Origin of the sequence: Nocardia sp. NPDC051787, assembly GCF_040681325.1 — a bacterium.
GTDB lineage: Bacteria > Actinomycetota > Actinomycetes > Mycobacteriales > Mycobacteriaceae > Nocardia.
Genome location: NZ_JBFAYO010000002.1, coordinates 345,148 through 401,526, shown reverse-complemented (window position 1 = coordinate 401,526; position 56,379 = coordinate 345,148). Strand labels below are relative to the sequence as shown.

The window sequence follows — 56,379 nt, the reverse complement described above, 5'->3', positions numbered from 1 at the left end:
TGGGAGTCCTACGGGCACGGACTGGCTCGCATAGCCGAAGCATGGCCGCGATTGCGGCTGCGGATCGAGCCCGGACTGGCGCTGACCGCCTACTGCGGTTGGTACGTCACCGAGGTGCTCGACGTGAAACACAGCCACGGAACGGAATTCGTCATCATCCGGGGCGGTACCCACCATCTGCGCACGCCCGCGGCGAAGGCACATGACCAGCCGTGTGTCGTGCTCCCCGACGATTCATGGCCGCATCCGTGGCCGCGAGCAGCCGCCATCCGGCCGACGGCCACCATTACCGGTCAGCTGTGCACCCCGAAGGACGTGCTGGCAAGCCGGGTCCCCGTAGCAGGGGTACGCACGGGCGACCGACTCGCCTTCGGCCTCGCGGGCGCATACGCCTGGAACATCTCCCACCACGACTTCCTGATGCACCCAGCGCCCGGCTTCCACTACGTCGACGACATCACCCATCAGAAGGGCGCCGATTGATGCTGCACCCCAATCGAGTACGGCAGAAGCTCGCATCCGGCACGCCGGTGCACGGGTTGTTCTGCTCGGTTCCCGCGCCCGTACTGGTCGAGATGATCGGTTGGGACGGCTACGACTTCGTCGTCATCGACACCGAGCACACCCTTGTCGACCCGCAGCACTTGGAGGATCTGATTCGCGCGGCGGAGGCCACCGGTGTCACCCCATTCGTCCGGGTGCCACCGAACGATCCGGGCGCGATTCTGCGCGCCCTCGATGCGGGTGCTCTCGGCATCGTGGTTCCCCACATCCGCACCCGAGCCGATGTGGATGCCGCCATCGATGCGGCCTATTACGCGCCGGCGGGCACGCGGTCCCTGGGTGGTGGCCGCGCAGCGAGATTCGGCCTCATCGATCCGATCGAGCACCTGCGGTGGGCCAATGCCGAGATCATGGTGATCCCACTCATCGAGGACGCCGAAGCAATCGACGCGATCGACGACATCCTGGCCGGCGGCGGAATCGGCATGGTGCTGCCCGGTCCTGCTGATCTTTCCCAATCCTATGGCGTGCCTTGGCAATTGCGGCACGACCTGGTCCGCGGCGCGGTCGAGCGACTGCACGCCGCATGCATCGCCCACGATGTGTCTTTCTGCGCGATCGCCCGTACCCCGGAGCGCTACTCCTACTGGCGGGGAATCGGAGTCCACGCCTTCTGCTGCGGCGACGCGAGCAATCTGGCCGCCGCGGCACTGCGGCGCAGCCTCATAGACCTTCGCGGATAAGCCCACAGCCAGGCGGTCCGCGCCGAGCCCGGTCCCGCCCGAGCGGAAGGAGGGTCCCCGAGCCCGGAATCCGGGCATCGGCCCGATCCGTGCATCCCCTCGAGAACACAGATCGACAACTCAGGTCCGAACGACACGAAACCGAGTGAAGGAACACGAAGAATGATGATGAGGAACTCCATCGCCACTCGCGCGACACTGACCGCGGCGCTGCTGACCGTTACCGTGGCTGTCACCGGGGGCACCACCGCCGCCGCGAACACCGAGAGCGCCGCGGCGCCGGTGAACTACCGAGCCGAGGTCGAAGAGAAAGCGACGACCATCTCGACCGATTCCGGCACGCTCGTCGTCGAGGACGGCACCTTCAAGATCAAAGCCGACAATGGCACCGTCGTGTCAGGCACCGAACTCGCGTTCCGGGTAGACGATTTCGTGTTCCCGATCGCCGCCGAGATCAAAGACCGCACCGCCACCCTCACCCCGCAATTCGATCTGGCGCACGCCACCTACCGCCCCGTCGCCCTGCCGTTCGAGGACAAGGCTCCCTGGAAGACCGAGTACGACCGGGAGCAGGCCGCCTGGTCCCGGATGACCAGCACCATCGGCATGGGCGCCAGCATCGGCACCCTCGTCGGCGGTCTCGGCGGTGCGGCGGTCGGCTGCGTCCTCGGCGGTATCGCCGGGGCGACGGTCGCCGCGGCCGCCATCGTCGGCTTGTTCGGCGCATTCATCCCAGCCGCCGCCGTGGGCTGCGTCGGCGGCATCATCGCCGTCGGCGCGCTCGGCACCGTCGCCGGCCAGTTGCTGGTCACCGCGCCTGTCGCGATCATGGCCGCCACGCAGTACTTCACCACAATCAATTCACCGATGCCGCCTGCGCCGGCCAAGTGACGGCCGGCTGAGTTCGACTCGCTGAGAAAAGCCACGTGACCGGTGTCCCTCTGCACTCGGGGACACCGGTTCTGGCCATGGTCGAGTGCCTGCCCGACATCGACCTCGACCACGCCGTCCCGGTTGCGGGTCGCTGACCAGGCCGTTTCCAGGCGGCCGGGCGGAGGCATCGACACCCCGCCCGGACCGCATTGGAGTTCTACCAGCTTCTGGCTGGTGAATCGGGGATTTGCGGTCGCCTCACTAGAATGAATCGACCTGTTCGTCCGCTCCCGGGAGCCAGCCGTGACCATTCAGCCCGTTCGCCTGTTCGGTGATCCCATCCTGCGTGCCCGCGCCGCGGAGGTCACCGCCTTCGACCGCGATCTGCGGCAGCTGGTGACCGACCTGACCGAGACCATGCACGACGACGGTGGAGTCGGGATGGCCGCGCCGCAGATCGGGGTCGGGCTGCGCGTGTTCGTCTACGACACCGGCGACGCCGCGGGTCACCTGGTGAACCCGCAGTGGGAAGTCGTCGGCGACGAAGAACAGGTCGGCCCGGAAGGGTGCTTGTCGATTCCGGGTCTGCGCTACGACACGCGGCGGGCGTTGCGCGTGCGCGCGTCCGGGGTGGACTTCGACGGCGCTCCGGTCGCGTTCGAGGCGGAGGGCCTCCTGGCGCGATGCGTGCAGCACGAAACCGATCATCTCGACGGCGTGCTGTTCATCGATCGTATCGACCCGGCCCAGCGTAAGGAGGCGATGCGGGTGATCCGCGAATCCGACTGGTTCGCCGCGGGTGTGACGGTGCGCCCCGCCCGGTCGATGAGCGGTGCGGGCCGGCCCAACCCGTTCGGGCTGGGTGGCTGATGCGCGTCGTCTTCGCGGGGACCCCCGAACCGGCGGTGCCGTCGCTGCGGCGTTTGCTGGAATCGCCGCGCCATGAGGTGATCGCCGTGCTGACCCGGCCGGACGCGGTAGCGGGGCGCGGAAGGAAGGTGAGCAGGTCGCCGGTCGGCAGGCTGGCCGACGAGCACGGCATTCCGGTGCTCACCCCCGCGCGGCCGTCGGAACCGGAGTTCATCGAGCAACTCACCGAACTTGCGCCGGACTGCTGCCCCGTCGTGGCGTACGGCGCGCTGCTGCCACGGCCGGTGCTCGACATTCCGCGCTTCGGCTGGATCAACTTGCATTTCTCGCTGCTGCCCGCATGGCGCGGCGCGGCGCCGGTACAGGCGGCGATCGACGCGGGTGACGAGATCACCGGCGCGTCGACCTTCCAGATCGAGGCCGGACTGGACACCGGGCCGGTGTTCGGCATGGTGACCGAGAAGATCTCCGTCGCCGACACCGCGGGCACGCTGTTGCAGCGGCTGGCCGAAAGTGGCTCCCGGCTGCTGGAAGCGACGCTGGACGGCGTGGAGGACGGCACGTTGCAGGCGGTCGCGCAGTCCACCGACGGCGTGTCGTACGCGCCGAAAGTCGGGGTCGAGGCCGGGCACATCCGGTGGGATCAGCCCGCCCTCGCCATCAGTAGGCGGATTCGCGCGGTGACTCCCGCGCCGGGGGCGTGGACCGAGGTCGACGGCACCCGGTTGAAGCTCGGCCCGGTCGAACTGGTCGAGGAGGTGCTGCCGGAGCGGGTGATCGAGGTCCGCAAGTCCGGCGTCTTGGTCGGCACCGCCACCACCGCCGTGCGGCTCGATCAGATTCAGCCGCAGGGCAAACGGATGATGGCCGCGCTCGATTGGGCGCGGGGCGCCCGGCTACGGCCCGGCGCGGTGGTCGAGTGAGCTCGCGCGCAGGTGGGCAGGACGACGGGCGCGGTCTGGAGAAACGGGATGCCGCGCCTGATCGCGTGGAACGTTCTCGCCGCACGACTCGGTCCGGCGAGACCGACCGGTCACAGGGCAAGGAGCAGCCGGAAGCTGCACGGCAGCGAAGCGCGGCCGAGGGTGGCCGGCCGCCCGAGAGCGCGAGGCAGGACCGGAACGGCACCGGTCGACCGCGCGGCGCCGCTCGACGCGCCGGCAGCGGCGGCGAGGCAGGCGGGCGCGGTCGCGACGAACGGCGCGCCTCCGCGGGGCTTCGCTCGGCGGGCGGACGAACCGACCGCGCCGCCGAGCGGCGTCCTGTGCGTGCCGATTCGAAAAACGTTGCATCACAAGGCTCGCGAGGCCGTGATCGATCGGCCCGCGGGGAAGGGATCGATCCACCGCGGGCGATCGCCAGGGATGTGCTGCGAGCGGTCCGCGAGCGCGACGCCTACGCCAATCTGGTGCTGCCGACGCTGCTGCGGGAACGAGGATTGTCCGGGCGGGACGCGGCGTTGGCAACCGAACTGGCCTACGGCGCGTGCCGGTCGCTGGGACTGCTGGACGCGGTGATCGCCAAGGGGGCGGGCAGGCCGATCGAAGAAATCGACGGCCCACTGCTGGACGTGCTCCGGCTCGGCGTCTACCAGCTGCTGCGGACCAGAATCGGCGCGCACGCGGCGGTGGACACCTCGGTGGCCCTGGCGCGCGCGGAGTTCGGCACGGGCAAGGCGGGTTTCGTCAACGCTGTGCTGCGGCGGGCCGCGGAGAAGACCACGCAGCAGTGGGTCGAGGCTCTCGCACCCGCCGATCCCGTGGGGCGGTTGGCTTTCGAGTACGCGCACCCGGCGTGGATCGCGCAGGCGTTCGCCGATGCGCTCGGCGCGCGAGCGGGAGAACTGCGCGACGTGCTCGCCGCCGACGACGCCCGCCCGCTGGTGCACTTGGTGGCCAGGCCCGGCGACATCACCGCGGAGGAACTCGCGCTGGTGACCGGCGGCGAGGAGGGCCGATGGTCGCCGTACGCGGTGTACCTGGACGGCGGCGACCCTGGCAAGCTCGAACCGGTGCGCGAGGGCATGGCGGCCGTGCAGGACGAAGGCAGCCAGCTGGTGGCGCTAGCGCTGACCAGGGCCGCGCTGGACGGTCCGGACAACGGCCGCTGGCTCGACCTGTGCGCGGGGCCGGGTGGCAAGGCCGCGCTGCTGGGCGCGATCGCCGCGATCGACGGTTTCCGGGTGGACGCGGTCGAGCCCGCCGCCCATCGCGCCGAACTGGTGCGCAAGGCCGTGCACGACCTTCCGGTGGACGTGCACGTCGCCGACGGTCGCGCCAGCGGATTGACCCCGGGCTACGACCGCATCCTGGTGGACGCCCCGTGCACCGGCCTCGGCGCGCTGCGCCGCAGGCCAGAGGCGCGCTGGCGGCGCACCCCGGCCGACGTTCGCGAGCTGGTCGTATTGCAGCGCGAATTGCTCACCGCCGCATGGGATCTGCTGCGTCCCGGTGGTGTCGTGCTGTACTCGACCTGTTCGCCGCATCTGCCGGAGACCGTGTCGATCGTCGCCGACGCCGTGCGCCGTCTCGGCGCCGAACAACTGGACACCCGCGAGCTGCTGCCCGGCGTTACCGACGTCGGAGACGGACCGGGTGCGCAGCTGTGGCCGCATCGGCACGGCACCGACGCCATGTTCCTGGCCGCCCTGCGCAAACCACGCTGACATTCCATTCGTCCAAGCCGGTGCCGCGTCCGTGCCGCACACTCGGATCATGACGATGACCTGGCAGGACGTGGTGGCGCTCGCGACAGAGCTTCCGGCGGTCGAGGAATCGACCTGGTGGCGCAGTCCGGCGCTGAAGGTCGGCGGCAAAGGGTTCGCCCGGCTGCGCAGCGAGGCCGAGGGCGGGCTCGTGCTGGCCTGCGATCCGGCCGAGAAGGAGGCGTTGCTCGCCTCCGGCGATCCGGCCTTCTACACCACACCGCACTACGACGGCTACGCGTACATTCTGATCGATCTGGATCGCGTCGCGCCCGATCAGCTGCGCGAGTTGCTCGACGACGCCTGGTGGCTCACCGCTCCTGCGAAGGTGCGCAGACTGCGCGACCGCGAAGCCCGGTGAGCGCGGTCATTCCCGGCTGGACTGTTCGCGCAGGCGGGCAAGGGTTTTCGCGAGGATGCGCGACACGTGCATCTGGGAGATGCCCATCTGCTGGGCGATCTGGGTCTGGGTCATCGATTCGAAGAACCGCATGGTGAGGATGCGCCGTTCCCGCTCGGGCAGCCCGGCCAGCAGCGGCCGGATCGCGACGTACTCCTCGACCCGGTCGAACTGGGACTCTTCCTCGCCGAGGGTGTCCAGCAGGGAGGCGTCGGTGTCGCGGCCGAGCGTGGCCGCGTCGATCGAACTGGGCTGGTAGGCATTGCCCGCGATGACGGCCTGGGTTACTTCGTCCGGGTCCACGTCCAGCTCGGCCGCGATCTCCTTCGCGGTGGGGGAGCGGCCGAGCGTCTGGGAGAGGGAGTCGATCGCCGCGCCGATGCGTAGGTGAGTCTCCTTGACCCGCCGTGGGACTCGCATCGCCCAGGTGTGGTCGCGGAAGTACCGGCGGACCTCGCCCATGATGGTCGGCACCGCGAAAGACAGGAAGTTCGAACCGCGCTCGACGTCGAAGCGGTCCACCGCGTGCACCAGGCCGACGCGGGCCACCTGGGTCAGGTCGTCGAACGGCTCACCACGGCCGCTGAACTTGCGCGCGATGTGATCGGCGAGCGGGATGCAGCGGCTGATCAGCTCCGCGCGCAGCGCGGTGTGCCGCGCCGTTCCTGGCTCACTGGCCGAAAGCTGCTCGAAGAGCAGACCGACATCGTCGTATCCCGGGACCGCGTCCGCGGCCTCGAGGGTTTCGCTTTCCTCGAGATTTTCGCTTTCCTCGACGGTGTCTTCCGTGGTCAGCGTGTCGGCGTCGTCGTCGTGCTGGGAGTCGAACACGGTTTCTTCGTTCGCCACTACGCCTTCCCCCGGACCCGACGGAACTCCACCGTTGTCGGATATCCGGAAACCGTCGCGTCGAATTGATCCTGCGTCGCCTCCACCGCGTCGGTGAGCGTGCGCAGGACGTGCCAGCCGAAGCTGCGCTGGTCCGGTAGCCCCGGCTTCTCCGCGATGCCGTCGACCCGGACGAGCAGTTCGGTGTCACCGACGGTGAACCGGCAGTTCAGGCTCGTTTCCGGGGCCGCGACCGCGATCAGGGTCGAGCAGACCTCGTCGACGGCCAGTCGGACGTCGGCCACCTCGTCCAGCGTGAAATCGCTGAGTAGGACGAGGGTTTCGGCGAGCCCACGCACGATGGGCAGTTGTGTCACCGATGCGGCCACCCGGATCTCCACCGGGGTGCTGTAGAGCCCCTGTTCCGCCGAAAAATTGATCACCCTATGCAGGCTACCCACTCCCGCGCTGGGCAACCCTCGCGGCCATTAGACTGCGGCGTTGTGTCCAACCCGAGTTACCCGCGTCCGGCCGCGCCGATGATCGCCCCTTCCATTCTGTCCGCCGACTTCGCGCACCTCGCGGACGAGGCGCAGGCCGTCGCCGGCGCCGACTGGCTGCACGTCGACGTGATGGACGCGCACTTCGTGCCGAACCTCACCCTCGGCCTGCCCGTGGTCGAGAGCCTGCTGAAGGCCACCGACATCCCGCTGGACTGCCACCTGATGATCGAGGATCCGGGCCGTTGGGCGCCGCCGTACGCCGAGGCGGGCGCGCACAATGTCACCTTCCACGCGGAAGCGACCGACGATCCGATCGCGGTCGCGCGCGACATCCGAGCCGCGGGCGCCAATGCGGGGCTCTCGGTGAAGCCGGGCACACCGATCGAGCCATATCTGGAGATTCTGCGGGAGTTCGACACGCTGCTGGTGATGAGCGTGGAGCCGGGCTTCGGCGGGCAGTCGTTCATCCCGGACGTGCTGGAGAAGGCGCGCATCGTGCGCAACCTCGTCGATGCCGGTGAGCTCCGGCTGCTGGTCGAGATCGACGGCGGCATCAACGCCGACACCATCGAGGCGGCCGCGGAGGCGGGCGTCGACTGCTTCGTCGCCGGGTCCGCGGTCTACAACACCGCCGATCCCGCGGCCACCGTGCAGGCCTTGCGCCGGCGGGCCGCCGCGGCGCAACCACGCTGAAAAGCCTTACTTCGCACGGATTTTCCCTGCGGCGACGCCGCGAAGCGCGGCGATGACCGCCTTCAGTGGCGGCCGGTGCGCCGCCGCCTCGGGCGGCCGGATCCAGATGCGGTAGCCGGTGCGCTCGTCGTCCGGCGAGGGCAGCACCACCTGGCTGCCCGCACCGGCCACCGTCGCGTACAGCCGGAACAATTCGGCCGAGACCGCGGTACTGAGCGCGTCGTGCTGGGCGGGCCCGGTGAGGAAGGTCCAGCGCCGCGCGCGTGGATGGTCGACGACCGGTCCGGCGATTCCGTCCTGGCCGAGTCGCCGCAGCACCTGTTCGCCGAGTTCGGCGGGCATGCTGACGGCCCCGTAATCGATGCCGATGCGCAGCAGAATGCGGCGCGAGCCGGGATCCACCGATGCGGGCAGCTGGAATTCGCGGTGATACCGCACGCAGCGCGCTTCCGGCGTCGAATCGATAAATGTGGTCACGTCGCACCCCCAACCGTGTCGGACTCGATTTGTCGCACTGTGTTTTCCGGCTTCCTCGAGTAGTGAGGTCATGTGTCGGGCATAGGACGTGCGCCCTGGTCGATCCGTCGGGCCGAACTGTGCATGCGAGAAGTTGAACGGGAGAAGTCGGCCGGATAACGATATCGCTCTCCGGTCGTTCGCGCGCAAATTCTCGTTTATAACCGTGTCGCGATGGGGTACCGATCATGGATCGCGTTCACTACGCCGGATGAACGGCGACGAGCGGTATCGGAAATGCGGGCGAATAATTATCGTCCGCCGGTGTGGCCGATAATTTCCACACGTCTGGACATATTTTGTTCCACTTCCATGGCATGAGTTTGTTCCCGGCGCCAACGGTCTCGGCGCGGTCTGCTTCGGGTCGTATCGGCTGCGGTCGGTTTCACTCGCGTGCCCGGAGTGCGCGCTGTCTCCGACGTCCAGCGTCGTCAGGCGTACCCCGCCTTCGCTCCGGCCGGGGGTTGAGGACGGACTACGTTCGGCAGCGCCCATTAGGCTGAGGAGGCGCGGGAATAGCGGCCGGTGCCCGCGCTGTTGGCGCAACCGGACGACAACGACGCGATAGGGAGTCAGGGCACATGTTCACAGGCATCGTCGAGGAACTCGGCGAGATCGTCGCCAGCGAGCAGCTGGCCGACGCCGCGCGGCTGACGATCAAGGGCAAGCTGGTGACCTCCGATGCCGGACATGGTGATTCGATCGCGGTGAACGGCGTGTGCCTGACCGTCGTGGACGTCGTCGGCGGCGACTCGTTCACCGTCGACGTCATGGCGGAGACGCTCAACCGTTCCAGCATCGGCACGCTGGACGTGGGCGCGAAAGTGAACCTGGAGCGCGCCGCCGCGCTGAACAGCAGGCTCGGCGGCCACCTGGTGCAGGGCCACGTCGACGGCACCGGCACCGTGCTCTCGCGAACCCCGTCGGAGAACTGGGACGTGGTACGGATCTCGCTGCCCGGGAACCTCGCCCGCTACGTGGTGGAGAAAGGTTCGATCACCGTCGACGGTATCTCGCTCACCGTCTCCGGCCTCGGGGTCTCCGACGAGCCCACCGAGAACGGCACCAGGGACTGGTTCGAGGTCTCCCTCATCCCCACCACGCTCGCGCTGACCAACCTCGGCTCCGCCGCCGTCGGCGCCACCGTGAACCTGGAAGTCGACGTGATCGCCAAGTACGTCGAACGCCTCCAGCAGCGCGGCTAGCCGTGTTCCACCCGCTCGTCCCGGTATGCGCCGGGGGGAGGCGCGGGGCCGCGCCCGCCGCCACCAACCGGCAGGCCGCGATCTCCGAGGTCTTGCGCTCAGCCGCCGGACGCGAGCCATTAGGGGGCCGCGAACACGCAGCGCCGCAGGCGCTGCACATTGAGCACAGTACTGTGGTGAGGCACCCGTTTCGAGATGGAGCACAGCAGACGTGACCAGGTTCGACAGCATCGAGCGCGCAGTCGCCGATATCGCCGCCGGTAAAGCGGTCGTCGTCGTCGACGACGAGGACCGCGAGAACGAGGGCGACCTCATCTTCGCGGCGGAAAAGGCCACCCCGGAACTGGTCGCCTTCATGATCCGCTACACCTCCGGTTACATCTGTGTGCCCCTCACCGGTGACGATTGCGATCGGCTCGGCCTGCCGCCGATGTACGCGATGAACCAGGACAAGCACGGCACCGCCTACACCGTCTCGGTGGACGCGCGCGAGGGCATCACCACCGGCATCTCCGGCGCCGACCGCGCCACCACCATGCGGCTGCTGGCCGACGCCAACGCCAAGGCCGACGACTTCACCCGCCCCGGTCACGTGGTGCCGCTGCGTGCCAAGGACGGCGGGGTGCTGCGCCGCCCCGGGCACACCGAGGCGGCCGTCGATCTGGCGCGCATGGCCGGTCTGCGGCCCGCGGGCGTGATCTGCGAGATCGTCAGCCAGAAGGACGAGGGACACATGGCTCGCACGGAGGAGCTGCGCGTCTTCGCCGACGAGCACGAGCTCGCGCTGATCTCCATCGCGGACATGATCGCCTGGCGGCGTAAGCACGAGAAGCATGTGGTGCGAGTCGCCGAAGCGCGCATCCCCACCGCGCACGGCGAGTTCAAGGCCGTCGGCTATCAGAGCATCTACGACGAGGTGGAGCACGTCGCGCTGGTGCGCGGCGATATCAGCGACGGCGAGGACGTCCTGGTCCGCGTGCACTCCGAGTGCCTGACCGGTGATGTGTTCGGGTCGCTGCGCTGCGACTGCGGTCCGCAGCTCGACGCCGCGCTGGAAATGGTCGCGGCCGAGGGCCGCGGTGTGGTGCTGTACATGCGCGGCCACGAAGGACGCGGCATCGGCCTGATGCACAAGTTGCAGGCTTACCAGCTACAGGATTCCGGACACGACACCGTCGACGCGAATCTGCAGCTGGGGCTGCCCGCGGATGCCCGCGATTACGGCACCGGCGCGCAGATCCTGGTGGATCTCGGCATCCGCTCGATGCGGTTGCTCACCAACAACCCGGCCAAGCGGGTCGGCTTGGACGGCTACGGTCTGCGGATCACCGAGCGGGTGCCCATGCCGTTGCGCGCCAACGCGGAGAACCTGCACTACCTGCGCACCAAGCGGGACCGGATGGGGCACGACCTGATCGGGCTGGACGAGCTCGATCTCGGCGAGACGGCACACTGAACTGCGAACAGACCGGGAAGGCGGACATCGATGAGCGGTACCGGGGTACCGACTTTCGCGTTGGAGGATGCCAAGGACCTCTCCTTGGGCATCGTCGCGTCGCGCTGGCACACCCAGATCTGCGACACGCTGCTCGCGAATGCCGAGCGGGTGGCCAAGGACGCCGGCGTACGGCACATCACGGTGGTGCGCTGCGCGGGCGCCATGGAGCTGCCGGTGGTCGCCCAGGAGCTGGCCAGGTCGCACGATGCGGTGGTCGCGCTCGGCGTGGTGATCCGCGGTGACACACCGCATTTCGAGTACGTCTGCGATGCGGTGACCGCCGGGCTCACCCGGGTTTCGCTGGACGAGGGTACGCCGGTCGCGAATGGGGTGCTCACCACGAACAACGAGCGGCAGGCGCTGGATCGGGCGGGCCTGCCGGAGTCGCATGAGAACAAGGGCGAGCAGGCGGCGGCCGCGGCGCTGGACGCCGCGCTGACGCTGCGCGCCCTACGGCAGTCCGCATAGCGATGCCGGTCGTCCGTATTTTCCGGAGGAACACGGGCTCGCCCGGCCATGCGCCCGAGTGGGATTTCGAGGTGCGCCCGCGGCGGGCGGTGCGGACGGCCTGGGTCGTGGCGGTGCTGATCGCTGCCGCGTTCACCGCGGGCGGTGTCTGGCTGCGCAGCGGGTCGACCGGCGTCAACTTCCGTGTGGCCGACCAGATCGCGATGATCGGGATCGGCTTGCTCGGCGCCGCGGCGGTGCTGTTGCTGACCAGGCCAAGGGTGCGGGTGGGGCCGCGCGGTGTGTCCGTGCGGAACGTCTTGGGCGACAACGATTTCCCGTGGGAGTACATCCGAGGCGTGTCGTTCCCGGATCGGAAGTCCTGGGCGCGTTTGGAATTGGTCGGCGACGACTACGTCCCGATGCTGGCGATCCGCTCCAACGACAAGGAGCACGCCGCGCGGGCGATGGCGCGGCTGCGCGAACTCGGCGCGAAGTACTCCGAGAGCAAGTGATCACTCTGGGCGCGTCGACAGTGGCGCGCGAGCCCGGGTTCGTCCGTCTCGCGCGGATCGCGCCGCTGGTCTAGCCTCGCCAGTATGGAGCCGGGTGCGTTCGTCCTCGCGGCGGCTTTCGCCGACGATCCACTGATGGTCTACTTCTGGCCGCGTTCACCGCGACGGTATGAGGCCTTGCCGCTGTTCTGGGATTCGCGCATCGCGTCGCGCAGGAAGAACGGGCTGGTCGATCTGGCACACGATGCGGAAGGAAACCTCGCCTGCGTGGCGCTGTGGGAACCCGCGGGCGTGGTGTCGCCGATGGCCAAGCCACTGACGTTGCTGCGTGCCATGGGGCGCAGCACGAAGCGTGCGGTGGCCGCCGCGCGGCAGATGGAGCAGGCGCGGCCCGCGACGCCGCACCTGTATCTGGCCGCCATCGGCACGCTGCCCGCCGCGCAGGGGCGAGGCCTGGCGACGTCGCTGCTGGAGCGGAGGCTGTCATCGGCGGAGCAGCCCTGCTTCCTGATCTCGAACAGCCACGGCACCGTGCCGTTCTATCAACGCTTCGGGTTCGAACCGCAGGGTGAGGTGACGATCGGTCACGGTCCCGTCGGATACCCGATGCTGCGGACGAACTGAGTTCCAGAGCCGATCCAGCGCGGCCGGCTCACTGAGTGTGGGTGTCGCCCAGGACCGCGCCCTCGCGGCGGGGATCGGCGCCGCCGATCCACCCGTCCGGGCCGTTGCGTTTCAGGGCGCTGAGGCCGCTGGTTTGCGGCGCGACCGATATCTGGTGACCGAGTTGCCGGAGCCGGAGCACGAGCGGGTCGTGGTCGCCGTTGTCGGCCGCGTTGATTGCCGGATGCTCGCCGCCGACCCCGGTGGACGGGCTGTTCCCGGCGCCGAAGGCGACCGCGGAGACCGCTTGTTGCGGGTCGAGGCCCCAGTCGAACATGTTGACCAGGGTTTTCACCACGAACTGGATGATCACCGAACCGCCGGGCGAACCGGCGACATGGGTGAGCTGGCCGCGTGCGCCATCGGGGCCCTTGTCGAACACCAGCGTGGGACTCATCGAGCTGCGCGGGCGCTTGCCCGGCTGGACACGGTTGGCCATCGGCAGGCCGTCGGCGCCGACCGGGTCGGCGTTGAAGTCGGTGAGCTGGTTGTTCAGCACGAAGCCGTCGACCAGGTGGAAGGAACCGAACGCGGACTCGACGGTGGTGGTCATGGCCGCCGCGTTGCCGTATTCATCGACCACCGAGATGTGGCTGGTGCCGTGCTCCAGGGGCTGCGGGCCGACGCCCAGCGGAACGGGGCCGAAGTCACCGGGCTGCGCGGTGCCCATGCTGCGGCCGGGGTTGATCAGCCCGGCGCGCTGCCGCAGATAGTCCTTGTTCAGCAGGGTCTGTGCCGAATTGCCAGGCAGCGGAATGAAATCCGTGTCGGCCACGTACTTGTTGCGGTCGGCGTAGGCGAGACGCTCGGCCTCCGCGATGATGTGCACGGCTTCGGCGTTCGGCCGTCCGCCGTTGCGATCGATATTGTCCGGCCGCATGGTGGCCAGGTCGAAGTTCTCCAGGATGCCCAAGGTGGCGGCGACGGCGATGCCGCCGGAGGAGGGGCTGGGCATGCCGCAGATCTCGTGTTCGCGGTAGCCGGTGCACAACGCCGTGCGCTTCTTCGCCTGGTAGCCGGCCAGGTCCTCGGTCGTGATCAGGCCCGGCGTGCGCCCGCCGGACGACCGGCTCGTGGCCTCGACGATGTCGCGGGCGATGGCGCCGGTGTAGAAGGCCTGCGCGCCCTCCGAGGCGACGGCTCCGAGCGTCTTCGCCATCGCCGGATTGGTGAGTACGGTCTCGGCGGCCTTCGGGCTGCCGTCCGGGTTGAGGAAGTACGCCTTGGCGTCCTCGTCGAGCGCGAGGTCCTTCGCCGACTCCGCGATCTGGCCGGCCAGGCGCGGACTGATCGGGAACCCCTGATCGGCCAGTCCGATGGCGGGATCGAACAGCTCACGCCACGCGGTCTTGCCGTGGTCGCGGTGCGCCAGCTCGAGCATGCGTAGCACACCGGGCACCCCGATGGAGCGGCCGCTGGAGCGTGCGTTCGGCTTGGGTTCGGTGCGATCGGTGTCGCTGATCCAGCGCAGGTAGTTCTCGGTAGCGGCCGCCGGAGCCACTTCGCGGCCGTCGTAGGCGTCCACGGTCTTCGTGTTCGTGTCGTAGTAGAGCAGGAACGCGCCGCCGCCGATACCGGACGCCTGCGGTTCCACCAGCCCGAGCACCGTCTGCGCCGCGATCAGGGCGTCCGCCGCCGTTCCGCCGTCGCGCAGCACCTCGCAGGCGGCCTTGGTCGACACCGGGTTGGCGGTGGAGACCGCGAACGTGTGCGTGCGCACCGGCGTCATATTCGTGCGATAGCCGCTCGCTATCTCCGGGTTGGTGCTCAGGTCTTTGGTGCCGCTTCCCGCCGGGCCGGTCGCGGACGCGGTGACCGGCGTGCCGTTCGGGACCGTCTCGCAGACACCGCCGGCTCGGTCCGCACCGGACGAACAGGCCGTCACCATCCCGATGGTCAGCACGAACGCCGCCGCTGCGGCGACCCAGGTTCCTCGCTTGCGCCCCATGCGGGGGACTCTATCGCCCGCCACCTACCGCTTGCCCGGCTTTCCTTCCCACCGACGAAATCGCCCCGGCCGCAGCGAGTGTCGAGAACCCCAGCCGAAACGCATCGAACCGCGTAGTCCGCCGGGCCATCGGTAGGCTGGTCGAGTGACCATCGAGGCGGTGCTGTTCGACTTCTCCGGGACCTTGTTCCGGCTGGAGGACGACGAATCCTGGTACGCGGATCTGACCCGGCCCGACGGGCGGGCGTTCGACGTGCACGAGAAGGCCGAGATCATGCGCAGGATGACGGCGCCGGTGGAGCAGATCGTGGAATTCGACGCCGAGACGAAGTACGCGTGGGACAACCGCGATCTCGATCCCGCGCTGCATCGCATCGCCATGATGGAGGTGCTGCGCAAGTCGGGCGTCCCCTCCGACGAGGACGCCGAACGACTGTATGCCCGGCTGCTCGACCCGCTGGAGTGGACGCCTTATCCCGACAGCGAGGCTGTCTTGAATCTTCTCGCGGCACAGGATGTTCCGGTCGCGGTGGTGAGCAACATCCCGTTCGACATCCGCCCGTCGTTCACGGCACGCGGCTGGCACCGCCTGGTCGGCGCGTTCACGCTCTCCTATGAGGTCGGCGCCATGAAGCCGGACCCGGAAATCTTCCACTCCGCCCTGGAGGAACTCGGCGTATCCGCCGACGCGGCCCTGATGATCGGCGACAGCGCGGAGGCCGACGGCGGCGCCGCCGCGCTCGGCAGCCGATTCGCCCTGGTGGAGGCCTTGCCCACCGCCGAACGCCCGGACGCGCTGCTGACCGCTTTGCGTCGGCACGGGCTTCTGGAATAGCCGGCGTCACCACGCGTATCCATTTGCCGAAGCCCGAGTTCCCGGGGTCGCCACCGTGTTACCGTGCGAATCGACGTGTTCGTCAGGTGCGTCGGTTCGTTCGGTACCAACGGGGGTACGGGTGTGAGCATGGCGTTTTCGGGTGAGGAGCCGTTCGTCGGCGTGGAAACGGCCATGCCGGAGGCGGTTCGGGACGTGCGGGAAGCCGTCGCGGGAATGGCGGGGTTCGGGCTCGCGTATCCGGTGCTGATGAACCTGACGCGCGGTGGCGACGCGGCGGCCATGGCGTCCACTCAGTTCTGCGTCGCCTGGGCGCTCGGCCTGCTCGTCTTCGGGTTCGCCGAGGGCGCGCGCACGGTGCGCGGCCTTGCGCTGGCGCTGGCGATCCTGCAGGCCGTCGTCGGGTGCTCCGCGCTGCGCGACCTCGCGACCGTCCCGCCCCTGATCGGAGTCGTCGCCGCGGCCTATTCGCTCGGCAGTTCGGCGGCCGTCGTGCACCTGCTGTGCCGACCGGACGCCAAGGCGTGGTTCGGCGTCCGGGAGCCCTGACGCCGCCGCGATGCCGCCGTGCCGGGCTGTCGGTGCCGGTCATTAGGCTGGAATCGTGGCAGATCCAGCGACGTACCGGCCCGCGCCGGGCACGATTCCCGTCGAACCCGGTGTCTACAAATTCCGGGATGCCCATCGGCAGGTCATCTACGTCGGCAAGGCCAAGAGTCTGCGCAGCAGGCTGAACTCCTACTTCGCCGACGTGGCGAACCTGCACCCGCGCACCAGGCAGATGGTCACCACGGCAGCCAGCGTCGAGTGGACGGTCGTGTCCACCGAGGTCGAGGCGCTGCAACTGGAATACAACTGGATCAAGGAATTCGATCCGCGCTTCAACGTCCGCTACCGGGACGACAAGTCCTACCCGGTGCTCGCGGTCACGTTGAACGAGGAGTACCCGCGGTTGTTCGTCTACCGCGGCGCGCGGCGCAAGGGCGTCCGGTACTTCGGTCCGTACGCGCACGCCTGGGCGATCCGCGAGACCCTCGACCTGCTGCTGCGGGTGTTTCCTGCGCGCACCTGCTCCAACGGAGTCTTCCAGCGGCACAGGCAGATCGGGCGCCCTTGCCTGCTCGGCTACATCGACAAGTGCTCGGCGCCGTGCATCGGACGGGTGAGCGCCGAGGAACACCGCGGGATCGTCGAGGACTTCTGCGACTTCCTCGCCGGCCGCACCGACCGCTTGGTCCGCGAGCTGGAGCGGCGCATGCACGACGCCGCCGAAGATCTGGACTTCGAAGCCGCCGCCCGGCTGCGCGATGACGTGCAGGCGCTGCGCCGCGCGCTGGAGAAGCAGGCGGTGGTACTCGGCACCGGCACCGATGCCGACGTGATCGCCTTCGCCACCGACGAGCTGGAGGTGGCCGTGCAGGTCTTCCACGTGCGCGACGGCCGGGTGCGCGGCCAGCGCGGCTGGGTGGTCGACAAATCGGGCGACGCCGTCGACGTCCCGGAGTCGGGCGGCGAACTCGCCGCGTTGGTCGAACAGTTCCTCACCCAGTTCTACGGCGAGCAGGTCGCCGTGGTCGAGCAGGGCGCCGACGAGCAGCCCGCCACCGTGGTACCGCGCGAGGTGCTCGTGCCGGAGCTGCCCGCCGACGTGGAGCAGGTCCAGCAGTGGCTGTCGGAACTGCGTGGCTCGGCGGTGAAGGTCCGGGTGCCGCAGCGCGGGGACAAGAAGGCGCTCGCCGAGACCGTGCAGCGCAACGCGACGGAGGCCCTGGCCCAGCACAAACTCAAGCGAGCCGGTGACCTCACGTCGAGATCTCGAGCGCTGCAAGATATTCAGGACGCGCTGGACCTCGACACCGCGCCGCTGCGCATCGAATGCGTCGACGTCAGTCATGTGCAGGGCACCGACGTGGTCGCCTCGCTGGTGGTCTTCGAAGACGGCTTGGCGCGCAAATCCGAGTACCGCCACTACACGATCAAGGAGGCGGCGGGCGAAGGCCGTTCCGACGACGTCGGCAGCATCGCGGAGGTGACCCGCCGCCGCTTCCTCAAGCTGCGCCGCGAACGGGACATGGTGGAGCACGAAGACCTGGCCGCGACCGAAGACGACGGCGACGCGCTCGACCTCACCTTGCGCCCCGGTATCGATCCCCGCACCGGACGCCCGCGCAAGTTTGCCTACCCGCCCAACCTGTATGTGGTCGACGGCGGCGCGCCTCAGGTCGCGGCGGCCGCCGAGGTGCTCGACGAGCTCGGCATCACCGATGTCGCCGTGATCGGCCTCGCCAAACGGCTCGAGGAGGTGTGGGTACCGGGCGAGAGCGATCCGGTGATCCTGCCGCGCAACAGCGAGGCGCTGTATCTCCTGCAGCGGGTCCGCGACGAGGCGCATCGCTTCGCCATCACCTTCCATCGCAGCAAACGTTCGCGCAGGATGATCGTCTCGGCGCTGGACTCGGTGCCCGGCCTCGGCACCGCGCGCCGGACCGCTCTGGTCACCCATTTCGGCTCGGTGGCCAAGCTGAAGCAGGCCACGGTCGAGCAGATCACCGAGGTTCCCGGCATCGGGATGGCTACCGCGAAAGCGGTCCTTGCGGCGCTCCGGTCCGAATAGTCAGTCGAGGGTGCACCGGAAGATTCGGTTTCGCGTACGTTGTGTGTCTGCGCACGATACCGAGACCGGTGCGCGATGATCGGAAGGCACCCGAGAGACGGATCCGGTAGGACATGACACGCGTCGAATCGAACAGCAGTGCGGGCTCTGCGCCGACGAGCGCGGGACGAGCGGACTCGTCCGGCACCCTCGCCGGGGTGAACCCGCAGGTCGAGGTGGTGATCGTGACCGGGCTCTCGGGCGCGGGCCGCGGCACCGCGGCCCGCGTGCTCGAGGACCTCGGCTGGTATGTGGCCGACAACCTACCGCCCGAGCTGTTCGGGCGGATGGTCGAACTGGGCGCGTCCGCGAAGCCGCCGATCCGGCGTCTGGCGCTGGTCATGGATGTGCGCAGCCGGTTCTTCACCGGTGATCTGTCCGTGGTCACCGAACAGTTGCGGCCGCTGGGCGTCCGCACCAGGGTGCTGTTCCTGGAGGCCTCCGACGACGTGCTGATCCGCCGCTTCGGCTTCGCCCGGCGCAGGCATCCGCTGCAGAGCGAGAGCAAGGACGGCACGCTGTCGGCGGGCATCGCCGCAGAGCGGGTGCGCCTTTCGGCCGTGAAGACCGCCGCGGACCTGGTGATCGACACCACCGAGCTGTCCATTCACCAGTTGCACCGCAAGCTGGAAGAGGCCTACGGTGGCGGCGCGCCCACGGCGCTGCAGCTCACCGTGCAGTCCTTCGGCTTCAAGTACGGGGTTCCACTCGACGCCGACATGGTGTTGGATGTGCGTTTTCTACCCAATCCACATTGGATACCGGAGTTGCGGGAACATACAGGCCAAGAGTCGGTGGTCAGCGAGTACGTGCTGTCGCGCCCCGGTGCGGACGATTACCTGCGCACCTGCCACCACCTGGTCGAGCTGACGACGAACGGCTACCGCCAAGAGGGGAAGCGATACATGACGGTCGCAGTGGGCTGCACCGGAGGCAAGCACCGAAGCGTCGCGATAGCCGAAGCACTGGGCGAACTGATGAGTGAGGTCACCGGCGGGCCGGAGGAATCCGCCGATGTGGTCCGTGTGGTGCATCGAGACCTGGGGCGCGAATGACCGGCTGGGAATCCAATCCCAGCATCGTCGCGCTGGGTGGTGGCCACGGACTGTACGCGACACTGACCGCCGTGCGCCGGCTGACCAGGAAGATCTGCGCGGTGGTCACCGTCGCCGACGACGGCGGCTCCTCGGGCCGGCTACGCGCCGAACTAGGGGTGCTGCCGCCGGGGGATCTTCGCATGGCGCTGGCCGCCTTGGCCGCCGACGCCGACGGAGTCTGGACGCGAACCGTTCAGCATCGTTTCGGCGGCACCGGCGCCCTGGCCGGGCACTCCGTCGGCAACTTGATCCTGGCCGGGCTCACCGAAGTGCTCGGCGACCCGGTCGCCGCGCTCGACGAGGTCGCCAGGATGTTGCGTATCACCGGGCGGGTGCTGCCCATGTCGCCGATCGCGCTCGACATCGAGGCGGATGTCTCTGGGCTGGAAGCTGATCCGCGGGTCAGCCGCTGCATTCGCGGCCAAGTTGCCATCGCCACGACGCCCGGTAAGGTGCGGCGGGTGCGGCTGATTCCGTCCGACCCACCGGCCAGCGCCGAGGCCACCTCGGCGATCGAGCACGCCGACGTCGTCGTGCTGGGCCCGGGATCGTGGTTCACCAGCGTGATTCCGCACGTACTCGTGCCCGAACTGCGCGAGGCGCTGGTGTACACCAGGGCGCGCAAAGTGCTCGTGCTCAACCTCGCCGCCGAGCCGGGGGAGACCGCCGGGTTCTCCGCGGAGCGGCATTTGCATGTATTGTCCCAGCACGCACCGGAATTCGTGGTCGACGAGGTGCTGGTGGACTCCGGCTCGGTGCCGGAGGGACGCGAGCGGGAACATGTGGCCAGGGCTGCCGAACAGTTGCGGGCGCGAGTAACCTTCTCCGATGTCGCCGAAGCGGGAACGGACCGGCATCACCCCGGAAAGCTTGCCGCCGCACTGGATCAAGTGATCCGGCAACCTCGGCCGCAAATGGCAGGGCTTCGAGTCGAGGGACGGCACATGGGTCAGGATGTGCGTTCCGGGTTGGGTGGAAAGGAGCGCGTCTCGTGGCGATGACAGCCGATGTGAAAGACGAGCTGAGCAGGCTCACCGTCGCGCAGGTGAGTTCCCGCAAGGCGGAACTGTCCGCTCTGCTGCGTTTCGCGGGCGGCCTGCACATCGTCGGCGGCCGGGTGATCGTCGAGGCGGAGGTGGACATGGGGTCCATCGCGCGCAGACTGCGCCGGGAGATCTTCGAGCTCTACGGCTACGGCTCCGACGTGCACGTGCTCGGCGCGGGCGGGTTGCGCAAGACCTCCCGGTACGTGGTGCGGGTGTCCAAGGAGGGCGAGGCCCTGGCCCGGCAGACCGGCCTGCTCGACGTTCGCGGTCGTCCGGTGCGCGGCCTGCCGGCGCAGGTCGTCGGCGGCAGCATCGCCGACGCCGAAGCCGCTTGGCGCGGAGCGTTTCTCGCGCACGGCTCGCTCACCGAGCCGGGGCGCTCTTCCGCGCTGGAGGTCAGTTGCCCCGGTCCGGAGGCGGCGTTGGCGCTGGTCGGGGCGGCCCGGCGGCTGGGGATCACGGCCAAGGCGCGTGAGGTGCGCGGCACCGACCGCGTCGTGGTGCGCGACGGCGAGGCGATCGGCGCGCTGCTGACCAGAATGGGTGCGCACGGCACCAGGATGGTCTGGGAGGAGCGCAGGCTGCGCCGCGAGGTCCGCGCCACCGCCAATCGGCTGGCCAACTTCGACGACGCCAACCTGCGCCGCTCGGCGCGGGCCGCGGTCGCCGCGGCCGCCAGGGTGGAGCGCGCGCTGGAGATCCTCAGCGATGACGTGCCCGACCATCTCGCCGCCGCGGGCAAGCTGCGCGTGCAGCACCGCCAGGCCTCGCTGGAGGAACTCGGCCAGCTCGCGGATCCGCCGATGACCAAAGACGCTGTGGCGGGCCGGATCCGGCGGCTGCTGTCGATGGCCGACCGGCGCGCCAAGGAACTCGGCGTGCCCGACACCGAATCCGCAGTCACGGCCGAGCTGCTCGACGAGGCCTGAGGGCCGATCCCTGCCCGGTCGGGCGTGTTCGACTTCGGAACTTTTCTTGGTCAGGCGTCTGACCAGGCATGCCGTCCGCGCGAATGCCAGGTGCGTGTCGGCGAGGTCACGGCAGGGCGTTAGTGTGAGTAGGGCATCAGAATGACCCGCTGAAAAGCTGAGGAGCGATAACGTGACTGTCCGGGTAGGCATCAACGGCTTCGGTCGTATCGGACGTAACTTCTTCCGGGCGGTGGAGGCGCAGAAGGCGCTCGGCACCACCGACATCGAGATCGTCGCGGTCAACGACCTCACCGACAACGCGACCCTCGCGACCCTGCTCAAGTACGACTCGATCCTCGGCCGGCTGCCGCAGGACGTCTCGCTCGACGGCGACGACACCATTGTGGTGGGCGACCAGCGGATCAAGGCGCTGGCCATCAAGGAGGGTCCGGCGGCGCTGCCCTGGGGCGACCTGGGCGTCGACGTGGTCGTCGAGTCCACCGGCATCTTCACCGATGCCACCAAGGCCAAGGGCCACCTCGCCGCGGGCGCGAAGAAGGTCATCATCTCCGCCCCCGCCAAGGGCGAGGACATCACCATCGTGATGGGCGTCAACGACGACAAGTACGACGGCAGCCAGAACATCATCTCGAACGCCTCGTGCACCACCAACTGCCTCGGCCCGCTGGCCAAGGTCCTCAACGACGAGTTCGGCATCGTCAAGGGCCTGATGACCACCATTCACGCCTACACCCAGGACCAGAACCTGCAGGACGGCCCGCACAAGGACCTGCGCCGCGCCCGCGCCGCCGCGCTGAACATCGTCCCGACCAGCACCGGTGCGGCCAAGGCCATCGGCCTGGTGCTGCCCGAACTGAACGGCAAGCTGGACGGCTACTCGCTGCGCGTCCCGATCCCCACCGGCTCGATCACCGACCTGACTGCCGATCTGGCCAAGAAGGCGACCGTCGAGGAGATCAACGCCGCGTTCGAGGCGGCCGCCGAGGGCCCGCTGAAGGGCATCCTGAAGTACAGCGTCGACCCGATCGTATCCAGCGATATCGTCACCGACCCGCACTCCTCGATCTTCGACGCGCCACTGACCAAGGTCATCGACGACCAGGTCAAGGTGTACTCGTGGTACGACAACGAGTGGGGCTACTCCAACCGTCTCGCCGATCTCATCGGCCTCGTCGGCAAGTCGCTCTGACGCGTATGGCTGTCAAGACACTCGCGGACCTGCTCGGCGAGGGTGTGGAGGGCCGGGGCGTGCTCATGCGCTCGGACCTGAACGTCCCCCTCGACGACAGTGGACAGATCACCGATCCCGGCCGGATCATCGCCTCGGCGCCGACCATCAAGGCGCTGGCCGAGGCGGGCGCCAAGGTCATCGTGACCGCGCATCTGGGCCGGCCGAAGGGCGAGCCGGACCCGAAGCTCTCGCTGGCGCCGGTAGCCGCCAGGCTCGCCGAGGAACTGGGCCGCAATGTCCAGCTCGCCGGTGACGTCGTGGGCCAGGACGCGCTCGCGCGGTCCGAGGGCCTCACCGACGGCGACGTGCTGCTGCTGGAGAACATCCGGTTCGACCCGCGCGAGACCAGCAAGGACGACACCGAACGCGGCAAGCTCGCCGCGGCGCTGGTCGAGCTGGTCGGCGACGACGGCGCGTTCGTCTCCGACGGTTTCGGCGTGGTGCACCGCAAGCAGGCGTCGGTCTACGACGTGGCGCAGCTGCTGCCGCACTACGCGGGCACGCTGGTCGCGGCCGAGGTCGAGGTGCTGGCGAAGCTGAGCGAGAACCCGGACCGGCCCTACGCGGTCGTGCTCGGCGGTTCCAAGGTCTCCGACAAACTCGCGGTCATCGAGGCGCTCGCGCCGAAGGTGGACACGCTGGTGATCGGCGGCGGCATGTGCTTCACCTTCCTTGCCGCACAGGGCCTCTCGGTGGGTGCCTCGCTGCTGCAGGAGGAGATGGTGGACACCTGCAAGGGCCTGCTCGAGCGGTACGCCGACGTCATTCACCTGCCGCGCGACATCGTGGTGGCCGACAAGTTCGCCGCCGACGCCGAGTCGAGGGTGGTGCCCGCGCACGAGATCCCGGACAGCTGGCTGGGCTTGGACGTGGGGCCGGAGTCGGTGGACCGTTTCGGGGCACTGCTGACCGAGGCGCGGACCGTCTTCTGGAACGGCCCGATGGGCGTGTTCGAGTTCGAGACGTTCGCCGCGGGCACCCGCGGGGTCGCCGAGGCGATCGTGACCGCTACCGGCAAGGGCGCGTTCAGCGTCGTCGGCGGTGGCGACTCGGCGGCGGCCGTACGCGCGCTGAACCTGCCGGAGGACGGCTTCTCGCATATCTCCACCGGTGGCGGCGCCTCGCTGGAGTACCTCGAGGGCAAGGAACTCCCCGGCATCGCGGTGTTGGAGGACTGAGCATGGCACGCAAACCGCTCATCGCGGGCAACTGGAAGATGAACCTCAATCACCTCGAGGCCATCGCTCTGGTGCAGAAGATCGCGTTCGCCCTGCCGGAGAAGTACTTCGACAAGGTCGACGTGGCGGTGCTCCCGCCGTTCACCGACCTCCGCAGCGTGCAGACTCTCGTCGAAGGGGACAAACTCCTGCTCACCTACGGCGGGCAGGACGTCTCGGTGCACGAATCGGGCGCCTACACCGGCGAGATCAGCGCGAGCATGCTCGCCAAGCTGGGCTGCGCCTTCGTCGTGGTGGGGCACTCGGAACGGCGCCAGTACCACAACGAGGACGACGCCATCGTGCTGGCCAAGGCCAAGCAGGCGTTGAAGCATGGCATCACCCCGATCGTGTGCATCGGCGAGGGCCTGAACGTCCGCGAGGCGGGCACGCACGTCGAGTACAACCTCGAGCAGCTGCGCGGATCGTTGAAAGGCCTGACGGCGGAAGAGATCTCGAAGATCGTCATCGCCTACGAGCCGGTGTGGGCGATCGGCACCGGCAGGGTCGCCACGCCTGCCGACGCGCAGGAGGTCTGTGGCGCGATTCGGGGTGAGCTGGCGCTGCTGGCCTCGCCCGAGGTCGCCGCGGAGGTCCGCGTGCTCTACGGCGGTTCGGTAAACGCCAAGAACGTCGGCGAGTTGGTCGCCCAGACCGACATCGACGGCGCTCTGGTCGGCGGCGCTTCGCTCAAGGGTGACGAGTTCGCCACCCTCTCGGCGATCGCGGCGGGCGGCCCTTTGCCCTGACCCACTCGAGGGACTACGCACCACAGCCCGGTATCGCTCGCCGCGATGCCGGGCTGTAGTGATTTCGCCGGAAACTCACAGGGCCGAAGTAGTCGCGGCTCACTCCGCGTGCAGGATCAAGCCCGCGCCGTTGTCGTTGCGCAGGGTCAGCGTGTCGGCGTCCACTGTTGCGGTGGTGTTGCCGTCCAGGGCTTTCAAGACCGCCTGCTCCACCTCCATCACCTCAGCGGAGCACGCCATTTTCGTGGTGGCGACCTGGAAGGTGATCTGCGCTCCCGATACGCCGGCGTTGCCGGTCAGGCGATTACACCCGGTGCTGCCGGAGACGCCGCCGTCCTCGGTGATGGTGAGTGTCGGCTTCGCCTCGTCGAGCGCGCGGGAGCGGATCTGGGCGTCGTCGGCGATGAAGGCGGTGACCAGCCACGGGGTGCCCTTGACGGGCCGGTCCGGCTGAGCGACCTTCTTGTCGAGCAGGGTCACGGTCCGGTCGTCGCTGTGCAGCGTGAGTCGAGCGTCGTCGAGTCGCCAGCTGGGGTCGGAGTTCAGCAGGCCGCTGAGCCATTCGTCGGCGCCGCTGCGATCATCCGGGCAGGCCATCAGAGTCGTGGACAGACCGGAGACGCGCAGAACGTGGTCGTCCAGGGTGACCGCGCCGGTGAACTTGTTGCACCCCGCGTCCGCGGCGATACGGCCGTCGGGGAAGCTGACCGTCAGCGGGCCGCCGCCGGGAATCGGGGTTCCCTCGACGCCGGTCGAGAGGAAGGTGCGGCCGACCGGGCTCGGCCCGTCGGAGGTCGGCCCCGGACCGTTGCTCGAGCACGCCGCGAGCGCGCATGGGGCGATCAGGACAGCGAGGGCGAGTCGCGCGAAGTGTGCCGCCATGCGGCGATGCTACCGAGGAGGCGCTGGGCAGCCCGGATTTCGCAGCTTGTGACGGCCTGCCGACATTGTGGTGCGTTCTTCCAGGACATCGGGCGGGTGGCGAACTCCTTCGAGGCCGCCGTCAACTGGTCGCGTGCCGGATGCTCGATTCGCGCTCGCCTTCGCCGACATCGCGACGAGGGGGGTCGAGCCGGGAATCGGGATACATGGGATGATTCGCTCGTTGTGTGTTACCATTTGTGCCGTGCACCGATGCTTCCCCATCACCCCGCCGCCCGCCTCCTGAGCGAGGTGTAGGTATTCAGCGCGCCACCGAACGGTGTGCGCGCCATTTTCGGCATCGCTGTGCACCTCGCTTCCGCGACCCCATCCCTTTCCGTCGCAGGAGCGCGATCTTCTATGTCCATGTCTGTATCCACCGCCAGCCGTTCCGGGCTGGTCTACCTCGTCGGCGCCGGAATCCTCTGGGGCACCGGCGGTCTGCTCGGCACGCTGCTGCACCGGGCCGCCGGTCTTCCCCCTGTTTCGGTCGCCACCTGCCGGCTCGCCGTCGGCGGGCTGCTGCTGGTAGCCGTGCTCGCCACCAAACGACAACCCTGGCCACGAAATCCGTTGGCGTGGCGTCGCATCGGCGCGGTCGCCGTGCTCGCGGCAACCTTCCAGGCGGCCTACTTCGGCGCCGTCGCGGCCGCGTCGGTCAGTCTCGCCACCCTGATCACCATCGGCATGTCGCCGGTGGTCGTCGCCGTGCTGGAACACAGCACCGAAAGGCGTGCGGTGGACCGGCGCCGGGCGGCGACGATCGGCATCTCCCTGTGCGGGCTGGCACTGCTGGTCGGGGTGCCGTCCGGAGGTACGAGCGCGGGCGGGTTGCTGGTGGGCGCGGCGCTGGCGTCGGCGGCCGCCACGGCGTTCGCGACGACCACCGTGATGAACGCGGCGCCGGTGCCCGGCCTCGACGCGATGACCACCACGGGCCTCGGGTTCACCGGCGGCGCGCTGCTGCTGGTTCCGGTAGCGGCCACGAGTGGTCTCGCATTCCACCCGACAGTGGGCAGTGTCGCGCTGGTCCTGCTGCTTGGGCTGGCACCGACCGCGGTCGCCTACACCCTGTACTTTCGCGGGCTCTCGGAGGTCGGTCCCGGGACCGCCGCGGTGCTCGCGCTCCTCGAACCACTGACCGGGGCGGTGCTGGCCGCGGTAGTGCTCGGTGAACGCCTCACCACCCCGGCGCTGCTGGGCGCCACATTGCTCCTCATGGCATTGTTGCTCGCGGCGACACCTGGGCGCTTACGGTCAAAGGGCTGGCGACGGCGACAGGCGGCCACCGTTTTGCGGGACTGAGGACTCTCGTGTTGGTCGGCGGCAGGGCCACCAATGCCCGCCGACGGGAAGGCGCTGACCGGCACCCCACAGGTGCCGGTGAAACCAGCCCGGTAGACGCGGGAACCGACGCTCACCCCATATCGGCGTGAGCCGACGACGCCGAGGAGGGCGGTGTCCGACCAACCCACACGGGTTATCGGACACGCTTTAAGCTTCGGCGCGTGACCGCCGCTTCCGCTACCCCGACGACCCCTGGCTCCACGTGGGCGCCGCTGCGTTCACCGATATACCGGGCGCTGTGGGTGGCCCAGCTGGTATCCAATCTGGGCACCTGGATGCAGACCGTCGGGGCGCAATGGCTCCTGGTCGACTTGCCCAACGCCGCGGCTCTGGTGTCGTTCGTGCAGACCGCGATCACGCTGCCGGTGATGCTGCTGGCCATTCCGTCCGGCGTGCTCGCCGACCTGGTGGATCGCCGCAGGCTGCTGCTCGGCGCGCAGTCGGCCATGGCGGCGCTGGCGACGATTCTCGCCGTGTCGACCGCGACCGGGCACACCACGCCCGCGGTGCTGTTGACGCTGCTGTTCCTGATCGGCTGCGGGCAGGCGCTGACCGCGCCCGCCTGGCAGGCCATTCAGCCGGAACTGGTCTCGCGCGAGCAGATCCCGGCGGCCGCGGCGCTGGGCAGCATGAACATCAATGTCGGCCGGGCTGTAGGGCCCGCGCTCGCCGGTGTCCTGGTAGCGCTGTCCGGGCCGACATTGGTGTTCGCCCTCAACGCCGTGTCCTTCGGTGGAATCGTCACGGCGCTGACGGTCTGGCGTCGGCCCGCTACGGACCGGCGGCTGCCCACCGAGCGTCCGCTGGCGGCGTTGCAGGCGGGCACACGTTTTATCCGAGCCGCACCGGCGATCCGCCGTGTGCTGCTGCGCTCGATCTTGTTCATCGCGCCCGCCAGCGCGGTGTGGGCGCTGCTGCCGGTGATCGCACGCGACCGGCTCGGCCTGTCGTCCTCCGGATACGGTCTGATGCTCGGTGCGCTGGGGCTCGGCGCGGTGGTCGGCGCCGCCGCGTTGTCGCGCCTGCGGCAAGTGCTGAACCCGACCCAGCGGCTGAGCACGGCCGCGATCCTGTTCGGACTTGCGACCGCGGGCACCGCGCTGCTCCGCGTCGTGCCCGTGATACTGGTGCTGCTGGTCTTCGCGGGGCTGGCCTGGCTACTGGCGATGTCCACGATGAACTCGACCATGCAGCTGCTGCTACCGGCCTGGGTGCGTGCGCGCGGGCTATCGGTGTATCTGCTGGTGTTCATGGGCGGCCAGGCGATCGGCTCGCTGGTCTGGGGTCTGCTCGCCGATGCCATCGGGTCGGTGCCCGCGCTGCTGTGGGCGGCGGTGCTGCTCGGGTTCTGCGCGGTGAGTACGTTGTGGCTGCCGATCCGGCACAACGCAGAGCAGATCGACCTGACACCGTCGGCGTTCTGGCCGGAGCCCCAGTTGGTCGTCGAACCCGATCCCGACGACGGCCCGGTGCTGATCCTGCGCGACTACGACGTGCCGCCGGAGAGCGTCGAGGAATTCCTCGCCGCCATGGCCTTCGTCGGCCGGTCCCGGCAGCGCACCGGCGCGATGGAGTGGCGACTCTACCGCGATGTCGGGGTGATCGACCGCTACGTCGAGGCATTCGTCGTGCGGTCCTGGGCCGAGCACATGCACCAGCACCAGGTTCGCCTCACCGCCCAGGACCAGCTACGGGAGCAGGCCGTCGCGAAGTTCACCACCGCCGAGGGCGACCGGGTCACCCATCTGGTTGCGATCGACCGGCACTAGGCGTACCTCCGCCTTCGCTCCGGCCGTGCGCGGATTTCGGACGGACTGCATCCGGCAGCGCCCATTATGCGTACCTCCTGCCTTCGCTCCGGCCGTGCGCGGATTTCGGACGGCCTACGTCCGGCAGCGCCCATTGGGAGCGACGACGTCGAGTGCCTGATTCGGTGCGATCGCACCGACCGCATACACTGTCCGGCATGCGGATGTTCCTGGATATCCTCCTGATCATCACCAGCGTGCTGCTGGTGCTGCTGGTGCTGCTGCACCGCGCCAAGGGTGGAGGTCTGTCCAGCCTGTTCGGCGGCGGCGTGCAGTCCAGTCTGTCCGGCTCCACGGTCGTGGAGAAGAACCTCGACCGCGTCACCATCTTCACCGGCGTCATCTGGCTGATCGCCATCCTCGGCATCGGCCTGGAGATCAAGTTCGCCTGATCCGAGTCACCGCATCCGCCGTGAGCGCCGCCGCACCGAGCACGAGCGCGGCGATGACGAACGCGACGGAACAACTCGTCCCGAGCAGCGGGGCTACCCCCAGTGGACCGGGGCCGGTCCCGCGCGGGTGCTCGCGGTGGCCGCGCACTCGCCGCTGGCGACGACGACCGGCCTGTCGTGGTCCGATCTGGCTGGCGCCTCGTCGTGGAACCCGGCCAACTCGGTCCTGGCGATCATCACCTGCACGAACTGCGACGAGTGGATCAAGTTGGTCGCGGCGAACCGTGGCATCGGCGTCGTGCCGGACCTGGCGCGTACCCGGGTCCCGCACCCTGGCGTCGCCTATCGCGACATTTCCGACGCGCCACCCTCGCGCGTCTCCGTGGCGTGGCGCGCCAGGCCGGTCCCGCCGCGGTCGGTGCAGCGCTTCCTCGGTGTGCTCCGACCGGTCAATCGGTGCGCGGAACCCGTCCGTCGACGTCGGTGAAACCGTAGTATTCCGCGAGATCCGCGACCCGCCATGACAATCCGGTGCGCGAGCGGCGCCCGGCATCGGTGGCCAGCGCGACGACGGCGCGGCCGGTGAAGCGCGGCGTCTGCGCCTCGGCGAGGTCGAAGGTGCCCTCGCCGGGCAGCGTGACCAGCCGGTGCCCGTGTGCGTCGGCCGGAACCAGTTGCAGCAGTTCGGTATCCACGATGCCAGGCCAGAGCGAGACCACGGTCACCTCGGTGCCGGCGAGATTGTGCGCCATGTCGGCGGTGAGCCGGTCCAGCGCGGACTTCGCGACACCGTACACGGCATTGTGCATGTACCTGCGCGCCCCCGGCGAGGAGATGTTGACGATCAACCCGCCCGATTCGATCAGCAGCGGCGCAGCGAAAACACTTGCCACGTAATGTGATCGGACGCCCACGTCGAAGGTCTCGTCCCAGGCCGCCGGTGGAACCTCCCAGAACGGCTTGCCGAGCCACCGGGCCGCGGCGGGGGAGTTGTAGACGTTGTTCACCAGCACGTCCAGCCTGCCGTGCTCGGTGCGGATCAGTTCGAACAGCCGCTGCACGGCGTCGTCGTCGCGGTGATCGCACACGAACGGGATACCCACTCCGCCTGCCGCATCGATGGCGGCGGCCGTCGCGTGCACGGTGCCGGGTAAGCGTCCCTGCGCGGTGGAGCGCCCGGTCACGAACACCGTCGCACCTGCCGCGCCCAGCTCCAGCGCGATCCCCTTGCCTATACCGCGGCTGGCGCCGGTGACCACCGCGATCTTGCCTTCGAGCCTGTCGGGTATTCCGCTCACGGAACCGGAACATTACCGTGAAATAATAACGTGTTCTAGTCTTTGGAGGCCGGAGTGGAGCTGACCCATCGGTTCGTGACGACCAACGATATCCGCATGCACGTCACCGAGCAGGGGGAAGGGCAGCCGGTGATCTTCTGCCACGGCTTTCCGCACACCTGGTACGTCTGGCACCGCCAGCTTCCCGCGCTCGCCGCGGCGGGATATCGCGCGATCGCGCCCGACCTGCGCGGCTACGGACAGACCGACGCACCCGCCGACCTCGAGGCGTACACCAATCGCGCCGTCTGCGCCGACCTGCTCGGTCTGCTCGATGACATCGACGCCGAGCAGGCGGTGTTCGTGGGATTGGACTTCGGCGCCGCGCTGGTGTGGGAACTGGCATTGCGCGCGCCGGAGCGGGTGCGCGCCGTCATGGTCCTGAACAATCCGTTCGCGCCCCGTCCGACGCGCGCGCCTTCGCAGCTGTGGGCCAAGGCCGCCGCACGACACTTCCTGCACCTGCACTACTTTCAGACCCCCGGCGTCGCCGACGCGGAACTCGGCGCGTGTCCGCGGGAATTTCTCGCGCGCGTGTATTTCGCGCTGAGCGCCGACTATCACTATCTGGACACGTGGCGCTTCCCGGCGGAAGGCACCGGCTATCTCGACGTGCTGCCAGAGGCGCCCGCGTTGCCGTGGCGCTGGCTGAGCGGACCCGAATTGGACATCCTGGCACGCGATTTCGAACGCACCGGATTCACCGGCGGATTGAACTGGTACCGCAGTTTGGACCGCAACTGGGAACTCACCGCCGGCTACGCGGACGCGAAAGTCACTGTGCCGGCCTATTTCTTGTACGGCGATCGCGATCCGGACATGGAGGGATTCAGCGGCCGTGATCCGCTGGCCACCATGCGGGAGCATGTCGTCGACCTGCGTGCGGTGACCGAGATCGCCGGCGCGGGTCACCTCGTACAGCTGGAGCGGACCGCGGAGGTGAACGCGTTGCTCACCGCGCATCTGCGCCACCTGGCGGCGCATCCTGCCGAGATTTCGGCCTGAGGTGAAACATCTTCGGGCCCAGCACCGTTCGCTGTCGGTGGGCACCGCTAATGTCTGGTGAATGAGTTATAGCCTGAGCATCTACGTCGTCGAACTGGACAGGGTCTCCGCCGTCATCGGGTCCAGGGACGACAAGCTCCGGCGGATGATCGGCGGCCGGTTCAAGGCCCAGCTGACCCACGACGACGACTGGTTCGCCGACGAGATCGCGGGCGGCGCACCCACCCGCTACGAGGCGGTGCGCGCAGTCATCGACGGCGGTCCGTTCGACCCGTCCTACGGTTTCCAATACGGCTACGCCTTCCAGACGATCTGCCAGTTCTACGGCCGGTTCGTGGACAACCGCTACTTCTCGGCGTTCCGTGGCCGCTGGCTGGACCACGTCGATGACGGACTCGCCGCGCTCGGCATCAAGGCGATCAGCGTCCGCGACTTCATGTACCACTCGCTCCCGTCCGCGCTGCCCCAACCGGATGATCTGCCCGGCTACGGCGAATGGACGCCGGAGCAGTGCGCGGAAGCGCTGGTGCAGTGGGAGTCCACGACGCCACCGCAACGCGAGGAGGTCGACCACGAGGTACTGGCCGCCATCGAGTCGTGCGTCGAATGGATCCGCGAGGCCCAGGCCCGGCCCGGCTGGGGCATCGCCGGGTTCTTCTACTGAACCGCCCGACGGGTCGCATCCGAACGCAGTCCGCACCGCACGTACCGGACCGGCCGAGCGAAGGCGAGGCAGCCGCCTAGCGATATTCCTCGGCCAGCTTCGGGTACTCCGACCAGCGTGGCAGCGGCTCGTAATCGAGATAGGCCGTGAGGCGGTCGAGCAGGTATTGCCAGCGCGGGCCGATGGCGCCCGCGTCGGCGGGGCAGACGTGGCGGCGGGTCAATTCGACGGTAGTGACCACGCCGACCTGGCTCATCCCGACCTCGAGCAGGCAGCCGTCGACGTGCACGACCAGCTCGTGGGGCGCCACGCAGTGATCGACGCGCACCGCGATCGGACCGGGAACCGGGCCGTCGAGCAGCTCGATGGTGAGGTTGCCGTTGCCGCCGGTGACGCTGCCGAGCCAGCGGGAGAGCTGGCCGCGCTCGGTGGCCGCCGACCACACGTCCAGCACGGGCTTGTGGAACGACCGCAGATAGTGCAGGAGCACCAGATCGCCGCCCGCCGTGTGCTCATGCTCCGGTCGTACCTCGCCGAGCATGGACATCGTGGTCATTGCCGTGTCCTTCCGCTGCTGGTCACCGTCACCTCACTGTATTTCCACTATTCCGTGCCCGAATCGAATTCCCCGGAACGCCGCGCCTCGGCGCGCCGTGCGTCCGTAGCGGCGGTTGCCGCGCCTTCGCTCGGCGCCCGCTGTGCCGCGGGGCCCATGAGCGCGCGGGCGGCGGCGTCGATCCGGTCCTCGTCCAGCAGCACCGTGCCGGCGGCGGGGCCGAGCGGCACGAAACTGTCCTCGCTGGTGACGCGGGCGAGAGTTCCCGAGAAACCGGCATCGACCAGCGCAGCGCAGACTGCCTCGGACACGCCGCCGCTACGGCGGGTCTCGTCCGCGACGAGGACCCGGCCGGTCGCGCGCGCGTGCGCCACCAGGTCGTCCACTGGTAGCGGCGCGAGCCACCGCAGGTCGAGCACGCGGGCATGGATGCCGCGGCGGGCCAGGCGGCGCGCCACGCGCAGGCTCATCGGCACGCCATTGGCGAAGCTGACCAAGGTCAGGTCCGTGCCGTCGCCGTAGACGCGGGCTCGGCCGACTTCGACGTGCTCGGTGCGGGATGTGGCCGCCAGCCAGCCGTCGTCGCCGGGCGTGTGCAGGTCGCGGGTGTGATAGAGCGCGATGGGCTCCAGAAACAGGCACACCCTGCCATCAACGCGGGCCGCGGACGCGCAGGTCCGCAGCATTGCCGCGGCGTCGTCGGCGCGGGACGGGGAGGCGAGGACCACGCCGGGGATGTCGCGCAGCGCGGCGATCGAGTTGTCGTTGTGGAAGTGGCCGCCGAAGCCTTTTTGGTAGGCATATCCGGCGATCCGCACCACCATCGGGTTGCGGTAGCGCCCGTCGGAGAAGAACGACAGCGTGGCCGCTTCGCCACGAATCTGGTCGGCGGCGTTGTGCAGGTAGGCGAGGTACTGGATCTCCGGAATCGGCACGAACCCGGCCAGTGCCACGCCGAGTGCGGTGCCGAGGACACTCTGCTCGTCCAGCAGGGTGTCGAACACGCGGCGGGCGCCGAACGTCTTCTGTAATCCTTTGGTCACGCCGTACACGCCGCCTTTGCGGCCGACGTCCTCCCCGAAGGCGAGCACATCGCGATCGCGGGCCAGCAGGTCTGCGAGCGTGTCGTTGATCGCCTGGGCGAGTGTCACCGGATCACCTTGCGTGGCAGCACCATTCGTGTTCGTACGGTGGGACGCATCGGCGCGTGAGGTCGCCCGATCCGCCCGGTTCCGTGCTGCGGAGCGACCGTCGTCCGGCAGGGGTTCGGCTCTGAGCGCTTCCGCGCGCACCAGGGCAGGGCGAGATGGGCCGATCGGAGCGATCACCGCCGCGGCGGAGGCGAGTTTCGGTTCCTCCCGGACGATTTCGGCTGTCGCGGCGACGCGGCGACCCAGGTCGGCGTAGCGGTCGAGCACGTCGGCGGGCGTCACCACGCCGGACTCGACCAGTAGCCGCGCGGTCGCCAGCACCGGATCGCGGAGCAGCTCAGCGGCGATATCGGCGGCGCGGCGGTAGGCGGCCTCCATATCCGAACCCGCGTGACCCAGCAGCCGGACGGTCCGCAGACGCAGGAACCCGGGCTTCCTGTTGTCCCTGACCCACTGCGCGGCGGTGCTCGCGGTGGTCAGTGCGTCGACGGCGTCGCAACCGTCCGCGCTGAAGTACCGCAGACCGGGCCGATGGCCGTAGGCCTGTTCGATCCAGTCCGGTGGCGTGGGAACGCTGATGCCGATGCCGTTGTCTTCGCAGGCGAACAGGATCGGCATCGGAATCGCTTGGTGAGCGGTGTGGATCGCGGCATTGATCGCCCCAGCCGCGGTGGAGTGGTTCGCCGACGCGTCGCCGAAACTGCACAGCACTACCGAGTCCGAGGGCCACGGGCTGGAAACGCCCAGTCGCGCGGCACGATCGAACGCGAAGGCCAACCCCACCGCGCGCGGAAGGTGCGACGCGATGGTGGACGTCTGCGGGATGACGTTCGCGGCCGCGCTGCCGAACACCTTGTGCCGGCCACCCGAAATCGGATCGGCCGCCGCGGCGACCACTCCCAGCAGCACGTCCCGGATCGGGTCGAGGCCGGGCACGCGCCGGGCCCGGTGCACGAAGAACGCCCCGGACCGGTAGTGCAGTAAAGCGGGATCGGAGGTCCGCAGGGCGGCCGCCAACGCGGCGTTTCCTTCGTGGCCGGACGACCCGATGCTGTAATAACCGCGCCGGGCGCTGCCGAGGCGTCGTGCCGCGAGATCGAGATGCCTGCTCGTCGCCTGCGATTCGAACAGTTCCAGGCACGCCGCGCCGGTAATCGTGCTTCCGGGGACGACCGGCTCACCCATTGCCCGGCTCGGTCGCGGGGTGAGTGCGGCGATCGTGGCCCGAAACCTCTCGTCCAGATCCACTCCCTGTTCGGTCACCGAATGATCATCGCGTAAAAGTGCACCGCATGGACGCAATATCAGACGGCATTATTTCGGTAAGAGAGGTGTTCCTCGGATGAATTTCCGCGACACACCGGTGCGGCCGCTGCATGTAAGGCGCGCGGGAACGGGCTCGTGCCGCGCACTCGTTGCCTCAGCGACGCCGGTGGTACTCGGCCAGCGCCGTGAATGCGGCCCCGGGCTTCCATGGCAGGTCGGGATAGGTGTCTCCGCGGCGGCCTTCGAGGGCCTGGCCAGCTCGTGGACGAGGTCTACCTGCCCCTGGTGCGGCAACGAGCTCCGGCATCGAGCTGACCGTCGGATCGGCACTGCCTATCGGCGCGTGCCCGGACATCCGCCGTCATGCCGGAGGCTGCGCCGCGCACACTCAGCGCAGCGCTGACGCGGCCTCTTGATCGAGCTGCCAGGTGGTGGAGTCGATGCCTGTTGCGCCGGCCGCGGGGATCTCCAGCGGGTCGGCGCCGCCGATCGCCGCGGCGACGGCCTCCGCCTTGGCCGCGCCGCCGACCACCAGCACGACGTGGCGAGACCGCCGGACGGCGGGCAGGGTGAGGGTGACCCGCACCGGCGGCGGCTTCGGCGAATCCGTCACGGCCACAACGAGTTCATGGTCCTCGCGCACGGCGTCGGTGTGCGGGAACAGCGAGTTCACGTGCCCCTCGCCGCCCATGCCGAGCAGATGCAGATCGAACGCGCCGTGCTCAGTGAGGTAGGCGTGCACGGCCGCGGAGTACTCGGCGGCCGCTTCCACGGGATCGGGGTACTCGCCATCGGACGCGGCCACCGGATGCACCCGGGCCGGATCCACCGGTACGTGGTCGAGCAGCGCCTGCCCGGCTTGCAGGTCGTTGCGCTCCGGATCGCCCGCGGGCAGGAAACGCTCGTCGCCCCAGAACACGTCGAGCCGGGACCAGTCGATGCCGCCGGGCGACTTGCGCACCTGCTCCAACAGGGCGATGCCGGTGCCTCCGCCGGTCAGCACCACCGACGCCGCACCGCGCTCGGCTTGGGCCGCGACGAGGACCGACACGAAACGGGCAGCCGCGGCGGCGACAAGCGACTCGGTGTCGAGGTGGACCTCGACGGTGTCGCTGGGAAAGGGTGAATCGGTGTGGTCACTCATAGATCACCTTCTCGATTCCGGCCAGTGCCTCCGCGTAGATGTCGTCGGAGTCCAACCTGCGTAGTTCCTCGGCGAGGCAGTCGCGAGTCTCCCTGCGGGCCAACGCTATCCGCTGCACCGGGTCGCCGGTGCGGGTGAGCGTGGCGGTGCGGCCGGTTTGCGGTCGCTCGATAGCTATGGAGACCGCGCGGCGGTGCAGTTCCACGTGCAAGGGGCCGGTGCGGCGGCGAACCGGGCACCCGAGCCGGGCCGCCAGCCAACCCGCCAGCATGTCCAGGGCGGGTTCGTCGCGCAGTCCGGACACCGTCGCCAACTCCACCAGCTCGAACGGCGGCTCGTCCATGGCGGCGGCCAGCAGCGCGCGCCAGTAGGTGATCCGGCTCCAGGCCAGATCGGAGTCGCCGGTCGCGTAGGAGCCGAGCCGCTTCTTGATCGCCGCCTGCGGATCCGGCGCGAACGTGGCGTCGGTGATGCGACGGGTCGCCAGCCGGCCCACCGAGTCCCTGGACGGGAACTCCGGGGCTCCGCGGGGCCACCAGGCGACCACCGGTGTATCCGGCAGGAGGAACGGGATGACGACGCTGCTTTCGTGGTTGATCAGGTCGCCCTGCAGGCGCAGCACGATCACCTCGGCCGCTCCCGCGTCGCCGCCCACCCGGATCTGCGCGTCCAGCCGGGTGGCGGCTTCTCGGTCACCGCGTGCGAGCACCACGACGCGACAGGGATGCTCGCGGCTGGCGTCGTTCGCGGCGTCGATCGCGTCCTCGGCCTCGGAGCTGTCCAGCGTGCACACCACCAGGGTGAGCACCCGGCCCATGGTGATCACGCCGTTGCTCTCGCGCAGCTGCACGAGACGCTTGGTGACCTCACCGGTCTTGGTCTCCGGCATGTCGACGATCACGGCCGCCGCCATTCGCGCCCGGTGCGGGCGAGCATCTCCTCGGCCGCCGCCGGACCCCAGGTGCCCGCCTCGTACGGCTCCGGTTTGCCATCGGCGGCCCAGCGCTCGAGCACGGGGTCCAGGATGCGCCAGGACAATTCGACCTCCGCGTTGACCGGGAACAGCGACGGCACCCCGAGCAGAACGTCGAGGATCAGGCGCTCGTAGGCCTCCGGAGAGGACTCGGTGAACGCCTCGCCGTAGCTGAAGTCCATGTTGACATCACGCACTTCCATGCCGGAGCCCGGCACCTTCGAGCCGAACCGCGTGGTGATGCCCTCGTCCGGCTGCACCCGGATGACCAGCGCGTTCTGCCCCAGTTCTTCGGTCATGGTCTGGTCGAACGGCAGGTGCGGGGCCCGCTTGAAGATCACCGCGATCTCGGTCACCCTGCGCCCCAGTCGTTTTCCGGTGCGCAGGAAGAACGGGACACCCGCCCAGCGGCGGGTGTCGACCTCCAGGCTGATCGCCGCATAGGTCTCGGTCCGCGAATTCGGATCGAACCCTTCCTCGTCCAGCAGTCCGACCACGTGCTCGCTGCCCTGCCAGCCCTCCGCATATTGCCCTCGGGCGGTGGTCTCGTCCAGCGGTTCGAGGAGCTTGGTCGCCGAGAGCACCTTGATCTTCTCGGTCTGCAGCTGCTTGGGCTCGAAGCTGATCGGCTCCTCCATGGCGGTGAGGGCCAGCAGTTGCAGCAGGTGATTCTGGATCACGTCACGCGCGGCACCGATGCCGTCGTAATACCCGGCGCGACCGCCCAATCCGATGTCCTCGGCCATGGTGATCTGCACGTGGTCGACGAAGTTGGCGTTCCAGATCGGCTCGTACAACTGGTTGGCGAAGCGCAGCGCCAAGATGTTCTGCACCGTCTCCTTACCGAGGTAGTGGTCGATGCGGAACACGGTCTCCTCCGGGAACACCCGGTTGACCAGTGCGTTGAGCTCTTGGGCGCTTTCCAGGTCGTGCCCGAACGGCTTCTCGATCACCACTCGGCGCCACGGCTTTCGGCCCGCTTCGTCGAACCCTTTCGTCTGCGCCAGGCCGTGCCCGGAGAGCTGATCGAGCACGACGGGAAACGTCTTCGGCGGGATCGACAGGTAGAAGGCGTGGTTGCCGCCGGTGCCGCGCTCCTTGTCCAGGGTGGCCAGGGTGTCGGCGAGCCGGTCGAACGCCGCGTCGTCGTCGAAGGTGCCCTGGACGAACCGGATGCCCTCTGCGAGCTGGTCCCAGACCTCTTGGCGGAACGGAGTGCGCGAGTGCGTTTTCACCGCGTCGAGGACGACCGCGGCGAAGTCCTCGTCGGCGTAGTCGCGGCGGGCGAAGCCGACCAAGCCGAAACCCGGGGGCAGCAGCCCCCGGTTCGCCAGGTCGTAGATGGCCGGCATCAGCTTCTTCCGGGACAGGTCACCCGTGACGCCGAAGATCACCATGCTGCACGGTCCCGCGATACGCGGAAGCCGTTGGTCCCGGCTGTCGCGCAGCGGGTTGTGCCAATCGTTCGCGGCCGCTCGACCCGTGGACGCTGAACCGGCCATCGGTCAGCTGTTCCCGGAAGCGGAAGCGGCGGCCGACCTCAACTCCTCGGCCGTGGCCGAAAGCAGCTCCTCCCAGGACTTCTCGAACTTGTCCACGCCTTCGCGCTCGAGCACCGCGAACACGTCGTCGAGGTCGATGCCGACGGCGGTCAGCTGGTCGAAGACCTCCTTGGCCGCCGCGGCCGTGCCGCTGACGGTGTCGCCGCGGATCTCACCGTGATCGGCGACCGCCTGGAGGGTCTTCTCCGGCAGCGTGTTCACCGTGTTCGTTGCGACCAGCTCGGTGACGTACATGGTGTCGGGGTAGTCCGGGTTCTTCACGCCCGTCGACGCCCACAGCGGCCGCTGGCGATTCGCGCCGGAGGCGGCCAGGTTCGTGTAGGTGGAGGTGTGCTTGCCACCGTCGAACACGTCCTGGTACTCGGCGTAGGCCAGGCGCGCGTTGGCGATACCGGCCTTCCCGCGCAGCGCGAGGGCCTCGTCGGTGCCGATCGCCTCCAGCCGCTTGTCGATCTCGGTGTCCACCCGGGACACGAAGAACGAAGCGACGGAATGGATCTTGGCCGGATCATGGCCGGCGACCTTCGCCTTGCGCACGCCGTCCAGGTAGGCGCCCATCACCGCGCGGTAGCGCTGCACCGAGAAGATCAGCGTGACGTTGACGCTGATGCCCTCGGCGAGCACCGCGGTGATCGCGGGCAAGCCCGCCTCGGTGGCCGGGATCTTGATGAACAGGTTGGGCCGGTCGACGATCTTCCACAGCTCGACCGCCTGCGCGATGGACTTGTCCGCGTCGAACGCCAGGCGGGGATCGACCTCGATGGAGACCCGGCCGTCCACACCGCCGGTCGCTTCGAAGACCGGAGCGAACACGTCGCAGGCCGCGCGGACGTCGTCGGTGGTGATGGTGCGGATGGCGGCATCGGCGTCGGCGCCTCGAGCGGCAAGCTCTTTCAGCTGGCTGTCGTAGCTGTGCCCCTGGCTGAGCGCACCCTGGAAGATCGTCGGGTTGGTGGTGACCCCGACGACGCCACGGGTGGCGATCAGCTCGGCCAGGTTGCCGGACCGGATCCGGTCCCTGGACAGATCGTCGAGCCATACGGACACCCCCGCCGCCGACAGGGCGGCGAGGTTTTCGTTCTGAGCCATGAGCGCTATCCCTTCACGTTCTCGAGCGTGCGCTGCGCGGCGGCAACGACGGCTTCCGGAGTGAAGCCGAATTCGCGGAACAGGGTCTTGTAGTCGGCGGAAGCGCCGAAGTGCTCGATCGACACGATCTCGCCCGCATCACCGGCGAACCGGTGCCACGGCATCGCGATACCGGCCTCGACGACGACGCGTGCGGCGATCGCGGGCGGAAGCACCTCGTCCCGGTAGGTCTTGTCCTGTGCGTCGAACCACTCCACACACGGCATCGACACCACGCGGGTGGCGATGCCCTGCTCCTCCAGCGTAGTGCGGGCGGCGACGGCGAGATGGAGCTCCGAACCGGTGGCGATGAGGATCACCTGCGGGGTGCCGGTGGACGCCTCGGCCAGGACGTAACCGCCCTTCGACACGCCCTCGAAGCTGGTGCCTTCCAGGATCGGCAGGTCCTGGCGGGTCAGCGCGAGTCCGGACGGGCCGTCCTGGTGCGGCGGCTCCGACACCGAGAAGTGCGAGGTGTGCTCGCTGCTGTCGCGCTCCAGAATGGTGCGCCAGGCGTAGGTGGTCTCGTTGGCGTCGCCGGGACGCACCACGTTCAGGCCGGGGATGGCGCGCAGCGCGGCCAGGTGCTCGATCGGCTGATGCGTGGGACCGTCCTCGCCCAAGCCGATGGAGTCGTGCGTCCACACGTAGATCGCGGGCACCCGCATCAGCGCTGCCAAGCGGACGGCGGGGCGCATGTAGTCGCTGAACACCAGGAAGGTGCCGCCGTAAGGCCGGGTGGGGCCGTGCAGCGCGATGCCGTTGAGGATCGCGCCCATCGCGTGCTCGCGGACGCCGAAGTGCAGCGTGCGGCCGTACGGGTTGGCCTTCCACATGCCGGTCGAGATCGATTCCGGCCCGAAGCTGGGCTGGTCGGGCATGGTGGTGTTGTTGGACTCGGCCAGGTCGGCCGAACCACCCCACAGCTCCGGCAGCACCGGGGCGAGCGCGGCGAGCACCTTGCCGGAGGCCTTGCGGGTGGCCATGCCCTTCGGATCCGGTTCGTACGTGGGCAGATTCGCCGACCAGTTCTCCGGCAGCCGCCGCGCGGCGAGGCGGTCGAACAGCGCCTTGTTCTCCGGGTTGGCCGCGGCCCACGCGTCGAACGACTTCTGCCACTCCTGGTGCGCCTGCCTGCCGCGGTCGACGACCTTGCGGGTGTGCGCGATCACCGCCGGGTCCACGTGGAAGCTCTGCTCGGGGTCGAAGCCGAGCACCTTCTTGGTGGCGGCGACCTCGTCGGCACCCAGTGCGGCGCCGTGCGCGGAGCCGGTGTTCATCTTGCTGGGCGCCGGGTAGCCGATGATGGTGCGCAGCACGATGATCGAGGGCTTGTCGGTCTCGGCCTTGGCGGCGGCCAGCGCGGCCTCGATGGCGACGACGTCCTCGCCGCCCTCGACCACCTGCACGTGCCAGCCGTAGGCCGCGTAGCGCTCGGCGACGTCCTCGGTGAAGGCGATGGTGGTGTCGTCCTCGATGGAGATCTTGTTGTCGTCGTAGACCACGACCAGGTTGCCCAGCTGCTGGGTGCCCGCGATCGACGACGCCTCGGAAGTGACGCCTTCCTCGAGGTCACCGTCGGAGGCGACCACGTAGACGAAGTGGTCGAACGGGCTCGTGCCCGGCGCGGCGTCCGGGTCGAACAGACCGCGCTCGCGCCGCGCCGCCATCGCCATGCCGACCGCCGACGCCAGGCCCTGGCCGAGCGGGCCGGTGGTGATCTCGACGCCGTCGGTGTGGCGGAATTCCGGGTGACCCGGGGTGAGCGAGCCCCACTTGCGCAGGTGCTGCAGGTCGTCCAGTTCCAGGCCGAAACCCGCCAGATACAGCTGGATGTACTGGGTGAGGCTGGAGTGGCCGCACGACAGCACGAACCGGTCCCGGCCGACCCAGCTGGGATCGGTGGGGTCGATGCGCATGGTGCGCTGGTAGAGGGTGTACGCCAGCGGCGCCAGGCTCATCGCGGTACCGGGGTGACCGTTTCCGGCGTTCTGCACCGCGTCGGCGGCGAGGACCCGAATGGTGTCGACCGCCTTGGTGTCCAGATCCGTCCAGTCGTCCGGGTGGTTCGGCTGAGTGAGGGCGCGGATGTCGTCTGTGATCGACACGACCGAGGTTCTCCTGACATTGGTTCGTCGACGGCGGGTGGGTTCTGACGGCGATGATCGCGCGGCAGCTACGGCGTGCATACCGGGTTTACCCAACTACCCTAGATGTGCCCGGTGACCGGCACAGCAGTAACCCTGTGTTGTTTTGCCGTGGCGTTTTGCGGCGCCCGCGGCGCTGCGTGTTCGCGCCCACGTTGCGGCTCGTGCCGGGGCAGCCGAGGTTCGTGATCGCGTCGCATGCTTCGCTCGCCTGGGCGGCGAGCCGGTCCGTGAACGGTGACCCACTGCCTCGCACCAACGGGCCTGGAGCTGGTCGATCGAACGACTGCACGCCAGTCGGCCGAGGGAATGGTGCGTGCGGGTGTGTATCGGATGTGCCGTGTTCGCGTGCTGCGTGTTCGCGCTCACGTTGCGGCCTCCTCCGAGCGGGCAGAAGTCGCCGAGCCGCATCGAAGTGCGTTCCCCTCCAGGACGTAAGCCGCGTGAACACCAACCCGTAATACTCAGCAGTACGACCGTCTCGAAGGGGGGACGATCGAGCGCGCGCAATGGCACGTCTGGTCGGTCACATTCCCCTGCCGTTGCGCGGGGGCGAGGGGAGGGGTGGAGGCGGCAGGGGTCTACCATCCTTTGTAGTAGTAGTCGCGCCGCACCGGTCGGAGGGGGCGCCGGGGCGGACGCGGGTCCGGTGCGGCACATCCGTACCAGCGGGACGAGCGCTGCTGGTCCATGCCGGATGCGATGCACAGCGTGCGAGGAGAGACAGTGCGGATTGGGCGACAGCCGGGTGGCGATGGTGCGCACGGCTCCTCCGCGACGGCGCTGGCCGACCGGTTCACGGGTCCCGGCCTACCGTCCCGGCTGCTGCGGCGAGTGCTGGCCTACGTCGCGCTGACCAAGCCGAGGGTGATCGAGCTGCTGCTCGTCGCCACCATCCCGACCATGCTGCTAGCCGACCGCGGCACCGTCGACATCCGCCTGATCCTGGCCACGCTGTTCGGCGGCTGGATGGGCGCGGCGAGCGCGAACACACTCAACTGCGTCGCCGACGCCGACATAGACAAGATGATGAAGCGCACCGCCAAGCGGCCGCTGGCTCGGGAGGCGGTGCCGACGTCGAACGCCTTCGTCTTCGGCGTCGCACTCGGCCTCGGCTCCTTCGCCTGGCTGTGGTGGCAGGCGAACCTGCTCAGCGGCCTGCTCGTGGTGGCGACGATCTTGTTCTACGTCTTCGTGTACACGCTGGGCCTCAAGCGCCGCACCTCGCAGAACGTGGTGTGGGGCGGCGCGGCGGGCTGCATGCCCGCGCTGGTCGGCTGGTCGGCGGTGACCGGAGGCATCGGCTGGCCCGCCATCGCGCTGTTCGGCGTCATCTTCTTCTGGACGCCGCCGCACACCTGGGCGCTGGCCATGCGCTACAAAGAGGACTACCGCGCGGCCGGGGTGCCGATGCTGCCGGTGGTGGCCACCGAGCGGACCGTCACCCGGCAGATCGTCATCTACACCTGGCTGACCGTGCTCACCACGCTGGCCCTCGTGCCGGCGACCGGTGTCATCTATGCGGCCGTCGCGCTGGTGGCCGGAGCGTGGTTCCTGCTCATGGCCCACCAGCTGTACGCGGGCGTGCGGCGCGGCGAGTCGGTGAAGCCGCTACGGCTGTTCCTGCAGTCGAACAACTACCTGGCCGTGGTGTTCTGCGGTCTCGCGGTGGACTCGGTGCTCGGCTGGGACACCATAGGCAGTTTCTTCAGCTGATCGCGCCCACGTAGCCGTCCGGGCGGACGAGAACCCGGGAGCCATCGGTTGCGGCGTAGGCCCTGAACGCGTGCCCGTCGACGTCCACCACGTGCGGTCCCGCCACCGCCGTTCCAGGCCGGACCACCGCATATGCGGGCACGCCCGGATCGGCCTCGACGGGAGCGTCGAACGACAACAGCGTCGCGTGCGGCCCGCGGAACAGGTCGAACAGCCGCATCGGTCGTCCTGCGGCATCTTTCAGCGGCGCGTCCGGCGCACGATCACCAACGGCCAGCGCCGCGCGCACGGCTGGATCGCGGTAGCTGATGTCCAACTGCTGGGTCTCCGGTCCACGCTCCATCGCGTCCTCGTCGCCGTCTACCAGCTTGTCCAGCAGTTCGGAACTCAGCCCGAGCACCCGGGCGGCCACCGTCCGGCGCTCGGTCTCATAGCTGTCCAGGAATGTGTCGTCACCCTCGAGAGCGGCGGCCAGCTTCCAGCCGAGGTTGTACGCATCTTGGATGCCGGTGTTCATGCCCTGGCCGCCGGTGGGCGGATGCACGTGCGCGGCGTCACCGGCGAGGAAGACGTGGGTATCGCGGAATCGTCGCGCCAGACGGACGTTCGGCCGCCACACCGTCACCCAGGTGAGGTCGGTGAGAGTGACGTCGTTGCGGCAGCAACAGCGATCCACGTATTCCTGCAGCAGTTCGAGGCTCGGCTGCGCGTCGCCGGTCAGTGGCGCGGCGAACTGGAACCGGCGTCCACCGGGCAACGGTGACAAGGCGATTCCCTCCATCGGCTGGTCGGCGGCGGCGAACCAGTAGCCGAACTCGTGATCGAGCGCGTCGGCGCGCACATCGCCGAGCAGCATGCGGATCGACTCGTCGGTGCTGCCCTCGAACGGGATGCCCAGCGTCTTGCGCACGGTGCTCTTGCCGCCGTCCGCGCCGACCAGGTAGGCGGCTCGGACGTTCTCGCGCGTCCCGTCGCATTCCAGGGTCGCGGTGACGCCGTCGTCGTCCTGTGTGCAGCCGACCAGCGCGGTGCCGAGTTCGACGTGCACGCCGAACTCGGCGAGCCGATCGCGCAGGATGGCCTCGGTCTCGGACTGGCCGAGCACCCACGGGTTCGGGTAGGGGACTGCGGGGGTGGGCTCGACCGGCTCGGACATCCTGCGCTCGGCGACGAACTGGCCGTCGAGGTGCACGCGCATCACCGGTGTCGGCATCCCCGCCGCGAGCACCGCGTCCAGTACGTCCAAGTCGTCGAAAACCTCCAGCGTGCGCGGCTGGATGCCATCGCCGCGGGAGCCCGCGAAGAACGTCGCGGCTTTGTCGATGATCCGCACCGGGATGTTCCGGCGGGCGAGGTCGAGAGCGAGAGTGAGGCCGGTGGGTCCGGCGCCGACGACGAGAACGAGTCCTGACACGACATACTCCTGATGAAACTTGATTCACTGAAACTTAATTCAGTGTCGCGGTTGGTACGTTTCCCTGTCAAGGAGGTGAGGCGGGTGTCGCTGAGTCGCAAGGAGAAGGCGGCCGAAACCGAGCAGGCGCTGAAGGCCGCGGCGCTGCGGTTGTTCGCTGAGCGCGGCTATCTGAACACCAAGATCACCGACATCACGATGGAGGCGGGCCGGGCGGCCGGATCGTTCTACAACCACTTCGCGAGCAAGGAAGAACTACTCCAGGCGCTGCTGAGCGATCTGGCCGCCGCGGGTGACTCGCGCGCCGAAGGTCCCGACCACAACCCGGATTTCAGCGATCCGGAGGCCGTGCGCTACCACGTTGCCGGGTATTGGACCTTCGCGCGAGAGCACGGGCCGGTTCTGCGCGCGGTGAATCAGGCGGCGCTGGTCAACGAGGACTTCGCGGGTATGGTCGCGCGCTTCGGCGTCCAGCAGCGCGCCGACATCGCCGACCACGTGGCAGGCTTCGCCGACAAGGGATTACGGCTGCCGAGCACCCCCGACGCCAGCTTGGCGATGATGTTCCTGCTCATCCAGAACCTGCTGGCCGCGGTCGAGGACGGCACGGTCGCGCTGACCGGCGAACAGGCGGTGGACGGCCTGACTCGCTTCGTCTACCGAGGGTTGACCGGGCGCGATATCCCGGAGCCCACCTGAATTCTGCCGAAACGCAGCGTTGCGCAATCCAGCCATTGATACCGACCGCCAGATCGATGCTCAGCGCATCCCTGTCGCGCAGCGAGTAGTCGAACGGAAGCCCGTGCAGCACAGTGTCGTTCACTGAGAGACAGGCGTGTCGCGGGAACTCGCTGACCGGGCCACCCCGAAAACGGGGTATTCCATTGTGATCCGATCGAGCGCACCATGGGAGAGGTCCGGTTTGTTTATCAGGGTACGTGCCGGAGGGCCAAATCCCTGTTCAGGGCAGCACAATTGGATCCCGATTCGCCACGCCCCGCGTGTGCTGCCGATTCGATGACAGCGACCGGGCGCCTATGTTCGGGGCCGCGGTGGATCGACTCGTGATTGCAGGTAACCATCATGATCTTTGCGAAAATTGCCGCGACAGCACTTCTTTCCGCTGTCGCACTGGGCGTCACGGCCGCGACCGGCCATGGCGAGGCGGGCGTGGCCGGTGCGGAAATCAGCGGTATCGACCAGGGTGTCGCGTACACGGCCGCGGTGGCATCCGACCGGTCCAGTGCGACCCTCACCCTTACCTCGGGCTCGTTCGTCTCGACACCCACCGGGGTATCCGTGGCGGCGCCGGACGGTTCGGTAATCGGCCAGGTGCCGACGACGGTGCGCAGCGTCTCGGGTCAGGAGGTGCGGGTGGCGCCCGGCATCGATGCCACCGCGACGACCTTGACCCTGACCCCCATCGGCACGGCGACACCGGAGCCGGATGCGCCGCAGTTCATCGGTGACGCCGGCACCACGGTCGCCGGCGTGTTGATCGGTTGCGCCGTGGGTGCGCTGATCGGCCTCCTCTTCCTGATCGTCGGGGCCCTTCCCGGCTGTGTCATCGGCGGGATCATCGGAGGTATCGCCGGCGCCCACCAGTGACGCGACAGCTCACCCGACAATGCTCCGGTCGGCGCGGACGATTCTCCGCGCCGACCGATCCGTGCTCGGGCTGGGTCAGGGATGTCTCCGCATCATCGCGGCGGACGTTTCCGGCTGAGCGGCTTCTTCATACCGCGCAGTATGGCTCCACCTACGAGACTGTTCGGTTGCGGCGACTCGGAGAATCATCGCCCGGGCGTGGAAGACACCTGACGGTGGGCCACCCGTCCAGTCGCCCCCTGCTCGGGTTCACGGAAGAAGGACGATGGAGCCCGTGGTCTTGCGGCCTTCCAGGTCGCGGTGGGCCTGCTCGGCGTCGGCCAGCGGGTAGGTCGCGCCGATCCGGATATTCAATGTGCCGTTGGCGATGGCGTCGAGCACATCGCCCGCGCGCCAGGCGAGTTCGGCGCGGTCGCGGGTGTAATGCGCGAGGGTGGGGCGGGTGACGAACAGCGAACCGGCCGTGCTGAGTCGCTGCAGGTCGAACGGCGGCACCGGCCCGCTCGCGCCGCCGAACAGCGCTAGCATGCCGCGCACGCGCAGCGACGCCAGGCTGGATACGAAGGTCGCCGCGCCGACGCCGTCGTAGACCGCGGCCACGCCGACTCCGTCGGTGAGTTTGCGCACTTGGTGGGCGAGCTCGTCGCCGTAGCGCAGCACCTCGGCCGCGCCCGCCGCACGGGACAGGGTCTCCTTGTCGTCGGAGGACACAGTTGTGAGCACGCGCACGCCGCGCGTGGTGAGGAGCTGGGTCAGGATCAACCCGACACCACCCGCGCCCGCGTGCACCAGCACGGTCTCCCCGGGCTCCGGTTTGTAGATGGATTCGATGAGGTAGTGCGCGGTCATGCCCTGCAACAGCGCCGACGCGGCCACCGGCGGCTCGACACCGTCCGGCACCGCGATGGCGACGGCGGCGTTCACCGCGACCTTGGGTGCGTAGCTGCCCGGCGCGGCTGCCCAGGCGACCCGGTCGCCGACCGAGAACTCGGTGACATTCGCGCCGACCTCGGCGACGACGCCGGTGCCCTCAGCTCCCGGAATGTAGGGGACATCCTGTGGATAGCGCCCGGTGCGGATGTAGGTGTCGATGAAGTTGACACCGATCGCCTGCGTGTCGACCAGCAACTGGTCCGGCCCCACCTGCGGATCGGGCACCTCCACGTACCTCAGAACCTCGGGACCACCGTGTTCGAAAACCTGAATGGCACGCATGAGATCCAGTTGTACACCCAAGGGGCTGGACCGCATCCTACCGGTCGGTAAACTGCCTGCCATGAGTGCTGAAACCGCCACGCCCCCGACGAAGCTGTCGGGTGCCCTCGTGGAGTCCGTCAAGGGATTCGTCGCTGATCACGGTGGCTCCGCCACGGCCGTGCTCCAGCCGATCGGGCGCACCGGCGTCCGGCTCACCCTGGTCGGCGCCGACGGCGTCCTCGGCGACCGCGTCGTCCCCGACCTGGACGCCGCCAAGGAGCTGGTCGCCACCATCGACGGCCTCACCGAGACCGACGAATGGGATCGCGAGCTCACCTCGATCGTCACCCCGCGCAAGGGCCATTGGGCCAAGATGGCGGGCTGGGTCGCCAAGCAGACCCGTTTCCCCAAGGCGCGCAACGAGAAGTGATCGGTGCGTAGCCGGATGACGCGGCTGTCGAGCCGCATCGGCGCGGTGTTGGCCGCCGGGTGCGCAGCCCTTGTCGCAGTGGCGATTCCGGCGGCGGCGCAGGACACGTCCAATGCCTTGCGCGCCTGCACGCCGGGCGACTATCCGCCGTACTCGGTCGCCGACGGTGGCTACCGCGGCGTGGACGTCGATCTCGCCCGCGGATTCGCCGCAGCGCTCGGCCGCCCGATCGAATTCGTGCCCGTGACGTGGGCGACCCTCAAATCCGATTTCACCGAGCGGAACTGCGATATCGCCGTCGGAGGCATCTCCGACCAGCCTTCCCGCCGCGTGTTCGCCGACTTCTCGATCACCTACGGCACCGACGGCAAGACCCCGATCACCCGCCGATCGAACGGCGCCGCCTACTCGACCATCGAGGAGATCAACCGCCCCGGCGTCCGGGTCATCGCGAACCGCGGAGGAACGAACGAGGAATTCGCGCGCAAGAACTTCCCCGAGGCGCAGCTCACCTTGTGGCCGGACAACCTGACGATCTTCAGCGAGATCGAACAGGGCCGCGCCGACGTGTTCGTCACCGACGCCGTGGAGGGCCGCTACCGCGTCCGCCAGCACCCAGACCTCCAGGTACTGCATCCGGAAGCGCCGTTCGACTCGTTCGGCAAGGTGCTGCTGGTGCGGAAGAACGACGCGGTCCTGGCTACCGCGCTCAATGCCTATCTGGCGACCCAACTCGCGACCGGTGAGGTGGACCGGCTGTTCGATCAATGGATCGGTCCGAACGCTTCCGTCGGCTGACCGCATCGACTGTAATTCGCTGTCCCACACGGCATTCTGTTGCTCGCTGGGAGGCCTCATTCGACCGTGTGTCCACGGACCTGGGGATATGGCAGTGGCGTCCGAAGCAGTCCGACACTTCCGCAGCCCGCGGGCTGGAGCGGCCTCAGTTGGACGCCGGGCGTTCCACATCTGTGCGGCGTGGATGCGCCAGTAACGCCCGCCAAGCCGAATGCCACGGGAACTGGGGGAGAAGCGAATCTCCGGTGCCCGGCTCATGCGGCTCGCCCTCGTCCATTACTACGGTGACGCCCCACTCGGACAGCTTGCGCATCCCCTCCTGGATCGCGGGAAAGCTCATCTGCGCGTTGTTGGAATACGGCACCGCCACGATCGGCAGCCCCTTGCCCAGCCCTTCGACCAGCAGCCCGAGCGGCAGCGTGTCGGAGATACCGGCGGCCCACTTCGCGACGGAATTGCCGGTCACCGGAGCGGCGATCATGCCGTCCGGAGGTGGCAGGACATCCGGCGTGCCGGGCTCCTTGTACTCACTACGCACGGGGTAACCGGTCTGTGCGGCGAGCGCGTCGACGTCGATGAACCGGGTCCCCGACGGTGAGGCGATCACGCAGACCTCCCACCCATCCTCCTGCGCCACCGTGACAAGCTTGCCGACATCGCGGGCAGCGGGGGAGCCGGTCACGAGGGCGTACAGCACGGGATTTCCGTTGGCGTCCATGCGATCATCGTGTCACGCCAGGTTTCCGACGCCAGATGGTTTCCGCTTCGAGCCATCGTCCCTCCGCTGTCGCGGCCTACATGGTCACGGGTCGTGATCGCGCGAAGCACCGGCGCCGAGATCTTTGCCAGACCCGTCGACGAGGCCGATCCAGGCGGCCCGGGTTTGGCGTGATCGGTCGGGCTTGTCCGGGGTGATGGATGCGGTAAACGCGTTTCAAGTGGCAGCGATGATGCGGCGCCTGCGGTCCCGCGCATGCACAAGGCGATCAGCGCTTGCGTACGACCAGTTCCAGCGCGATGTTGTCCGGATCGCGGAATTCCAGGATGTACATGGGACCGAGGTCTTTCACGCCGGCGTGAGCGATGCTGAGTTCGTCGAGCAAGGCGGCCGCCGAATCGAGCTCTGACCGTGTGGCAAGGGCGAAGGCGAGGTGGTCGAGTCCGACTCGGTCTTCGTCGAACTCGTCGCTGGCGACCGGGCGAAGCCCGAGCAGTGCATCACCCATCTGGTAGATCACGCCGCCGAAGAGGAAGCCGAACCGCTCACGTGTGGCTTCGTCTGCGTCCGCGGGACACTCCCAAGCGATCGGCCACCCGAAGACGGCGTCATAGAAGGCCCGCGACCTGTCGATGTCGGTCACTGTCAAGCGGACATGGTCGAACGAACTGGTGGCGATCGGCATGGTCAAGATACTGTCATGATTGTCCGGTTCTCCTCAGGTGACCTGACCGCGAAGTCTTGTCACTCGGCCGCTGGCAATCTCGCGCATCTGTCGCGACGCCGGAGCGCTGCGGTTCATGCCGGGACCGCGCCGATGCGTTTGGCGAGTCGGCCGAGGTCGCCGGTGGTCAGGTCGCGGCGTGCCGAGCGCATCATGTGGCCGACCAGTTCACGGACATGGGTCATTCCCCGGACTTGCTGGGGTGCGATGTGTTCGGCGCGCAGCAGTGCCTACAGGGAGCTGCGGTAGTCGCGGCGTAGGGCGTGTGCGCGGCCGATTTCGACGAAGTATTGGGCTCGGCGACCTTCGGCGGCAATACTTTCCGGGTCGAGTGTCGGTGCGAGTTCGAGCACTTGACCAGGGTCGCGTCGTTCCATTGCCGCCGACATCCGCCATAGCGTTACGTTTGCCGCGTCGAAGGTCGGGTTGCGCAGCAGGGCTGTGTCCGGGCCTGCCTGCTCGAGCCGGGCGACTTGCCGGTCGGCTTTGTCGAGGTGATCAGTCGGGTCCTGGCCAAGCGCAGCGCTGACCAGTGCGGCCTGTAGGTGCAGCATTCCGTAGGTTTCGATCTCGCCGAGCGTGCGTACGTCCGGTGCGAGCCGGTCGACTCCTGGACGCCATCGCCGACAGCCCGTACTCGCTCGAGCCTGCTCGCCGAGCTGGACGTCTCAAGGCCGAGCGCGGAATCCCGCTGGACAGTTTGCTGCACGCCTTCCGCGTCGCGGGATTGGCGTTCTGGGAGGTCATCGTCGAACGCGCTGAACATGACGACCGCCCCGCGCTGCCCCGGCTGTCGACGCTTATGTGGGCCACCGTCGACGAGTACTCCGTCGCGGCGGCCGACGCCTACCGGCGCATAGTCGTCGCGGGGGGCGAACAACCCGATCAACGATTGTTGCGGGCACTGCTCGATCCCGATCTCCCACCGACGCAGCGCGAGGACTTGCGCAGAAGGATGCGCCTGCCCGCCCGAGGCACGTTCGTCGTCCTGGTCGGCGACATTCGCCCCGCCGCGGTCGGAGTGACGACCGTCCGGACCCTTCTCGCCGACGACCGGGTAACCCTGGCGCGCCGCAGACTCCGCGGTCACGCTCGACCGCGCGGTACGCACAGCGAGGGCGCGGGCCGGTGCCAGCAAACCGTTCACCGACCTCGCAGCCGCACCTGCCGCGCTCGACCAGGCGCGTCTCGCGTTCCGGTGTCTGAGCGCGGCGGACACCGGAATCCACACGTATGCCTCATCGCCGGTGCGTGCCTTGATCGCGGCCCACCCCGTACTCGCCGCAGACGTCCTCTCGGATGCGCTTGCCGCATTCGACGGACTCCACCCCGCCGACGCCGACGCTCTCGTACAGACCGCCCTGGCCTGGTACGAGCTCGGCGGCTCGACGTCGTTGGTCGGAGAGCGCCTTCACCTGCACCGCAACACGGTGTTACACCGTCTCGAGCGGATCGAGCGGCTCACCGGTTCAGTGTTCGCAGTGCCAGCCGACGCGGCGCTGCTGTATTTGGCGCTGCAAGCACGGCTGCTTCGGGCACACCGGGGTCGAATGGGCTGAACAGATCGAGCATGAGCACCCCGTCGGCCCGCTATCGCTTTGGCGTCGGCGCGACGGCCGAAACCCCATGTGCCGCATCGGCGAGCGCATATAGTCGGCCAAACCAGGGGCCGCATCGTCGGGGGTGCTTGATCTCGATGCGGTCGTCAGGGGCCCGATGCGCGATGTCGGTAACGCGCTTCGCTCGCTTGCCTCGGGTTGTGGTCGTTGTTCGTGAATGACGGTGTTGTGCAGCCAGGCTGGTCGCAACGGTGCGATCGGTCACCTAACATGCCAGTTCATGGCGATGTTCGTGCACTTGACATCGGCCGCGAACGCGCCGCGCATCCAACGGTCAGGGATACGGGCGGCCAGCCGCGGTCAAGGCGGTGTGCGGGGGGTGTACTGCTTCCCGGTGCTGCAGTCGTACACCCTCACCCACCAATGGCTGCGTGAACTGGCCCGCTTCGGTAGCCGGGGCGGGCTTGTGGCCGTCCACGTGCGGCTGGACGACGACCAGCACGTGCTGGTCGGGCGCTATGCAGATCGGGCAGGCGGCGCCCAGCCCACCGTCGAGGCCGCCGAGGCGGTCCGGCGGATCGCCGCACTGGACGACCCGCGGGGGTGGGAGGTATTCGTACCTCGGGCGATCCGGCCGCGTGAAGTGCACCGAATCCGCCCGGCGCCACAGGTTGTCGGCTGGCGGTACCAGCCGGACGCGCACGGCGTCCGTCCCTGCACCTGCTTCGGATGCCGGGTGCGCGGAGGGTACGGGGCGCGGCGGATGCGGGAGCGCTTGCCGCATCCGCTGGACGGTCCGCCGCCATCCGCCAGAGCACTGCTCGCCAGCATCATGGCAGCCGGCGATCCCGGAGACCCAGCCGTGCTGCAGAAGGCGCTGCACTGGTTCGGTATGCGTCGACGGGGGCCGCTTGCTCAGCTCGCCCGCCTCGCTGCCCATCCGCACCCCAGCGTGCGGGAGGAGTTGGTGTGGGCGGTCGCGGGATGGTCCACCCCTGGGGTCGCTGAGCTGCTGGACGGTCTCGCCGACGATCCGCACCCTGACGTCCGGGAGGCGGTAGAGGCGGTCCGTGAAGCGAGCGACGGTCGGTGAAGCCAGCGATTGCTCCGCGAACCGCGAGCGGTTCCGGGATCAATTGCTGGAGCGATTCCGCAGCTGCCCCACACCCCAGTACACCAACCACGCCGCGACGCCGAGGTAGAGGAAACACGCGGCCACCGCCAAGATGCCGTAATCCACTGCCCATCGGGGGATTTCGATCACGGCGAGCAGGCCCGTGACGATCATCACCAGGCCCAGTACCAGTGCGATCGGCGCCAGTGGAGCGAGCTCCGTGTCGCGGTCGTCGGGAGATGGTTCGTGGGGCATGCGGTCAAGGCTCCTGCTCGCGGTCTCAGCGTTCACGGCAGATGACAACCGGGTTCGGGGCGTGGTGCAGGAGATTCTGGCTGGTCGACCCGACCAGGAGTCCGGTGAGGCGGTTGTGCCCGCGGCTGCCGGTCAGCACCAATTGCGTGCTCTCGGCGTATTCGAGCAGCGCCTGCGCGGGCGTGTTCTTCTGGACCACTTTGGTCACGGTGACGTCCGGGTACTTCTCGCTCCACCCGGCCATGCGCTCGGATAGCAGTTCCTCCTCCTGCTGGGCCAGCGTCTCCCAGGCGTCGGGCACCGGGGTCCACTGCAACAGGTCGGGGTCGTTCCAGGCGTGCAACGCGATCACCTCGACATCCAGCGCCGACGCCAGCTCGAACGCCTCGCCGACCGCCGCGGTGCCTGCGAGGCTGCCGTCGACGCCGACCAGCACGGGCCGCCCGTCCGGCAGTGGCTGGCCGGTGCTGCCACGCCACACCGCCACCGGGCAGGCCGCCTTGTTCGCGACCGTCAGGGTGGTGGATCCAAGGAGCATTGTGGTGAGCCGGTCGCTGAAGTTCGCCGCGACGACGATCATGCGTGCGACGGCGCTGTGCTCGATCAGCTTGCGTGCGGGCATGCCGTCTTCGACGAACTGGCGGATTTCCACCCGCGGCTGATCGGCGCGCACGGCCTCGAACGCCTCGTCGAGCTTGTTCTTCGCCGCGGCCCGGAGTTCGGGCAGCAGATTGATCGCAGACGACGAGGTCAGCGGGTAGTCGAGGGTGGGAGCGACACCGAGCAGTACAAGTGGGGCGTGCAGGCGATTCGCGATGGCACCCGCCCAGCGGGCTGCCGCCAGCGCGGTGGCGGTGCCGTCGATTCCGACGACGATCGACTGGCGATCGGCGAGCGTGCTCATCTGTTCTCCGGTTGATCGCTGCGACGTGGTTGACTTCACAGTTGCAGCCGACCCCCCGCGCCGAACGGGGTCGCCGGGCCTCGATGACAGGGACCTAAGACCCTTCATTGGGGTACCACATCTGCGATGCGGGCTGGGTTGCTTCCTGGTAACCGGCGCCGACGTGGGTGACCCGGCCCGTGGGGCAGTCCGGACCCTAGCGGGCGAACCGGTCGATGGCGCACAGGATGGCGGTGCGCATGGCCGGGCTGCCGGTGTGCCCGGAATTCTCGATGACCTGTAGTTCGGCATCGGGCCACGCCTGCGCTAGTTGCCAGGCCGTGTACAGCGGACCGCTCAGGTCGAGCCTGCCGTGGATCAGCACGCCGGGGATGCCCGCGAGCCGGTGCGCATCGCGCAGTAATTGCCCGTCCTCCAGCCAGGCGGCGTTGGCGAAATAATGCGTGCAGATCCGCACGAACGCCAGTTGCGCCGCGTCCGGCTTGGCACTGTATTGCCCTGGGGTGCCGAGGTTTTCGTGGGCGATCACCGCGTCTTCCCAGGCGCACCAGCGCCGCGCCGCCAGTTCCCGCGTCGCCGCGCCGGGGCTTTCCATCAGCTTGCGATAAGCCTCGACGAGGTCGCCGTCGCGCTCGGCGAGGGGAACGCCGGCGCGGAAGGTGTCCCACTGCTCGGGCAGCAGCCGCGCGACGCCGCGATAGAGCCAGTCGATCTCTTCGGGTCTGGTCATCGTGACTGCGACGAGCACGATCTCGCTGACCCGCTCCGGGTAGCGCTGGGAGTAGGCGAGGATCAACGTCGACCCCCAGGAACCGCCGTATAGCAGCCACCGATCGACGCCGAGGTGCTCGCGCAACCGTTCCATGTCGGCGATCAGGTGGTCGGTGGTGTTGTGTGCCATGTCGACCGCGGGGTCGGAGGCGTTCGGCAGGCTCTCCCCACACCCGCGCTGATCGAACAGGACGATCCGGTAGACCTGTGGGTCGAACGACTTCCGCGCGCCCCGCCGTCCGCCGCCGCCGGGGCCGCCGTGCACGACCAGTGCTGGTTTGCCGGTCGGATTACCGCTGGTCTCCCAGTAGATCCGCTGGCCGTCCCCGACGTCGAGCAACCCGTGGGCGTACGGGTCGAGGTCGGGAAACGGCTGGGGTGCTTCGGCTTCCGGGTCAGGCGTGGACATGGACGACCACGGTACCCGCGGACGTCGCTCAGGCCGCCTGCGCCGCGGGGGCCGGTGCGCCGACCCGCTCCCTGATGCGCAGCGAGGCCGAGAGCGCCGCGGTACCGGCGGTGCAGGCCGCGGCCCCGCCCACGTGCACGACGACCAGCGCCGCGGGCACATCGGTGAAGTACTGCACGACGCCGACCAGCGCCTGCGAGCAGACCAGTCCGAGCAGGACCAACAGCCGGGTGCGCACCGCGGGCGTGATGCCGACGGCGAAGAGGCCGAAGGCCAGGCCGATCAGCAGTGCGAGATACCCGACCAGCAGTTGCGAGTGCAGGTGCACCAGCGTGACGATCTCGACCTCCAGCCGCTCGACGGGCCGCTCGATGCTCTTGTCGCCCGCGTGCGGACCCGCCGCGGTCACCAGGGTGCCCGCGATCAAGACGGCGCCGAGCGCGACGCCGGTGAGCGCGGTCAGCCAGCGCAGCGGTGCCGGCGCCTGGACGGTGTCGATGCCGTCGTCGGGTTCGCCGATCTTCGCGTACAGCACCACCGCGAGCCAGACCATCACCATGGACGCGAGCAGGTGCGTCGCGACGGTCCACCACAGCAGTCCGGTGCGCACCGTGATACCGCCGATGATCGCCTGCACGACCGTGCCGCCGGGCATCAGCCAGGCGTACACCAGCACTTCGCGGCGCCGTCG

57 protein-coding genes and 1 pseudogene (2 of these 58 cut by a window edge) are annotated in these 56,379 nt (G+C 68.7%); 35 read left to right on the top strand and 23 right to left on the bottom strand.

The genetic code is table 11. The features are described 5' to 3' along the window. From AB0M45_RS03795 to AB0M45_RS03765, 7 genes are all read left to right on the top strand, one after another. Positions 1-483: the end of a hypothetical protein gene (locus AB0M45_RS03795; protein ID WP_364322544.1), read on the top strand. Its footprint begins 564 nt before the window's first position; 483 of the gene's 1,047 nt are visible here — the last part of the coding sequence; the start codon falls outside the window, past its left edge; it ends in the stop codon at positions 481-483. After that, positions 483-1,247: an aldolase/citrate lyase family protein gene (locus tag AB0M45_RS03790; protein ID WP_364322542.1), complete on the top strand. Its 765-nt coding sequence runs from the start codon at positions 483-485 to the stop codon at positions 1,245-1,247. Before AB0M45_RS03795 ends, AB0M45_RS03790 begins: the two co-directional genes overlap by 1 nt. Before the next feature lie 162 nt (positions 1,248-1,409). Next, a complete protein-coding gene (locus AB0M45_RS03785; protein WP_364322540.1) occupies positions 1,410-2,138 on the top strand; it encodes a hypothetical protein in 729 nt (242 codons plus the stop codon). A gap of 285 nt (positions 2,139-2,423) precedes the next feature. Next, positions 2,424-2,990: a peptide deformylase gene (def, locus tag AB0M45_RS03780; protein WP_364322538.1), complete on the top strand. Its 567-nt coding sequence runs from the start codon at positions 2,424-2,426 to the stop codon at positions 2,988-2,990. Then, positions 2,990-3,913 (top strand): methionyl-tRNA formyltransferase, encoded by a 924-nt coding sequence (gene fmt, locus AB0M45_RS03775; protein ID WP_364322536.1) that lies wholly within the window; start codon positions 2,990-2,992, stop codon positions 3,911-3,913. Before def ends, fmt begins: the two co-directional genes overlap by 1 nt. Positions 3,914-4,326: 413 nt before the next feature. Further along, a complete protein-coding gene (locus AB0M45_RS03770; RefSeq protein WP_364322595.1) occupies positions 4,327-5,655 on the top strand; it encodes a transcription antitermination factor NusB in 1,329 nt (442 codons plus the stop codon). Positions 5,656-5,704: 49 nt separating this feature from the next. Next, positions 5,705-6,055 carry an MmcQ/YjbR family DNA-binding protein gene (locus AB0M45_RS03765; RefSeq protein ID WP_195128704.1) on the top strand — a complete coding sequence of 117 codons (351 nt, stop codon included), beginning with the start codon at positions 5,705-5,707 and terminating at the stop codon, positions 6,053-6,055. A gap of 6 nt (positions 6,056-6,061) precedes the next feature. Here the strand turns inward: AB0M45_RS03765 and AB0M45_RS03760 are convergent, their stop codons facing one another. Further along, positions 6,062-6,943 (bottom strand): RNA polymerase sigma factor SigF, encoded by an 882-nt coding sequence (locus AB0M45_RS03760; RefSeq protein WP_364322534.1) that lies wholly within the window; start codon positions 6,941-6,943, stop codon positions 6,062-6,064. Continuing rightward, complete coding sequence (locus tag AB0M45_RS03755; RefSeq protein ID WP_364322532.1) at positions 6,943-7,365, bottom strand: anti-sigma factor; 423 nt, start codon at positions 7,363-7,365, stop codon at positions 6,943-6,945. Before AB0M45_RS03755 ends, AB0M45_RS03760 begins: the two co-directional genes overlap by 1 nt. Before the next feature lie 96 nt (positions 7,366-7,461). Here AB0M45_RS03755 and rpe point away from each other — a divergent pair, with 96 nt between their 5' ends. Then, positions 7,462-8,118: a ribulose-phosphate 3-epimerase gene (rpe, locus tag AB0M45_RS03750; RefSeq protein ID WP_364322593.1), complete on the top strand. Its 657-nt coding sequence runs from the start codon at positions 7,462-7,464 to the stop codon at positions 8,116-8,118. 6 nt (positions 8,119-8,124) lie between these two features. On the opposite strand, the gene AB0M45_RS03745 is transcribed toward rpe, so the two are convergent. Beyond that, positions 8,125-8,595, bottom strand: a complete 471-nt coding sequence (locus tag AB0M45_RS03745) for a hypothetical protein (protein WP_364322530.1) — start codon at positions 8,593-8,595, stop codon at positions 8,125-8,127. A gap of 620 nt (positions 8,596-9,215) precedes the next feature. Here AB0M45_RS03745 and AB0M45_RS03740 point away from each other — a divergent pair. The 5 genes from AB0M45_RS03740 (at position 9,216) to AB0M45_RS03720 (ending at position 12,923) form a co-directional block, all read left to right on the top strand. Further along, positions 9,216-9,839, top strand: coding sequence for a riboflavin synthase (locus tag AB0M45_RS03740; protein ID WP_364322528.1), 624 nt, complete (start codon positions 9,216-9,218; stop codon positions 9,837-9,839). A gap of 211 nt (positions 9,840-10,050) precedes the next feature. Continuing rightward, positions 10,051-11,295: a bifunctional 3,4-dihydroxy-2-butanone-4-phosphate synthase/GTP cyclohydrolase II gene (locus AB0M45_RS03735; protein WP_364322526.1), complete on the top strand. Its 1,245-nt coding sequence runs from the start codon at positions 10,051-10,053 to the stop codon at positions 11,293-11,295. 30 nt (positions 11,296-11,325) lie between these two features. Continuing rightward, positions 11,326-11,805, top strand: a complete 480-nt coding sequence (gene ribH, locus AB0M45_RS03730) for a 6,7-dimethyl-8-ribityllumazine synthase (protein ID WP_364322524.1) — start codon at positions 11,326-11,328, stop codon at positions 11,803-11,805. A gap of 2 nt (positions 11,806-11,807) precedes the next feature. After that, positions 11,808-12,299 (top strand): PH domain-containing protein, encoded by a 492-nt coding sequence (locus AB0M45_RS03725; RefSeq protein WP_364322522.1) that lies wholly within the window; start codon positions 11,808-11,810, stop codon positions 12,297-12,299. An 84-nt stretch (positions 12,300-12,383) separates the two neighbouring features. Beyond that, positions 12,384-12,923, top strand: a complete 540-nt coding sequence (locus tag AB0M45_RS03720) for a GNAT family N-acetyltransferase (RefSeq protein ID WP_364322520.1) — start codon at positions 12,384-12,386, stop codon at positions 12,921-12,923. Between the two features lie 28 nt (positions 12,924-12,951). Here the strand turns inward: AB0M45_RS03720 and AB0M45_RS03715 are convergent, their stop codons facing one another. Further along, complete coding sequence (locus AB0M45_RS03715; RefSeq protein ID WP_364322591.1) at positions 12,952-14,850, bottom strand: gamma-glutamyltransferase family protein; 1,899 nt, start codon at positions 14,848-14,850, stop codon at positions 12,952-12,954. Positions 14,851-15,055: 205 nt separating this feature from the next. On the opposite strand from AB0M45_RS03715, the gene AB0M45_RS03710 reads away from it, so the two are divergent. The 9 genes from AB0M45_RS03710 to tpiA all read left to right on the top strand — a co-directional run bounded on the left by AB0M45_RS03710 (position 15,056) and on the right by tpiA (position 24,670). Then, positions 15,056-15,745: an HAD-IA family hydrolase gene (locus AB0M45_RS03710; protein ID WP_364322518.1), complete on the top strand. Its 690-nt coding sequence runs from the start codon at positions 15,056-15,058 to the stop codon at positions 15,743-15,745. A gap of 129 nt (positions 15,746-15,874) precedes the next feature. Next, the gene (locus AB0M45_RS03705) at positions 15,875-16,294 is read left to right on the top strand and encodes a hypothetical protein (RefSeq protein WP_364322516.1); all 420 of its coding nucleotides are present in this window, start codon (positions 15,875-15,877) and stop codon (positions 16,292-16,294) included. 55 nt (positions 16,295-16,349) lie between these two features. After that, a complete protein-coding gene (uvrC, locus tag AB0M45_RS03700) occupies positions 16,350-18,359 on the top strand; it encodes an excinuclease ABC subunit UvrC (RefSeq protein WP_364322514.1) in 2,010 nt (669 codons plus the stop codon). 113 nt (positions 18,360-18,472) lie between these two features. After that, positions 18,473-19,453, top strand: coding sequence for an RNase adapter RapZ (gene rapZ, locus AB0M45_RS03695; RefSeq protein WP_364322512.1), 981 nt, complete (start codon positions 18,473-18,475; stop codon positions 19,451-19,453). Continuing rightward, positions 19,450-20,496, top strand: coding sequence for a uridine diphosphate-N-acetylglucosamine-binding protein YvcK (gene yvcK / locus AB0M45_RS03690; RefSeq protein WP_040780004.1), 1,047 nt, complete (start codon positions 19,450-19,452; stop codon positions 20,494-20,496). The genes rapZ and yvcK overlap by 4 nt, the downstream gene beginning before the upstream one ends. Beyond that, positions 20,487-21,470 carry a DNA-binding protein WhiA gene (whiA, locus tag AB0M45_RS03685; RefSeq protein WP_364322509.1) on the top strand — a complete coding sequence of 328 codons (984 nt, stop codon included), beginning with the start codon at positions 20,487-20,489 and terminating at the stop codon, positions 21,468-21,470. Before yvcK ends, whiA begins: the two co-directional genes overlap by 10 nt. A 172-nt stretch (positions 21,471-21,642) precedes the next feature. Continuing rightward, a complete protein-coding gene (gene gap / locus AB0M45_RS03680; protein ID WP_364322507.1) occupies positions 21,643-22,662 on the top strand; it encodes a type I glyceraldehyde-3-phosphate dehydrogenase in 1,020 nt (339 codons plus the stop codon). 5 nt (positions 22,663-22,667) lie between these two features. Beyond that, entirely contained in the window at positions 22,668-23,882 is a 1,215-nt protein-coding gene (locus tag AB0M45_RS03675) for a phosphoglycerate kinase (protein ID WP_364322505.1), read from the top strand. Positions 23,883-23,884: 2 nt separating this feature from the next. Continuing rightward, the gene (gene tpiA / locus AB0M45_RS03670) at positions 23,885-24,670 is read left to right on the top strand and encodes a triose-phosphate isomerase (RefSeq protein WP_364322503.1); all 786 of its coding nucleotides are present in this window, start codon (positions 23,885-23,887) and stop codon (positions 24,668-24,670) included. 99 nt (positions 24,671-24,769) lie between these two features. Here tpiA and AB0M45_RS03665 read toward each other — a convergent pair whose 3' ends face one another. Further along, complete coding sequence (locus AB0M45_RS03665) at positions 24,770-25,552, bottom strand: META domain-containing protein (RefSeq protein ID WP_364322501.1); 783 nt, start codon at positions 25,550-25,552, stop codon at positions 24,770-24,772. 405 nt (positions 25,553-25,957) lie between these two features. On the opposite strand from AB0M45_RS03665, the gene AB0M45_RS03660 reads away from it, so the two are divergent. From AB0M45_RS03660 to AB0M45_RS03645, 4 genes are all read left to right on the top strand, one after another. After that, positions 25,958-26,896, top strand: coding sequence for a DMT family transporter (locus tag AB0M45_RS03660; RefSeq protein ID WP_364322499.1), 939 nt, complete (start codon positions 25,958-25,960; stop codon positions 26,894-26,896). A gap of 203 nt (positions 26,897-27,099) precedes the next feature. After that, positions 27,100-28,707, top strand: coding sequence for an MFS transporter (locus AB0M45_RS03655; protein WP_364322497.1), 1,608 nt, complete (start codon positions 27,100-27,102; stop codon positions 28,705-28,707). Positions 28,708-28,904: 197 nt separating this feature from the next. Further along, entirely contained in the window at positions 28,905-29,138 is a 234-nt protein-coding gene (gene secG, locus AB0M45_RS03650) for a preprotein translocase subunit SecG (protein WP_039798855.1), read from the top strand. Positions 29,139-29,274: 136 nt separating this feature from the next. Continuing rightward, positions 29,275-29,625: a LysR family transcriptional regulator substrate-binding protein gene (locus AB0M45_RS03645; RefSeq protein ID WP_364322495.1), complete on the top strand. Its 351-nt coding sequence runs from the start codon at positions 29,275-29,277 to the stop codon at positions 29,623-29,625. Here the strand turns inward: AB0M45_RS03645 and AB0M45_RS03640 are convergent. Next, positions 29,588-30,436 (bottom strand): SDR family NAD(P)-dependent oxidoreductase, encoded by an 849-nt coding sequence (locus AB0M45_RS03640; protein WP_364322493.1) that lies wholly within the window; start codon positions 30,434-30,436, stop codon positions 29,588-29,590. The genes AB0M45_RS03645 and AB0M45_RS03640 overlap by 38 nt on opposite strands. A gap of 96 nt (positions 30,437-30,532) precedes the next feature. Here AB0M45_RS03640 and AB0M45_RS03635 point away from each other — a divergent pair, with 96 nt between their 5' ends. After that, entirely contained in the window at positions 30,533-31,480 is a 948-nt protein-coding gene (locus tag AB0M45_RS03635) for an alpha/beta hydrolase (RefSeq protein ID WP_364322589.1), read from the top strand. Positions 31,481-31,541: 61 nt separating this feature from the next. Continuing rightward, positions 31,542-32,144, top strand: coding sequence for a hypothetical protein (locus AB0M45_RS03630; RefSeq protein WP_364322491.1), 603 nt, complete (start codon positions 31,542-31,544; stop codon positions 32,142-32,144). Between the two features lie 76 nt (positions 32,145-32,220). Here the strand turns inward: AB0M45_RS03630 and AB0M45_RS03625 are convergent, their stop codons facing one another. From AB0M45_RS03625 to tkt, 7 genes are all read right to left on the bottom strand, one after another. Further along, positions 32,221-32,700: a hypothetical protein gene (locus AB0M45_RS03625; RefSeq protein ID WP_364322489.1), complete on the bottom strand. Its 480-nt coding sequence runs from the start codon at positions 32,698-32,700 to the stop codon at positions 32,221-32,223. Between the two features lie 47 nt (positions 32,701-32,747). Continuing rightward, a complete protein-coding gene (locus tag AB0M45_RS03620) occupies positions 32,748-35,036 on the bottom strand; it encodes a thiamine pyrophosphate-dependent enzyme (RefSeq protein ID WP_364322587.1) in 2,289 nt (762 codons plus the stop codon). Positions 35,037-35,505: 469 nt separating this feature from the next. Continuing rightward, positions 35,506-36,261, bottom strand: a complete 756-nt coding sequence (gene pgl, locus AB0M45_RS03615) for a 6-phosphogluconolactonase (RefSeq protein ID WP_364322487.1) — start codon at positions 36,259-36,261, stop codon at positions 35,506-35,508. Next, positions 36,254-37,162 (bottom strand): glucose-6-phosphate dehydrogenase assembly protein OpcA, encoded by a 909-nt coding sequence (gene opcA, locus AB0M45_RS03610; RefSeq protein WP_364322485.1) that lies wholly within the window; start codon positions 37,160-37,162, stop codon positions 36,254-36,256. The genes pgl and opcA overlap by 8 nt, the downstream gene beginning before the upstream one ends. Beyond that, positions 37,159-38,736: a glucose-6-phosphate dehydrogenase gene (gene zwf, locus AB0M45_RS03605; RefSeq protein WP_364322483.1), complete on the bottom strand. Its 1,578-nt coding sequence runs from the start codon at positions 38,734-38,736 to the stop codon at positions 37,159-37,161. Before zwf ends, opcA begins: the two co-directional genes overlap by 4 nt. Before the next feature lie 3 nt (positions 38,737-38,739). Continuing rightward, complete coding sequence (gene tal / locus AB0M45_RS03600) at positions 38,740-39,885, bottom strand: transaldolase (RefSeq protein ID WP_364322481.1); 1,146 nt, start codon at positions 39,883-39,885, stop codon at positions 38,740-38,742. A gap of 5 nt (positions 39,886-39,890) precedes the next feature. Further along, positions 39,891-42,032: a transketolase gene (gene tkt, locus AB0M45_RS03595; protein WP_364322479.1), complete on the bottom strand. Its 2,142-nt coding sequence runs from the start codon at positions 42,030-42,032 to the stop codon at positions 39,891-39,893. 765 nt (positions 42,033-42,797) lie between these two features. On the opposite strand from tkt, the gene AB0M45_RS03590 reads away from it, so the two are divergent. After that, complete coding sequence (locus AB0M45_RS03590; protein WP_364322477.1) at positions 42,798-43,787, top strand: heme o synthase; 990 nt, start codon at positions 42,798-42,800, stop codon at positions 43,785-43,787. On the opposite strand, the gene AB0M45_RS03585 is transcribed toward AB0M45_RS03590, so the two are convergent. Further along, positions 43,780-45,201 (bottom strand): FAD-dependent monooxygenase, encoded by a 1,422-nt coding sequence (locus tag AB0M45_RS03585; RefSeq protein ID WP_364322475.1) that lies wholly within the window; start codon positions 45,199-45,201, stop codon positions 43,780-43,782. The genes AB0M45_RS03590 and AB0M45_RS03585 overlap by 8 nt on opposite strands. Positions 45,202-45,285: 84 nt before the next feature. Between AB0M45_RS03585 and AB0M45_RS03580 the strand changes: the two genes are divergently transcribed. Then, on the top strand, positions 45,286-45,900 hold the full coding sequence (locus AB0M45_RS03580) for a TetR/AcrR family transcriptional regulator (RefSeq protein WP_364322473.1): 615 nt from the start codon (positions 45,286-45,288) through the stop codon (positions 45,898-45,900). 22 nt (positions 45,901-45,922) lie between these two features. On the opposite strand, the pseudogene AB0M45_RS03575 reads toward AB0M45_RS03580, so the two are convergent. Next, a pseudogene (locus tag AB0M45_RS03575) lies at positions 45,923-46,033 on the bottom strand (type I methionyl aminopeptidase); the annotation flags it as partial. Positions 46,034-46,284: 251 nt separating this feature from the next. On the opposite strand from AB0M45_RS03575, the gene AB0M45_RS03570 reads away from it, so the two are divergent. Beyond that, entirely contained in the window at positions 46,285-46,809 is a 525-nt protein-coding gene (locus AB0M45_RS03570) for a hypothetical protein (RefSeq protein WP_364322471.1), read from the top strand. Between the two features lie 249 nt (positions 46,810-47,058). Here the strand turns inward: AB0M45_RS03570 and AB0M45_RS03565 are convergent, their stop codons facing one another. After that, positions 47,059-48,024 carry a quinone oxidoreductase gene (locus AB0M45_RS03565; RefSeq protein ID WP_364322469.1) on the bottom strand — a complete coding sequence of 322 codons (966 nt, stop codon included), beginning with the start codon at positions 48,022-48,024 and terminating at the stop codon, positions 47,059-47,061. A 61-nt stretch (positions 48,025-48,085) separates the two neighbouring features. On the opposite strand from AB0M45_RS03565, the gene AB0M45_RS03560 reads away from it, so the two are divergent. Together AB0M45_RS03560 and AB0M45_RS03555 are read left to right on the top strand one after the other, a co-directional pair. Further along, positions 48,086-48,436 (top strand): hypothetical protein, encoded by a 351-nt coding sequence (locus tag AB0M45_RS03560; RefSeq protein WP_364322467.1) that lies wholly within the window; start codon positions 48,086-48,088, stop codon positions 48,434-48,436. Between the two features lie 3 nt (positions 48,437-48,439). Then, positions 48,440-49,234: a transporter substrate-binding domain-containing protein gene (locus AB0M45_RS03555; RefSeq protein ID WP_364322465.1), complete on the top strand. Its 795-nt coding sequence runs from the start codon at positions 48,440-48,442 to the stop codon at positions 49,232-49,234. Between the two features lie 145 nt (positions 49,235-49,379). Here the strand turns inward: AB0M45_RS03555 and AB0M45_RS03550 are convergent, their stop codons facing one another. The 3 genes from AB0M45_RS03550 to AB0M45_RS03540 form a co-directional block, all read right to left on the bottom strand. Then, positions 49,380-49,952, bottom strand: a complete 573-nt coding sequence (locus AB0M45_RS03550; protein WP_364322463.1) for a flavoprotein — start codon at positions 49,950-49,952, stop codon at positions 49,380-49,382. A 268-nt stretch (positions 49,953-50,220) separates the two neighbouring features. Further along, on the bottom strand, positions 50,221-50,637 hold the full coding sequence (locus AB0M45_RS03545) for a VOC family protein (RefSeq protein WP_364322461.1): 417 nt from the start codon (positions 50,635-50,637) through the stop codon (positions 50,221-50,223). A gap of 269 nt (positions 50,638-50,906) precedes the next feature. Continuing rightward, a complete protein-coding gene (locus AB0M45_RS03540) occupies positions 50,907-51,230 on the bottom strand; it encodes a hypothetical protein (protein WP_364322459.1) in 324 nt (107 codons plus the stop codon). A 693-nt stretch (positions 51,231-51,923) separates the two neighbouring features. Between AB0M45_RS03540 and AB0M45_RS03535 the strand changes: the two genes are divergently transcribed. Both AB0M45_RS03535 and AB0M45_RS03530 read left to right on the top strand, forming a co-directional pair. Continuing rightward, the gene (locus AB0M45_RS03535) at positions 51,924-52,235 is read left to right on the top strand and encodes a helix-turn-helix domain-containing protein (RefSeq protein ID WP_364322457.1); all 312 of its coding nucleotides are present in this window, start codon (positions 51,924-51,926) and stop codon (positions 52,233-52,235) included. Between the two features lie 280 nt (positions 52,236-52,515). Then, a complete protein-coding gene (locus tag AB0M45_RS03530; protein ID WP_364322455.1) occupies positions 52,516-53,328 on the top strand; it encodes a HEAT repeat domain-containing protein in 813 nt (270 codons plus the stop codon). A gap of 39 nt (positions 53,329-53,367) precedes the next feature. Here the strand turns inward: AB0M45_RS03530 and AB0M45_RS03525 are convergent, their stop codons facing one another. The 4 genes from AB0M45_RS03525 to AB0M45_RS03510 all read right to left on the bottom strand — a co-directional run. Further along, positions 53,368-53,604, bottom strand: coding sequence for a hypothetical protein (locus AB0M45_RS03525; protein ID WP_364322453.1), 237 nt, complete (start codon positions 53,602-53,604; stop codon positions 53,368-53,370). A gap of 25 nt (positions 53,605-53,629) precedes the next feature. Further along, a complete protein-coding gene (locus AB0M45_RS03520) occupies positions 53,630-54,508 on the bottom strand; it encodes a universal stress protein (RefSeq protein WP_364322451.1) in 879 nt (292 codons plus the stop codon). Between the two features lie 196 nt (positions 54,509-54,704). Beyond that, positions 54,705-55,688, bottom strand: coding sequence for a prolyl aminopeptidase (pip, locus tag AB0M45_RS03515; protein WP_364322449.1), 984 nt, complete (start codon positions 55,686-55,688; stop codon positions 54,705-54,707). A 28-nt stretch (positions 55,689-55,716) separates the two neighbouring features. After that, positions 55,717-56,379, bottom strand: partial view of a heme A synthase gene (locus AB0M45_RS03510; RefSeq protein WP_364322447.1) — the 3' portion only. 306 nt of this gene lie beyond the right edge of the window; only the last 663 of its 969 coding nucleotides appear in the window; the start codon falls outside the window, past its right edge; the stop codon is at positions 55,717-55,719.

Bases quoted from the DNA above. Each gene is read 5' to 3' on its own strand.
- AB0M45_RS03740 (WP_364322528.1), top strand. From the start codon at position 9,216: ATGTTCACAGGCATCGTCGAGGAACTCGGCGAGATCGTCGCCAGCGAG.
- AB0M45_RS03705 (WP_364322516.1), top strand. From the start codon at position 15,875: ATGGCGTTTTCGGGTGAGGAGCCGTTCGTCGGCGTGGAAACGGCCATG.
- AB0M45_RS03550 (WP_364322463.1), bottom strand. From the start codon at position 49,952: ATGGACGCCAACGGAAATCCCGTGCTGTACGCCCTCGTGACCGGCTCC.
- AB0M45_RS03715 (WP_364322591.1), bottom strand. From the start codon at position 14,850: ATGGTGACGGCCTGTTCGTCCGGTGCGGACCGAGCCGGCGGTGTCTGC.
- ribH (WP_364322524.1), top strand. From the start codon at position 11,326: ATGAGCGGTACCGGGGTACCGACTTTCGCGTTGGAGGATGCCAAGGAC.
- AB0M45_RS03620 (WP_364322587.1), bottom strand. From the start codon at position 35,036: ATGGGTGAGCCGGTCGTCCCCGGAAGCACGATTACCGGCGCGGCGTGC.
- AB0M45_RS03630 (WP_364322491.1), top strand. From the start codon at position 31,542: ATGAGTTATAGCCTGAGCATCTACGTCGTCGAACTGGACAGGGTCTCC.
- AB0M45_RS03570 (WP_364322471.1), top strand. From the start codon at position 46,285: ATGATCTTTGCGAAAATTGCCGCGACAGCACTTCTTTCCGCTGTCGCA.
- AB0M45_RS03540 (WP_364322459.1), bottom strand. From the start codon at position 51,230: ATGCTGCACCTACAGGCCGCACTGGTCAGCGCTGCGCTTGGCCAGGAC.
- pgl (WP_364322487.1), bottom strand. From the start codon at position 36,261: ATGAGTGACCACACCGATTCACCCTTTCCCAGCGACACCGTCGAGGTC.
- AB0M45_RS03675 (WP_364322505.1), top strand. From the start codon at position 22,668: ATGGCTGTCAAGACACTCGCGGACCTGCTCGGCGAGGGTGTGGAGGGC.
- AB0M45_RS03525 (WP_364322453.1), bottom strand. From the start codon at position 53,604: ATGCCCCACGAACCATCTCCCGACGACCGCGACACGGAGCTCGCTCCA.
- AB0M45_RS03790 (WP_364322542.1), top strand. From the start codon at position 483: ATGCTGCACCCCAATCGAGTACGGCAGAAGCTCGCATCCGGCACGCCG.
- yvcK (WP_040780004.1), top strand. From the start codon at position 19,450: ATGACCGGCTGGGAATCCAATCCCAGCATCGTCGCGCTGGGTGGTGGC.
- secG (WP_039798855.1), top strand. From the start codon at position 28,905: ATGCGGATGTTCCTGGATATCCTCCTGATCATCACCAGCGTGCTGCTG.
- AB0M45_RS03660 (WP_364322499.1), top strand. From the start codon at position 25,958: ATGTCTGTATCCACCGCCAGCCGTTCCGGGCTGGTCTACCTCGTCGGC.
- AB0M45_RS03530 (WP_364322455.1), top strand. From the start codon at position 52,516: ATGGCGATGTTCGTGCACTTGACATCGGCCGCGAACGCGCCGCGCATC.
- tpiA (WP_364322503.1), top strand. From the start codon at position 23,885: ATGGCACGCAAACCGCTCATCGCGGGCAACTGGAAGATGAACCTCAAT.
- rpe (WP_364322593.1), top strand. From the start codon at position 7,462: ATGATCGCCCCTTCCATTCTGTCCGCCGACTTCGCGCACCTCGCGGAC.
- AB0M45_RS03665 (WP_364322501.1), bottom strand. From the start codon at position 25,552: ATGGCGGCACACTTCGCGCGACTCGCCCTCGCTGTCCTGATCGCCCCA.
- AB0M45_RS03625 (WP_364322489.1), bottom strand. From the start codon at position 32,700: ATGACCACGATGTCCATGCTCGGCGAGGTACGACCGGAGCATGAGCAC.
- AB0M45_RS03520 (WP_364322451.1), bottom strand. From the start codon at position 54,508: ATGAGCACGCTCGCCGATCGCCAGTCGATCGTCGTCGGAATCGACGGC.
- AB0M45_RS03720 (WP_364322520.1), top strand. From the start codon at position 12,384: ATGGAGCCGGGTGCGTTCGTCCTCGCGGCGGCTTTCGCCGACGATCCA.
- pip (WP_364322449.1), bottom strand. From the start codon at position 55,688: ATGTCCACGCCTGACCCGGAAGCCGAAGCACCCCAGCCGTTTCCCGAC.
- rapZ (WP_364322512.1), top strand. From the start codon at position 18,473: ATGACACGCGTCGAATCGAACAGCAGTGCGGGCTCTGCGCCGACGAGC.
- AB0M45_RS03785 (WP_364322540.1), top strand. From the start codon at position 1,410: ATGATGATGAGGAACTCCATCGCCACTCGCGCGACACTGACCGCGGCG.
- AB0M45_RS03635 (WP_364322589.1), top strand. From the start codon at position 30,533: ATGCACGTCACCGAGCAGGGGGAAGGGCAGCCGGTGATCTTCTGCCAC.
- tal (WP_364322481.1), bottom strand. From the start codon at position 39,885: ATGGCTCAGAACGAAAACCTCGCCGCCCTGTCGGCGGCGGGGGTGTCC.
- zwf (WP_364322483.1), bottom strand. From the start codon at position 38,736: ATGGCCGGTTCAGCGTCCACGGGTCGAGCGGCCGCGAACGATTGGCAC.
- AB0M45_RS03725 (WP_364322522.1), top strand. From the start codon at position 11,808: ATGCCGGTCGTCCGTATTTTCCGGAGGAACACGGGCTCGCCCGGCCAT.
- AB0M45_RS03545 (WP_364322461.1), bottom strand. From the start codon at position 50,637: ATGCCGATCGCCACCAGTTCGTTCGACCATGTCCGCTTGACAGTGACC.
- fmt (WP_364322536.1), top strand. From the start codon at position 2,990: ATGCGCGTCGTCTTCGCGGGGACCCCCGAACCGGCGGTGCCGTCGCTG.
- AB0M45_RS03560 (WP_364322467.1), top strand. From the start codon at position 48,086: ATGAGTGCTGAAACCGCCACGCCCCCGACGAAGCTGTCGGGTGCCCTC.
- AB0M45_RS03565 (WP_364322469.1), bottom strand. From the start codon at position 48,024: ATGCGTGCCATTCAGGTTTTCGAACACGGTGGTCCCGAGGTTCTGAGG.
- AB0M45_RS03765 (WP_195128704.1), top strand. From the start codon at position 5,705: ATGACGATGACCTGGCAGGACGTGGTGGCGCTCGCGACAGAGCTTCCG.